This window comes from Streptomyces sp. NPDC000404 (genome assembly GCF_040300365.1).
GTDB lineage: Bacteria > Actinomycetota > Actinomycetes > Streptomycetales > Streptomycetaceae > Streptomyces > Streptomyces ramulosus.
On record NZ_JBEPDN010000012.1, the window covers coordinates 168,261 to 224,623 of the forward strand.

The 56,363-nt window shown below is 74.2% G+C and carries 52 protein-coding genes and 1 pseudogene (2 of these 53 cut by a window edge); 34 read left to right on the forward strand and 19 right to left on the reverse strand.

The features are described from left to right. Window positions 1-273: the 3' end of a DUF4865 family protein gene (locus ABT345_RS23615; RefSeq protein WP_345092192.1), read on the forward strand. Its footprint begins 312 nt before the window's first position; only the last 273 of its 585 coding nucleotides appear in the window; its start codon lies beyond the left edge, outside the window; the stop codon is at window positions 271-273. Continuing rightward, a complete protein-coding gene (locus ABT345_RS23620; RefSeq protein ID WP_386459708.1) occupies window positions 267-1,241 on the forward strand; it encodes a phosphotriesterase family protein in 975 nt (324 codons plus the stop codon). Before ABT345_RS23615 ends, ABT345_RS23620 begins: the two co-directional genes overlap by 7 nt. 65 nt (window positions 1,242-1,306) lie before the next feature. On the opposite strand, the gene ABT345_RS23625 is transcribed toward ABT345_RS23620, so the two are convergent. Both ABT345_RS23625 and ABT345_RS23630 read right to left on the reverse strand, forming a co-directional pair. Beyond that, on the reverse strand, window positions 1,307-1,696 hold the full coding sequence (locus ABT345_RS23625; RefSeq protein WP_345091175.1) for a PPOX class F420-dependent oxidoreductase: 390 nt from the start codon (window positions 1,694-1,696) through the stop codon (window positions 1,307-1,309). A gap of 493 nt (window positions 1,697-2,189) precedes the next feature. Next, the gene (locus ABT345_RS23630) at window positions 2,190-3,419 is read right to left on the reverse strand and encodes an ROK family protein (protein ID WP_345091178.1); all 1,230 of its coding nucleotides are present in this window, start codon (window positions 3,417-3,419) and stop codon (window positions 2,190-2,192) included. A 399-nt stretch (window positions 3,420-3,818) separates the two neighbouring features. Between ABT345_RS23630 and ABT345_RS23635 the strand changes: the two genes are divergently transcribed. Then, window positions 3,819-4,580, forward strand: coding sequence for a maleylpyruvate isomerase family mycothiol-dependent enzyme (locus tag ABT345_RS23635; protein ID WP_345091182.1), 762 nt, complete (start codon window positions 3,819-3,821; stop codon window positions 4,578-4,580). Between the two features lie 214 nt (window positions 4,581-4,794). Next, the gene (locus ABT345_RS23640; RefSeq protein ID WP_345091185.1) at window positions 4,795-5,445 is read left to right on the forward strand and encodes a LysE family translocator; all 651 of its coding nucleotides are present in this window, start codon (window positions 4,795-4,797) and stop codon (window positions 5,443-5,445) included. Window positions 5,446-5,552: 107 nt separating this feature from the next. Here the strand turns inward: ABT345_RS23640 and ABT345_RS23645 are convergent, their stop codons facing one another. Next, the gene (locus ABT345_RS23645) at window positions 5,553-6,326 is read right to left on the reverse strand and encodes a TetR/AcrR family transcriptional regulator (protein ID WP_345091188.1); all 774 of its coding nucleotides are present in this window, start codon (window positions 6,324-6,326) and stop codon (window positions 5,553-5,555) included. A 191-nt stretch (window positions 6,327-6,517) separates the two neighbouring features. Here ABT345_RS23645 and ABT345_RS23650 point away from each other — a divergent pair, with 191 nt between their 5' ends. Continuing rightward, window positions 6,518-6,958 carry a nitroreductase family deazaflavin-dependent oxidoreductase gene (locus ABT345_RS23650; protein WP_345091191.1) on the forward strand — a complete coding sequence of 147 codons (441 nt, stop codon included), beginning with the start codon at window positions 6,518-6,520 and terminating at the stop codon, window positions 6,956-6,958. 208 nt (window positions 6,959-7,166) lie between these two features. Beyond that, window positions 7,167-7,805, forward strand: a complete 639-nt coding sequence (locus ABT345_RS23655; protein ID WP_345091194.1) for a class I SAM-dependent methyltransferase — start codon at window positions 7,167-7,169, stop codon at window positions 7,803-7,805. A gap of 36 nt (window positions 7,806-7,841) precedes the next feature. Here the strand turns inward: ABT345_RS23655 and ABT345_RS23660 are convergent, their stop codons facing one another. Continuing rightward, a complete protein-coding gene (locus ABT345_RS23660) occupies window positions 7,842-9,062 on the reverse strand; it encodes a geranylgeranyl reductase family protein (protein WP_345091197.1) in 1,221 nt (406 codons plus the stop codon). 183 nt (window positions 9,063-9,245) lie between these two features. On the opposite strand from ABT345_RS23660, the gene ABT345_RS23665 reads away from it, so the two are divergent. Continuing rightward, complete coding sequence (locus ABT345_RS23665; protein ID WP_345091200.1) at window positions 9,246-10,607, forward strand: dipeptidase; 1,362 nt, start codon at window positions 9,246-9,248, stop codon at window positions 10,605-10,607. Window positions 10,608-10,743: 136 nt separating this feature from the next. Here the strand turns inward: ABT345_RS23665 and ABT345_RS23670 are convergent, their stop codons facing one another. Further along, complete coding sequence (locus tag ABT345_RS23670; protein WP_345091203.1) at window positions 10,744-11,781, reverse strand: NUDIX hydrolase; 1,038 nt, start codon at window positions 11,779-11,781, stop codon at window positions 10,744-10,746. A 692-nt stretch (window positions 11,782-12,473) separates the two neighbouring features. Here ABT345_RS23670 and ABT345_RS23675 point away from each other — a divergent pair. Then, a pseudogene (locus ABT345_RS23675) lies at window positions 12,474-13,703 on the forward strand (glycoside hydrolase family 27 protein); the annotation flags it as partial. Between the two features lie 58 nt (window positions 13,704-13,761). On the opposite strand, the gene ABT345_RS23680 reads toward ABT345_RS23675, so the two are convergent. Beyond that, a complete protein-coding gene (locus ABT345_RS23680) occupies window positions 13,762-15,720 on the reverse strand; it encodes a serine/threonine-protein kinase (RefSeq protein WP_417833240.1) in 1,959 nt (652 codons plus the stop codon). 232 nt (window positions 15,721-15,952) lie between these two features. Next, window positions 15,953-16,909 (reverse strand): ROK family protein, encoded by a 957-nt coding sequence (locus ABT345_RS23685; RefSeq protein WP_345091206.1) that lies wholly within the window; start codon window positions 16,907-16,909, stop codon window positions 15,953-15,955. A 143-nt stretch (window positions 16,910-17,052) separates the two neighbouring features. Here ABT345_RS23685 and ABT345_RS23690 point away from each other — a divergent pair, with 143 nt between their 5' ends. Then, window positions 17,053-18,093 carry a LacI family DNA-binding transcriptional regulator gene (locus ABT345_RS23690; protein ID WP_345091209.1) on the forward strand — a complete coding sequence of 347 codons (1,041 nt, stop codon included), beginning with the start codon at window positions 17,053-17,055 and terminating at the stop codon, window positions 18,091-18,093. Between the two features lie 81 nt (window positions 18,094-18,174). Here ABT345_RS23690 and ABT345_RS23695 read toward each other — a convergent pair whose 3' ends face one another. Then, window positions 18,175-19,458 carry a DUF6986 family protein gene (locus tag ABT345_RS23695; protein WP_345091211.1) on the reverse strand — a complete coding sequence of 428 codons (1,284 nt, stop codon included), beginning with the start codon at window positions 19,456-19,458 and terminating at the stop codon, window positions 18,175-18,177. 208 nt (window positions 19,459-19,666) lie between these two features. Between ABT345_RS23695 and ABT345_RS23700 the strand changes: the two genes are divergently transcribed. After that, window positions 19,667-20,188: a DinB family protein gene (locus ABT345_RS23700; protein WP_345091214.1), complete on the forward strand. Its 522-nt coding sequence runs from the start codon at window positions 19,667-19,669 to the stop codon at window positions 20,186-20,188. A gap of 77 nt (window positions 20,189-20,265) precedes the next feature. On the opposite strand, the gene ABT345_RS23705 is transcribed toward ABT345_RS23700, so the two are convergent. From ABT345_RS23705 to ABT345_RS23720, 4 genes are all read right to left on the reverse strand, one after another. Beyond that, on the reverse strand, window positions 20,266-21,228 hold the full coding sequence (locus ABT345_RS23705; protein WP_345091216.1) for an electron transfer flavoprotein subunit alpha/FixB family protein: 963 nt from the start codon (window positions 21,226-21,228) through the stop codon (window positions 20,266-20,268). A 69-nt stretch (window positions 21,229-21,297) separates the two neighbouring features. After that, window positions 21,298-22,083: an electron transfer flavoprotein subunit beta/FixA family protein gene (locus ABT345_RS23710; RefSeq protein ID WP_345091219.1), complete on the reverse strand. Its 786-nt coding sequence runs from the start codon at window positions 22,081-22,083 to the stop codon at window positions 21,298-21,300. A 212-nt stretch (window positions 22,084-22,295) separates the two neighbouring features. Then, window positions 22,296-22,802 carry a flavin reductase family protein gene (locus tag ABT345_RS23715; protein WP_345091222.1) on the reverse strand — a complete coding sequence of 169 codons (507 nt, stop codon included), beginning with the start codon at window positions 22,800-22,802 and terminating at the stop codon, window positions 22,296-22,298. Between the two features lie 222 nt (window positions 22,803-23,024). Beyond that, window positions 23,025-23,357, reverse strand: coding sequence for a thioredoxin family protein (locus ABT345_RS23720; protein ID WP_345091225.1), 333 nt, complete (start codon window positions 23,355-23,357; stop codon window positions 23,025-23,027). Window positions 23,358-23,655: 298 nt separating this feature from the next. Between ABT345_RS23720 and ABT345_RS23725 the strand changes: the two genes are divergently transcribed. Continuing rightward, window positions 23,656-24,372 carry a lysophospholipid acyltransferase family protein gene (locus tag ABT345_RS23725; protein ID WP_345091228.1) on the forward strand — a complete coding sequence of 239 codons (717 nt, stop codon included), beginning with the start codon at window positions 23,656-23,658 and terminating at the stop codon, window positions 24,370-24,372. A gap of 62 nt (window positions 24,373-24,434) precedes the next feature. Here ABT345_RS23725 and ABT345_RS23730 read toward each other — a convergent pair whose 3' ends face one another. From ABT345_RS23730 to ABT345_RS23745, 4 genes are all read right to left on the reverse strand, one after another. Continuing rightward, a complete protein-coding gene (locus ABT345_RS23730) occupies window positions 24,435-25,010 on the reverse strand; it encodes a transglutaminase-like domain-containing protein (RefSeq protein WP_345091231.1) in 576 nt (191 codons plus the stop codon). Window positions 25,011-25,094: 84 nt separating this feature from the next. Then, on the reverse strand, window positions 25,095-26,186 hold the full coding sequence (locus ABT345_RS23735) for a threonine aldolase family protein (protein ID WP_345091234.1): 1,092 nt from the start codon (window positions 26,184-26,186) through the stop codon (window positions 25,095-25,097). Next, complete coding sequence (locus ABT345_RS23740) at window positions 26,165-26,926, reverse strand: SDR family NAD(P)-dependent oxidoreductase (RefSeq protein ID WP_345091237.1); 762 nt, start codon at window positions 26,924-26,926, stop codon at window positions 26,165-26,167. The genes ABT345_RS23735 and ABT345_RS23740 overlap by 22 nt, the downstream gene beginning before the upstream one ends. 68 nt (window positions 26,927-26,994) lie before the next feature. Continuing rightward, window positions 26,995-28,392 carry a DUF6421 family protein gene (locus ABT345_RS23745; RefSeq protein ID WP_345091240.1) on the reverse strand — a complete coding sequence of 466 codons (1,398 nt, stop codon included), beginning with the start codon at window positions 28,390-28,392 and terminating at the stop codon, window positions 26,995-26,997. Window positions 28,393-28,990: 598 nt separating this feature from the next. Here ABT345_RS23745 and ABT345_RS23750 point away from each other — a divergent pair. The 4 genes from ABT345_RS23750 to ABT345_RS23765 all read left to right on the forward strand — a co-directional run bounded on the left by ABT345_RS23750 (window position 28,991) and on the right by ABT345_RS23765 (window position 32,517). After that, the gene (locus ABT345_RS23750) at window positions 28,991-29,674 is read left to right on the forward strand and encodes a glycerophosphodiester phosphodiesterase (RefSeq protein WP_345091243.1); all 684 of its coding nucleotides are present in this window, start codon (window positions 28,991-28,993) and stop codon (window positions 29,672-29,674) included. Window positions 29,675-29,975: 301 nt separating this feature from the next. After that, window positions 29,976-30,839, forward strand: coding sequence for an ABC transporter substrate-binding protein (locus ABT345_RS23755; protein WP_345091246.1), 864 nt, complete (start codon window positions 29,976-29,978; stop codon window positions 30,837-30,839). Next, a complete protein-coding gene (locus ABT345_RS23760; protein WP_345091249.1) occupies window positions 30,836-31,735 on the forward strand; it encodes an amino acid ABC transporter permease in 900 nt (299 codons plus the stop codon). The genes ABT345_RS23755 and ABT345_RS23760 overlap by 4 nt, the downstream gene beginning before the upstream one ends. Beyond that, window positions 31,732-32,517, forward strand: a complete 786-nt coding sequence (locus tag ABT345_RS23765; protein WP_345091253.1) for an amino acid ABC transporter ATP-binding protein — start codon at window positions 31,732-31,734, stop codon at window positions 32,515-32,517. Before ABT345_RS23760 ends, ABT345_RS23765 begins: the two co-directional genes overlap by 4 nt. A gap of 106 nt (window positions 32,518-32,623) precedes the next feature. Here the strand turns inward: ABT345_RS23765 and ABT345_RS23770 are convergent, their stop codons facing one another. Continuing rightward, entirely contained in the window at window positions 32,624-33,157 is a 534-nt protein-coding gene (locus tag ABT345_RS23770) for a GNAT family N-acetyltransferase (RefSeq protein ID WP_345091256.1), read from the reverse strand. A gap of 198 nt (window positions 33,158-33,355) precedes the next feature. Here ABT345_RS23770 and ABT345_RS23775 point away from each other — a divergent pair, with 198 nt between their 5' ends. The 5 genes from ABT345_RS23775 to ABT345_RS23795 all read left to right on the forward strand — a co-directional run bounded on the left by ABT345_RS23775 (window position 33,356) and on the right by ABT345_RS23795 (window position 37,568). Continuing rightward, window positions 33,356-33,742 carry a VOC family protein gene (locus ABT345_RS23775; RefSeq protein WP_345091258.1) on the forward strand — a complete coding sequence of 129 codons (387 nt, stop codon included), beginning with the start codon at window positions 33,356-33,358 and terminating at the stop codon, window positions 33,740-33,742. Between the two features lie 213 nt (window positions 33,743-33,955). Beyond that, window positions 33,956-34,789 (forward strand): DUF5134 domain-containing protein, encoded by an 834-nt coding sequence (locus tag ABT345_RS23780; protein ID WP_345091260.1) that lies wholly within the window; start codon window positions 33,956-33,958, stop codon window positions 34,787-34,789. Window positions 34,790-34,969: 180 nt separating this feature from the next. Continuing rightward, complete coding sequence (locus ABT345_RS23785; protein ID WP_345091262.1) at window positions 34,970-35,905, forward strand: M56 family metallopeptidase; 936 nt, start codon at window positions 34,970-34,972, stop codon at window positions 35,903-35,905. Window positions 35,906-36,073: 168 nt separating this feature from the next. Next, on the forward strand, window positions 36,074-36,793 hold the full coding sequence (locus ABT345_RS23790; RefSeq protein WP_345091265.1) for a phosphatase PAP2 family protein: 720 nt from the start codon (window positions 36,074-36,076) through the stop codon (window positions 36,791-36,793). A gap of 76 nt (window positions 36,794-36,869) precedes the next feature. Continuing rightward, entirely contained in the window at window positions 36,870-37,568 is a 699-nt protein-coding gene (locus ABT345_RS23795) for an HAD family hydrolase (RefSeq protein ID WP_345091268.1), read from the forward strand. Between the two features lie 53 nt (window positions 37,569-37,621). Here ABT345_RS23795 and ABT345_RS23800 read toward each other — a convergent pair whose 3' ends face one another. Then, entirely contained in the window at window positions 37,622-38,134 is a 513-nt protein-coding gene (locus ABT345_RS23800) for an HAD domain-containing protein (protein ID WP_345091271.1), read from the reverse strand. A 481-nt stretch (window positions 38,135-38,615) separates the two neighbouring features. Here ABT345_RS23800 and ABT345_RS23805 point away from each other — a divergent pair, with 481 nt between their 5' ends. The 3 genes from ABT345_RS23805 to ABT345_RS23815 are packed head-to-tail and all read left to right on the forward strand — an operon-like array spanning window position 38,616 to window position 42,059. Beyond that, window positions 38,616-39,311, forward strand: a complete 696-nt coding sequence (locus ABT345_RS23805) for a helix-turn-helix transcriptional regulator (RefSeq protein WP_345091274.1) — start codon at window positions 38,616-38,618, stop codon at window positions 39,309-39,311. A 32-nt stretch (window positions 39,312-39,343) separates the two neighbouring features. Next, window positions 39,344-40,015, forward strand: a complete 672-nt coding sequence (locus ABT345_RS23810; protein ID WP_345091277.1) for a Pvc16 family protein — start codon at window positions 39,344-39,346, stop codon at window positions 40,013-40,015. Continuing rightward, window positions 40,005-42,059 carry an ATP-binding protein gene (locus ABT345_RS23815; RefSeq protein ID WP_345091280.1) on the forward strand — a complete coding sequence of 685 codons (2,055 nt, stop codon included), beginning with the start codon at window positions 40,005-40,007 and terminating at the stop codon, window positions 42,057-42,059. Before ABT345_RS23810 ends, ABT345_RS23815 begins: the two co-directional genes overlap by 11 nt. Window positions 42,060-42,132: 73 nt before the next feature. Here ABT345_RS23815 and ABT345_RS23820 read toward each other — a convergent pair whose 3' ends face one another. Continuing rightward, the gene (locus ABT345_RS23820; RefSeq protein ID WP_345091282.1) at window positions 42,133-43,524 is read right to left on the reverse strand and encodes an RICIN domain-containing protein; all 1,392 of its coding nucleotides are present in this window, start codon (window positions 43,522-43,524) and stop codon (window positions 42,133-42,135) included. A gap of 322 nt (window positions 43,525-43,846) precedes the next feature. Here ABT345_RS23820 and ABT345_RS23825 point away from each other — a divergent pair, with 322 nt between their 5' ends. The 11 genes from ABT345_RS23825 to ABT345_RS23875 all read left to right on the forward strand — a co-directional run. Next, the gene (locus ABT345_RS23825) at window positions 43,847-45,451 is read left to right on the forward strand and encodes a phage tail sheath family protein (RefSeq protein WP_345092198.1); all 1,605 of its coding nucleotides are present in this window, start codon (window positions 43,847-43,849) and stop codon (window positions 45,449-45,451) included. 120 nt (window positions 45,452-45,571) lie between these two features. Beyond that, complete coding sequence (locus ABT345_RS23830; protein WP_143944641.1) at window positions 45,572-46,015, forward strand: phage tail protein; 444 nt, start codon at window positions 45,572-45,574, stop codon at window positions 46,013-46,015. Then, window positions 46,015-46,509, forward strand: coding sequence for a hypothetical protein (locus tag ABT345_RS23835; RefSeq protein ID WP_345091288.1), 495 nt, complete (start codon window positions 46,015-46,017; stop codon window positions 46,507-46,509). The genes ABT345_RS23830 and ABT345_RS23835 overlap by 1 nt, the downstream gene beginning before the upstream one ends. Continuing rightward, window positions 46,506-46,664 carry a DUF6760 family protein gene (locus tag ABT345_RS23840; RefSeq protein ID WP_345091290.1) on the forward strand — a complete coding sequence of 53 codons (159 nt, stop codon included), beginning with the start codon at window positions 46,506-46,508 and terminating at the stop codon, window positions 46,662-46,664. The genes ABT345_RS23835 and ABT345_RS23840 overlap by 4 nt, the downstream gene beginning before the upstream one ends. 2,285 nt (window positions 46,665-48,949) lie before the next feature. Continuing rightward, window positions 48,950-50,620, forward strand: a complete 1,671-nt coding sequence (locus ABT345_RS23845; protein ID WP_351323256.1) for a hypothetical protein — start codon at window positions 48,950-48,952, stop codon at window positions 50,618-50,620. Between the two features lie 51 nt (window positions 50,621-50,671). Next, complete coding sequence (locus ABT345_RS23850) at window positions 50,672-51,109, forward strand: phage tail protein (protein WP_030278852.1); 438 nt, start codon at window positions 50,672-50,674, stop codon at window positions 51,107-51,109. Then, window positions 51,109-51,840 (forward strand): CIS tube protein, encoded by a 732-nt coding sequence (locus tag ABT345_RS23855; protein WP_345091298.1) that lies wholly within the window; start codon window positions 51,109-51,111, stop codon window positions 51,838-51,840. The genes ABT345_RS23850 and ABT345_RS23855 overlap by 1 nt, the downstream gene beginning before the upstream one ends. Then, window positions 51,837-53,774, forward strand: a complete 1,938-nt coding sequence (locus ABT345_RS23860; protein ID WP_345091301.1) for a VgrG-related protein — start codon at window positions 51,837-51,839, stop codon at window positions 53,772-53,774. The genes ABT345_RS23855 and ABT345_RS23860 overlap by 4 nt, the downstream gene beginning before the upstream one ends. Then, the gene (locus tag ABT345_RS23865; RefSeq protein ID WP_345091304.1) at window positions 53,774-54,220 is read left to right on the forward strand and encodes a GPW/gp25 family protein; all 447 of its coding nucleotides are present in this window, start codon (window positions 53,774-53,776) and stop codon (window positions 54,218-54,220) included. Before ABT345_RS23860 ends, ABT345_RS23865 begins: the two co-directional genes overlap by 1 nt. Next, on the forward strand, window positions 54,220-56,178 hold the full coding sequence (locus ABT345_RS23870; RefSeq protein ID WP_345091307.1) for a putative baseplate assembly protein: 1,959 nt from the start codon (window positions 54,220-54,222) through the stop codon (window positions 56,176-56,178). The genes ABT345_RS23865 and ABT345_RS23870 overlap by 1 nt, the downstream gene beginning before the upstream one ends. Continuing rightward, on the forward strand, window positions 56,175-56,363 hold the beginning of the coding sequence (locus ABT345_RS23875; RefSeq protein ID WP_345091310.1) for a phage tail protein. It continues 375 nt past the right edge of the window; only the first 189 of its 564 coding nucleotides appear in the window; it begins with the start codon at window positions 56,175-56,177; its stop codon lies off the right edge, out of view. The genes ABT345_RS23870 and ABT345_RS23875 overlap by 4 nt, the downstream gene beginning before the upstream one ends.

Genomic DNA, 56,363 nt, shown 5'->3' on the forward strand with positions numbered 1-56,363 from the left:
GCCGTCCCGCGCTCCTACTCCCTGCGGAGCGTCCCGCTGCCCGAGGACGCCGACCCGGGCACGGCGTTCGCCGAGGCGGTGGCCGGGCACGAGCAGCTGGCGCGGACGGCCGGGGTGCACACGACGGCGATGGCGTACTCCCCCGGGAACTGGGAGATCGCGCACTTCACCCTCTGGGCGGGCGAGGCTCCCGACGACGCCGGGGACCGCTACCGGGTGTTGCACCTCTCCGCGCCGGGTATCGGCGCACTGGGCGAAGGGCGGCTGTGGTGAGGCGACCGGCCCCGGAAGCGGCGGTCCGCGCCGCCGTCCGTACGGTGCGGGGCGACATCGCCCCGGAGGCCCTGGGCGTGTGCGATGCGCATGACCATCTCTTTCTCCGGAGCCCGCGGCTGCCGGGGCAGGAGCTGTCCGACCCGGCGGCCGCAGCGGCCGAACTCGCCGCGTTCCGGGCGGCGGGCGGCGCGGCGGTGGTCCAGTGGACGCCGCACGGCATGGGGCGCGGCGCCGCCGAACTTCCCGGACTGGCGCGGGAGTCGGGGGTGCACATCGTGGCCGCGACGGGACTGCACCAGGCCGTGCATTATGCGCCGGAGCTGTTGGCCGGTGTGGGGGCGGACCTCGCGGAACTGTTCGTGGCCGAGCTGACCGAGGGCATCGGGGACACCGGGGTACGCGCCGGGATGATCAAGGTGGCCGGCGGATTCCACGGGCTGGACGCACACGCCCGGTGGACGATGACCGCGGCGGCCGAGGCGCACCGCGCGACCGGGGCGGTGATCGGGGTACATCTGGAGGGCGGCACCGCGGCACAGGACGTCATCGAGCTGCTCTGCGGCGAGCAAGGCGTACCACCCCGGCGGGTGATCCTGGGACATCTCAACCGCTTCCCCGATCCCGGCATGCTGCGCCGGGCCGCGGAGACGGGCGCGTTCCTGGCGTTCGACGGGCCCTCGCGGGCGCATCACGCCACCGATTGGCGATTGCCCGAAGCGCTCCGGGCGCTCGCCGACGCGGGGCACGGCGCCCAACTCCTGCTGGGCGGTGACACCACGACGGCCGCCGCGCGGTCGGTGAACGGCGGCCCCGGCATGCCGCATCTGCTGCGCCGCCAACGCCTGTGGCTGGCGGAGACGTTGGGACCGGAGCTGGTGACGCGGATGCTGACCGTGAATCCGGCCCGCGCGTTCGCCGCCGTATGGCCACCGGAGAGTGCCGGGCGCCGGGCCACCGGCGCCTGAGCGCGGACCGGCGGGCGGCCGGGTGGGGACACGAACCGCGGCCGGCGGCCGGGCGCCCCAGGGGCTCAGCGGGGGAACGTGACCGCGATGCCCACATGCGGCCGCTTGCCCCGGCGGAGCAGGGCGCCCCCGGTGTCGAGGATGCGGAAGCGCAGCCCGTACTTGCCGGCCATCGCACGTCGCACCCGGTCCAGGCCCGCGGGTTCCTCCATGAGGCGGGCCGTGCCTTCGAGGGTGTCCGCGCCCTCGGTGAGATTGCCCCGCACATCGCACGGGGTGACCGTCACCCGGGTGTCGCGGCGCAGCCGTTTGACCTTTCCGCTGTCGCTGCGCGTCCACACCAGCAGCTCGTCCCCCTGGGCGACGGCCCACACCGGGGTCGCCACCGGGGCGCCACTGCGCCGGTACGTGACAAGGCTGACGTAAGTGCTGCGGGCCACGGCTTCGGCAATCATGGCGGCAGCCTACGGGCGCAGGGCGGCGAAGCGGCGGCGCCGGGTGCCCGGGCGGCGGCCGGGTCGCGGCGGGCGATACCGCGGGACCGCGCCGGACCGGGCACACGACCGCTCCGCCCGTGTGATCCGGAACTCTGCGCCGTTGGCTCAGCGGGCCCGTCCCCGTGCGGTGGCTCCGGTGATCCGACCGGCCCGCTCCGTTCGGCCACCCCGCTCCGTTAGCCCCGACCGTGCGGCCCGGCCGGTCCGACCCGCGCGGCCGACTCGATGAGGCCGCCCGATTCGTTCGCTCGTTCTTCATGTCACACAACGTAACCGGGACCACTGACAATGCCGTCGGCCGATCGCCGTCAACCACCGTTCGGGAGCGGGCGATTGACAAGCTCCCCACCCCTCCCACCTGGCCATATAACGGTCCGGGTGATCCGGTTCGCCTGCCCGGCGCTGTGCCGGTACCGCAGTGCCCAGGCCCGGCGGGAGTAGCGGAAACCGCCTACGCCCGCCGCTCCTCCTGCACGATCAGCGGGTCGTCCAGCACCGGCTGCCAGGCGAGTTCCGCCGCGCCGACGAGGCTGTTGTGGTCGAGTCCGCAGGGCAGGATCGGCACGCCGCCGCTGCGGCCCCACAGGCTGCGGTCGGCGACGACGGCGCGGAGCCGTTCCGGATCGGTCTCCAGAAGGGTGCGGTGCAGTCCGCCGAGGATGATCCGGTCGGGGTTGAGGATGTTCACCAGCCCGGCCAGGCCCAGCCCGAGGCGGTCGATGAGGAGGTCGGCGGCGGCGCGTACGGCGGGGTCGTCGTACGCGGTGCGCAGCAGGTCGGCGGCCTGGTGGAGCAGGGAGCCCTCGGGGCCCGGGGTGCGTCCGGCCACGTTCAGGAAGGCCAGCGGGTCGGCCTCGACGTCCAGGCAGCCCCGGCTTCCGCAGTGGCAGGGGGCGCCCTCGGGGTGCACCGTGAGGTGACCCACCTCCAGGGCGAGCCCCGAACTGCCGCTGTGCAGCCGCCCGTCGAGGACCAGGGCGCCGCCGACGCCCCGGTGCCCGGAGGCGACACACAGCAGGTCGCGGGCGCCCCGCCCGGCGCCGTGCCGGTGTTCGGCGAGGGCCATGAGGTTGACGTCGTTGCCGCTGAACCCGATCGCCTCGGTGACGCCCGGGATCGCCGCGTCGGCGAGCGCGCGCTGGAAGAGTTCCCGTACGGGGGCGCCGGCGGGCCAGGCGAGGTGGAGCGGGTTCAGCGCCTCGCCGTCCGGTTCGGCGACGGCGGACGGCACGGCGAGGCCCGCTCCCAGGCAGCGGCGGCCGGTCTCCCGCAGCAGCCCGGCACCTGCGCCGACCGCCTCGGCCAGGACGTGGGCCGGGTCCGCGGGGATGGCGCCGCATCCGGTGGTGGTGGCCACGATGCGTCCGCCGAGTCCCACCAGCGCGACGCGGAAGCCGTCGGCATGGATCTGCACGGCGAGCACCACGGGTCCGCGCTCGTTGACGAACAGGCGGTGCGACGGCCTCCCTTGGGAGCCGGCGGAGGCGGTCGGCCGGGAATCGACGGTGATCAGGCCGAGGGTTTCCAGCTCCGCCGCGACGGCTCCGGCGGTCGCGCGGGTCACGCCGAGTTCCGAGGTGAGGACCGCGCGGGTGGGGGCGCGTCCGGTGTGTACGAGCTCCAGTGCAGGTCCGAGGGAGCCACGGCCCCGCTCCAGCCTGGTTGTCCGAGTCTGGGTCACGCCCCCATTCTGGCTTTGTATCGCACCGGAACAAAAAACGGTGGGTATCCCACGCCGGAATTCTGCGAGCGTCCCCGGCTCAAGGCGGCATCTTTCGAGCCCCACGAGGCCGATGGCGCCTATGGCATTGCCGGGGACGGCGGGCCCGCCGAGGCCGGTCAGAAGACTCCGGCAACGCCCGCGCCGGCGACCCGTCGACCATCGCCGGGGACCGCCAAGGTATGCCAACGAACCGCCGCTGGACCGGCCGTTACGCCTGCGAGCCCACGCTTTCCGCAGACGGGCACGGGCGGGAATGCGGAAGCGGACGTGCGCGCCGGGCCCGGGTGGCGGGGGATCCGGGCAGGTGAGCGAGGGCGGCGGGTTCCGTTGTCAGTGGTGGCTGGCAGACTCGGGGGCATGGAGATCACCGAATTCGTCGAAGCACTGCGGCTGGACGGAGCACTGCTGGCCGCCGCCGCGGAGGAGGCCGGACCCGAGGCCCCGATTCCGGCGTGTCCGGAGTGGCGGATGCGCGATCTGGTCGTCCATGTGGGCCGGGTGCACCGCTGGGCCACGCGGTATGTGACCGAGGGTCTGGAGCATCCGTCGACGCCGGAGGCCGCTCCCGACCTCACCGATCAGGAGCTGGTCCCGTGGCTGCGGGAGGGGCACCACCGCCTGGTGGTGGCGCTGCACGAGGCGCCGGCTTCCCTCACGGCGTGGACGTTCCTGCCCGCCCCCTCGCCGCTCGCCTTCTGGGCCCGGCGGCAGGCACACGAGACGGCCGTCCACCGCGCCGACGCCCAGCAGGCCCTCGGGGCCACCCTCACCCCGCTGCCGCCCGCCTTCGCCGCGGACGGCATCGACGAGATACTGGCCGGGGTACACAGCCAGCAGCGCAGCCGGGTGCGCACCACGGAGCCGAAGACGCTGCGGGTGCGGGCGACGGACGCGGCCGATGCGGAGTGGACGGTCCATCTGTCCGAGGCGCCGGCACGCACGCTGCGGACGCCCGGGGAGCACGCCGGCGCGGGAGCGGGCGAGCCCGCCGACCTGAGCGTCGAAGGGCCCGCCGAGGCGCTCTATCTCACCCTGTGGAACCGCGCGCCGTGGACGGGGCTGACGGTGAAGGGCGACGAGGCCCTCGTACGGCTCTGGGAGGAGCACGGCGGAATCTGACGGGGAGTCCGGGGCCGGAGAGGAGGTGCGAGGCCGTTGCCGTCGCACCGGCAGCGACCGCTCGCCCCGGCCCCGCAGGTCACCGAAACACGCCGCGGCGGCAGCCCTTTCGCCACGGCGTCGTCGATGAGCGGCGGGAGGTGCGGACCGGGCCCGTGATCACGGGCTGCTAGGTTGCGCCCGGACGAACGGACGTGCGTACGGGGGTTGTGCAGTGATCGGGCTGGGAGCAATAGCGGGGATAGCCGCGGTGGAGTTCGGCATGGTGCTGACGCCGGGGCCGAACATGATCTACCTGGTCTCCCGCTCGATCGCCCAGGGCCGGCGGGCAGGGCTGATCTCGCTGGCCGGGGTCTTCCTGGGCTTCCTGTGCTACCTCTTCGCGGTGTCCGCCGGTATCGCCACCGTCTTCGCGCTGGTGCCGGAGATCTACCTGGCGATCAAGCTGGCGGGAGCGGGCTATCTGCTCTGGCTGGCCTGGAAGGCCGTCCGGCCGGGCGGCCGCTCCCCCGTCGCGACCGAGGAGTTGACGCAGGACGGGCCCCGCAAGCTCTTCCTGATGGGTTTCCTCACCTGCCTGCTCAACCCCAAGGTGGCGATCCTCTACATCTCGCTGCTGCCGCAGTTCGTCGACCCGTCGCGCGGCCATGTCGGCCTGCAGGGGCTGCTGTTGGGGCTGGTCCAGATCGCGGTGGGGGTCGCGGGCAACGCGTTCTTCATCGTGACGGCCGGCTCCGTCGCCGGGTTCTTCGCCCGGCACCCGCTCTGGCAGCGCCTGCACCGTTACGTGATGGGCACCGCACTGGCGGGCTTCGCCGTCAAGATCGCCACCGAACGCACGGGCGCGGCGGTCGCCCTGCGCTGACGGCTGACGGCTGACGGCTGACGGCTGACGGCTGACGGGGCGATGTTCACGGGGCGTGCCGCAGAGGTGCGGCGCGGGCCGGCCTCCCGAGGGGACCGGCCCGCGGGTCAGGGAGCGCCGCCCGGCTCGGTGGTCAGGCCCACGCTCTCCGCGAGCCGTCGGACCGTGTGGGCGAAAAAGGTGTCGCGGTCCTCAACCACCCGGCTGAACTGGCCGAACAGCTCGAAGCTGATGAGGCCGAAGAGCTGGGCCCAGGTGGCGACCAGGGCCGCCATGACGGGCGCCGGCAGCTCGATGTCCAGCTCCGCCATGAGCGTCCGCGCGTCGGCCGCGACCGTCTCGGGCAGCGGTCCGGACAGCTCGCGGAGCGCCCCGGCGGCGTGGGCGTCGCCGATCACGGCGAGCAGTGCGCGGGCGACCCGTCCCGCAGGCGCCGCCGTCGCCCGCGGGGCGTGGTAGCCGGGCACGGGCGTGCCGTAGAGCAGGGCGTACTCGTGCGGATGGGCCAGCGCCCAGGCGCGGACCCCGCCGCAGACGGCGATCCACCGCTCGACGTACCCGGCCGCATCCGGCCCGCCCGCCGCATCCGTCCCGTCGGGTTCGGCCGATCCCTGCGCGTCCGCTCCGCCCGCACCGGGGTCCGCCGCCTCCGCCGCCGCGCCGATCGCGTGGTACGCGTCGAGGATCAGGGCGGTGAGCAGGTCGTCGCGGCTGGGGAAGTAGCGGTAGAGCGCGGAGGAGGCCATTCCCAGGGCACGGGCCACGGCGCGCAGGGAGAGCTTGGCGGCGCCTTCGGCCGCGAGTTGGGTGCGGGCCTCGTCCTTGATGGCCGCGGTGATTTCGCTGCGGGCCCGCTCCCGGGCCCCTCGGATCGCCGTCATGGCAAGGAGTCTGCCATCCATCGGATCACCGCACCACAAAGCGCACGTCGAACCAAAACGAGAGCACTGCTCTTGCTTTCTCGCGCGCCACTCGTGCACACTGATCTCAAGCGAGAGCGGCGCTCACACTTCGGTGATCGAGCCCGCTCGGCGCACCGCCGCATCAGTCCACGAGCGCCCCGGAAGGCCCGATGTCCCGCTATCTCAAGCCCGGCCGCATGGCCGCCCGCTTCAACGCCGTCGTCGGCTGGCTGGCCCGCCGCGGCATCAGCCTCGCCGGCGCCGCGGACCTCTCCGTCCGGGGCCGCAGGAGCGGCAGCTGGCGGCGGGTTCCGGTCAACCCGATGACGTATGACGGCGTGCGCTATCTCGTCTCCGCGCGCGGGGAGTCCGACTGGGTGCGCAACATGCGCGCGGCCGGCGGCGGACAGCTGCGGGTCGGCCGCCGCACCCGCGCCTTCACCGCCGTGGAGCTGCCGCCGGGCGAGACCCCGGAGCTGCTGCGGGCCTATCTGCGGCGCTGGGGCTGGGAGGTGAAGTCGTACTTCGGTGAGATCACCGCCGACTCCTCGGACGAGGCGCTGCGCGCCGCGGCCCCGCGCCACCCCGTCTTCCGCCTCACGGAGTCGTGAGGCGGCCGGTCGATCCGGCAGGGTCCGGAGCGGCCGCGGTACCTCGTCGCAGCCGTACGGAGCGCGGCGTGACGGAAAGACGGACTCCCCGCGGGGCAGGCCGCGGCCGAGCACACCACAGGTGCCCTGCGGCGCCTGCAACCGCCCCCGGGCTCGGTCGACTTATTCGGTCGGCACCCCGCCGGAAGACCCCCTACTCTTCTCGCTCGTGACCGAAACTTCCTCCCACCTCGAAACGACGGCGGGCGCCTACGACGCCATCGCCGACCTCTACGCCGACCTCGTCCGCGACTCGCTGGACACGCTTCCGCTCGACCGCGCCGTGATCTCCGCCTTCGCCGACCTCGTTCGCGCCTCCGGCGCCGGACCCGTCGCCGAGCTGGGGTGCGGCCCCGGCTACCTGACCGCGCACCTGCGGAGCCTGGGCCTGGACGCCTTCGGCCTCGATCTGTCGCCGGCGATGATCGACCTGGCCCGCGCGGCCTATCCGGACCTGCGGTTCGAGGTCGGTTCCATGGATGCGCTGGACATCGCCGACAACGCCCTGAACGGCGTCCTGTCCTGGTACTCGGTCATCCACACCCCGCCCGAGGAGCTGCCGTCGTACCTCGCCGAGTTCGCGCGGGTGCTCGCGCCCGGCGGCCATCTGCTGCTCGGCTTCTTCGAGGCGGAAGGCGGGCCGCTCACGACGTTCGACCACAAGGTGACGACCGCCTACCGGTGGCCGATAGACAACCTCGCGGAACTGGCCGGGGCGGCCGGGTTCACCGAGGTGGGGCGGATGCTGCGGGAGCCGGGTGAGGGGGAACGGTTCCGCCGGGGCCATCTGCTGCTGCGCCGGGGCTGACCGGCGGCCGGTCAGCCCGCACCGCACACCCCCGGGTCACCCCTCCTTGGCCCGCCGCCGGTCCATGGCGTCCAGCGCGCGGCGGGCCATCGGGTGGCTGCGGACCAGTTCGCCGAGGGTGGTGGTGCCGCGGGTGATGTCGGCGAAGGCGTTCCAGGCGGGGCGGAAGCCGGTGAGGACGGCGTGCAGCAGTCCGGGGCGGCGCGCGAAGACGGCGTGCATCCGGCGGCCGACGCTCATCTCGACGCCGAGGCCCGCCTTGATGGCGAAGGCGTAGTTGAGGGCCTGGCGGCGGGCGTCCACGGCGTCGTGCGCCTCGGCGACGCGGGCCGCCCACTCCCCCGCCAGCCGGCCCGAGCGCAGTGCGAAGGAGATGCCCTCCCGCGTCCACGGCTCCAGCAGACCCGCGGCGTCCCCGGCGACGAGCACCCGGCCGCGGGAGAGCGGCGAGTCGTCGGTGCGGCACCGCGTCAGGTGCCCGGACGAGACGGCCGGTTCGAAGCCCGCGAGGCCGAGGCGGGCGATGAAGTCCTCCAGGTACCGCTTGGTCGCGGCGCCCTCGCCGCGGGCGGAGATCACGCCGACGGTGAGGGTGTCGCCCTTGGGGAAGACCCAGCCGTAACTGCCGGGCAGCGGGCCCCAGTCGATGAGGACGCGGCCCTTCCAGTCCTCGGCGACGGTCGGCGGCACCGGGATCTCCGCCTCCAGACCGAGGTCGACCTGGTCGAGTTTGACGCCGACGTGCGCGCCTATCCGGCTCGCGCTGCCGTCCGCGCCGACCACCGCGCGGGCCAGGATCACCTCACCGCTGCCGAGCACCACCGCGACCGTCCGGCGGTCGGGCACCTCCGTGCCGTGCTGCTCGACCCGGGAGACCGCCGCGCCGGTACGGATCTCGGCGCCGGCGTCCTTGGCCGCCTTGACCAGGCCCTCGTCGAACTCGGGGCGGTTGATCAGCCCGAACAGCATGCTCTTGGAGCGGCGGGTGCGGGTCAGCTTGCCGTTGAGCGAGAAGGTCACCGCGTGCACCCGGTCGCGCAACGGCAGCGTGAAACCGGGCGGCAGGGAGTCCCGGGAGGGGCCGATGATGCCGCCGCCGCAGGTCTTGTAGCGGGGCAGTTCCGCCTTCTCCAGAAGCAGCACCCGGCGCCCCGCGCACGCCGCCGCGTGTGCCGCCGAGGCGCCCGCGGGACCGGCGCCGACCACCACGACGTCCCACACCTGCTCATTGTCCTGGGCTGCCTGCTCGCTGCTCACCTGTGCTGCTGCTCCCGTTCGAATCCGTGCTGCGCCTTCCGTCCGCATCCTACGGGCCGCCCTCCGCTCGAACATCTGTGGGAAGATCGGGGGGATTCACACCCGTACCTCCGGGCCGCCCGCGGCACCCCGCCGGTCGGACCGCGGGTCCGGAGGCACACCCCGCGCCCACAAGGAGCGTCCATGTCTGACAGCCCGCTGGCCCGTACCGTCGCCGCCCTGCAGCCCCGCGCCCGCACCGAACTGGCCGAGCTGGTGGCCTTCCGTTCGGTCGCGGATCCGGAGCAGTTCCCGAAGAGCGAGTGCGAGGCGGCGGCCGGCTGGATCGTCGAGGCGCTGCGCGCCGACGGCTTCCAGGACGTGGCGCTGCTGGACACCCCGGACGGCACGCAGTCGGTCTACGGCTTCCTGCCCGGCCCCGAGGGCGCGCCGACGGTGCTGCTGTACGCGCACTACGACGTGCAGCCGCCGCTGGACGAGGCCGCCTGGGACTCCCCGCCGTTCACGCTGACCGAGCGGGACGGCCGCTGGTACGGCCGGGGCTCGGCGGACTGCAAGGGCGGCGTGATCCTGCACCTGACGGCGCTGCGGGCGCTGCGGGAGCACGGCGGCGTCCCGGTGAACGTCAAGGTCATCGTGGAGGGTTCGGAGGAGCAGGGCACCGGTGGTCTGGAGCGGTACGCCGAGGCGCACCCGGAGCTGCTGACCGCGGACGCCATCGTCATCGGGGACGCCGGGAACTTCCGCGTCGGCCTGCCGACGGCGACCGCGACGCTGCGCGGGATGACGCTGGTGCGGGTCTCCGTCGACACCCTGGCCGGCAATCTGCACTCCGGTCAGTTCGGCGGCGCCGCACCCGACGCGCTGGCGGCGCTGATCCGCGTCCTGGACTCGCTGCGCGCCGAGGACGGCTCCACCACGGTGGACGGGCTGGCCGCGGACGCCACCTGGCAGGGGCTGCAGTACCCGGAGGAGGAGTTCCGCAAGGACGCGAAGGTGCTGGACGGCGTCGGGCTGATCGGCGACGGCACGATCGCCGACCGGCTCTGGGCCCGCCCCGCGGTGACCGTCCTCGGCATCGACTGCCCGCCGGTCGTCGGCGCCACGCCGTCCGTCCACGCGGGCGCCCGGGCGCTGATCAGCCTGCGGGTGCCGCCGGGCACCGACGCCGCCGAGGCGACCGGGCTGCTCACCGCCCACCTGGAGAACGCCGCGCCCTGGGGCGCGCGGGTCGCCGTCGAACAGGTCGGCCAGGGCCAGGCGTTCCGCGCCGACACCGACAGCCCGGCGTACGCGTCGATGGCCGCGGCGCTGCGGGAGGCGTACGACGGCCAGGAGATGCAGATCGCCGGGATGGGCGGCTCCATCCCGCTCTGCAACACCCTGGCGTCGCTCTACCCGGAGACCGAGATCCTGCTGATCGGGCTGAGCGAGCCCGATGCGCAGATCCACGCGGTCAACGAGAGCGTCTCGCCCGAGGAGCTGGAGCGGCTGTCGCTCGCCGAGGCGCTCTTCCTCCAGCGGTACGCGGCCGAGCGGGGCTGACGGCCGGCGCGACGGCGCAGCTCACCGGGCGTCCGCGAACGGCGTGGACGCCCGGTACGGGCGCGTCGGCAAGCCGCACCGCAGGCCCGGCGACCGGCGCGCACCGCACCGCCGCGCGCCGTTCCCCGGCGCGGCCTCATCCGCCCGCCGGAACGCCCCGCTCCAGAAGCATCGGGCAGCCGTGCTCGCGGGCCCGCAGCGCCCAGCGCAAGCGGCGGAAGCGGACCGGCGGCAGCAGGTGTTCCGCCTCGGACTCGGTGACGAAGCGCCATTCCCGCAGTTCGTCGCCGGGCAGCCGCAGCCCGCGGGTCTGCTCGGCGGTGAGCCGGCCGCCGTCGAAGAGCAGCCGCAGCCCGCCGAACCCGGGCGGTTCGGGCGCCTCCCAGTCCAGGACCAGCAGGCGCGGGGTGCGCGGCAGCTGGAGCGCCAGTTCCTCCAGCACCTCGCGGAGTCCGGCCTGGGTGGGCGGTTCGCCGTGCTCGACGACGCCGCCGGGGAACTCCCAGCCCGGTTTGTAGGTGGGGTCGACGAGAAGGACGCGGTCGGCGTCGTCGAAGAGCAGGACGCCGGCGGCTAGGGTTTCGGCGGTGGGCTCCGGTGTCTGCACGATGCCGCAGTCGGCGGTGCCGGAGCGCACCGCCTCGGCTATCTCCTCCGCGGCCCGCCGGGGCGTCAGCCGCCCGGTGTCCACCACGTACGCATCGCCCTTGAGCCAGCTGCGCGCCTCGGCATACGAGGTGAGGGCGTCCAGGCCCCAGCGGCGGACCTGCGCCGCGCTCGCCCGGTCGGCGGCGGTTTCCTCGCGGTGCGCGATCCGTTCCCGCAGGATCGTTTCCTCCGCATCCAGCAGAAAATGCCGGACCGGAATGCGGCGGGCGGCGAGCGCGCCGAAGATTTCGTCGCGGTATTCCTGACGCAACAACGTCATCGGGGTCACCAAGGGGCCGGGGACCTCGGTCAGCAGTGCCGCCGCGGTGTCCACGACCAACCGGCGCCAGGCGGGCAGGTCCTGGAGGTCGTCGATTTCCTCCAGACGTTTGGCGGGCAGCATCATCCGCAGGCCCTGACCGAGGAGTTCGGGGTCGTAGAGCGTGCTCCCCGGCAGCAGGTCGAGCAATTCCTGCGCCGCTGTGGTCTTGCCCGCACCGAACGTGCCGTTCAGCCAGACGATCACGGTGTCCCCTCTTCTCCGGAACCAGGTGTGTTGCCCGCACCAGCCTGCCACGGAAAACGCTCGAATCCACGGGCCGCGCGCACAGCCGCGGACGGTGCGCACCGCGCGGCGGCGACGTGGACGCGGGGCGCCGCGCGGGCCCCGTGCACGCGCCGGTCGCACAATGCGCCACGGTGGGGACACCCTCTCGTATCCCGCCCCGCGAAGCCCTCGGCAACCAAGCGCTCCCCAGCGCCTCCCGGACCGAAACCCCCGCCCGCGCACGGGCGCGGGGAACACCGGCATCCGCATATGACGGCGGCCCATCGCACCGGAATCGCGGGAAACGGCAATTCCGGACGGCGGTCCCTTCGGCGCCGCGTTCCGGGAGAAATGCCGGGACGTCTCCCGGCGACGCGGTCACACACCACGGCCCGCCATGCATGCGCCACCGCCGGATCCGCCCGGCGCGCCCCTGCCCCTGCCTCTACCCCTCGAATCCCACGGGAACGAATCCCACATGAACGAACGCATCCGCGCAGAGACGGGAGGACCACACCCCACTTGAGCCGCCAACTCCCCCCGAATACCCGGCCGTTCCCGGATACCTCGCGGCAGGACGTGCCTCTTCCAACAGAGTTCAACAAGCTCTACCGTCACCTCTCACAAGCGACCGACCCTCCCCACTCCTGCCCGAGGACGGATACCTGATGATGCGTCAGCTCCTGCGCTTCCCCGCCACCCGCCGACGGCGCACCGCGGCCCTCGGCGCGCTGTCCGCCGCGCTGCTCTGCGTCGTCGCGGCAGCCGCCCCGCCGCCCCCCGCCGCGCCCACCACCGGCAAGCCGGCGGACGGACTCGCCGCCACTCCCCCGATGGGATTCAACAACTGGAATTCCACCCACTGCGGCCTGGGATTCAACGAGCAAATGGTCAAGGAGATCGCCGATCTCTTCATCGACAAAGGCCTCAAGGACGCCGGATACACCTACGTCAATCTCGACGACTGCTGGGCGATGCCCACCCGCGACCTCAAGGGGCAGCTCGTCCCCGATCCGATCCGCTTTCCGCACGGCATCAAAGCGGTCGCCGACTACGTCCACGCCAAGGGGCTGAAGTTCGGCATATACAGCAGTGCGGGCACCCGGACCTGCAGCGACATCGGATTTCCCGGAGCCCTCGGCCATGAGAAATCCGACGCCCGGCAGTTCGCCGACTGGGGCGTGGACTATCTCAAGTACGACAACTGCAACAACCAGGGTGTGGACGCCCGGCAGCGCTACACCGCCATGCGCGACGCACTGCGCGCCACCGGACGCCCGATCACGTACAGCATCTGCGAATGGGGCGAGAACAAACCGTGGGAATGGGCCGCGGAGTTGGGGCAGTCGTGGCGGACCACCGGTGACATCAGCGACAGCTGGTCGAGCATGCTGGACATTCTGAAAAAGAATCTGCCGCTCGCCCCGTACGCCGGTCCCGGTCACTGGAACGACCCGGACATGCTGGAGGTCGGCAACGGCGGCATGACGGACACCGAGTACCGCAGCCACTTCACCCTCTGGGCCATGATGGCCGCGCCGCTGCTCATCGGCACCGATCTGCGCACCGCGTCCCCGCAGACGTACGACATCCTCCGCAACAAGGACGTGATCGCGCTCGACCAGGACCCGCTGGGCCGTCAGGCGACCGTGCTGGCCGGCGACGGCGGGCGGTGGACGCTGGTCAAGGAGCTGGCCGGCGGGGACCGGGCCGTCGCGCTGTTCAACGAGGGCGACAGCGAGCAGCGGATCACCACCAGCGCGACCGCCGCCGGACTGCCCGAGGCGCCCGGCTATCGGCTGCGGGACCTGTGGCAGCGCACCGACCGGCACACCACCGGCGAGATCACCGTAACGGTGCCCGCGCACGCCACCGTCGTCTACCGGGTGACGCCGGAGAAGGGCGACTGAGCCCCGCCGCCGCGGTGCCGGGCGGCCACTTCGCCCGGCACCGCGGCGCTCAGCAGGTCGGCAACCCCGGCATCGGCTGGTCGTTGGCACCGCCCTTGAGGTAGACGACGCTGATGTAGACGTCGGTGTTGCCGCTGTCGTCGTCCGTCCTGGCCCACCAGACGTTGGTCCACCGGCCGGAGGTCTCCCGGCGGCCGAGGTTCGCCTGGCAGTAGAAGTAGTTGGTGCCGCCGTTGACCACGCCCACCTTCTGACCGGACGCGGTGTACGAATCGGCGGTCCGCCACACCACGCAGTTGGTCTTCCCGGCGTCCCCGGGCGTGCACGAGGTCTCCGGCGGCGGGGTGCTGCCGCCACCGGTCGGAGCGCCGGGCCCGCCGCCGCCCGGGCCGCCGCCGTGGTCGCCGTCGCCGGTGCTCGGCCCGTCCGACGGGGAGGAGGCGTCGTCGGACGGCTCGTCCGCCTGCGACGGCTCGCCGCCCGGGCTCTCCCCGGCGCCGCCCGCGGTGCCGTCCTTGCCGGTGTCCTTGCCGCCGTCCTTGTCGCTGTTCCCGGCGCCCGGGGAGACCGGCGCCCCGGACTCGGTGGCGCGGCTGGCGTCGCCGTCGACCGGCGCCGCCGAACCGCCGCGCGCGATGGGCTCGCCCTTGCCGCCGACCATCAGGTACGTCACCCCGCCACCGGTCGCCAGCACCACGAGGACGGCGGCGACGGCGAGCGCGATCCGGCCGCCGCGGCGCGGGCGCGGCAGCGGTGCGGTGTCCGCCGCGGAACGGGACGCCGCCACCGCGCCGACCACCGTGGTCGGCTGGTCGTGGAGCGGCTCCGGGCCGCCGGGCGGCGGCTGCGCGGCGGAGCCCGCGGCCCCCTGGCCAAAGAGCCGTCCGGTGGGCGCGCCCGAGCCGCTGCCACCGGTGGCCGCCGCGCCGAAGGGCTGCGGCGGCGGGGGCGGGCCGACCGGCTTGATGTCCGTGGCCGTCGGCAGATGCGGAGCGCCCGGCACCGGCATCGCCTCCGGGTCACGCCCGTCGGCGACCGCCTGGAGCATCTCCCGGGCGCGCGCCGCGTCCGGCCGGTCCGCCGGGTTCTTCGCCATCAGCGCGTGCAGGACGGGCGCGAGCGGTCCGGCCCGCCTCGGCTCGGGCAGCGGTTCGGTGACGATCGCGGTCAGCGTGGAGTACACCGACGTCCGGCGGAACGGCGCGGTGCCGCCCTCGACCGCCGCGTACAGCGTCATGCCCAGCGACCAGATGTCGGACGCCGGGCTCGGGCCCATGCCCTGGGCGCGCTCGGGCGGGAGGTAGTCGAGCGAGCCGACCAGTTCGCCGCTGCGGGTGAGGTTGGTCTCGGCGCCGTCGCCGGGCGCCTCGATGCTGGCGATGCCGAAGTCGGTGAGGACCACCCGGCCGCTGCTGTCCAGCAGGACGTTGCCGGGCTTCACATCGCGGTGCAGCACACCGGCGCGGTGCGCGGCGTCCAGCGCGTCCATCACCCGGGCGCCGATCGCGGCCATCTCGCGCGGCTCGATGCCGCCTTGGCGCCCGACCGCGTCGTCCAGCGACGGCCCGTCCACCAGCTCCATCACGATGACGGGCCGGCCGCCCTCGTCGATGACGTCATGGACGGTGATCACGCCGGAGTGCCGGATCCGGGCCGCGGCGCGCGCCTCGCGCTGCATACGGGTGCGCAGATCGGCCAGCTCCGGCGCCGAGGCGTCGGTGTAGGCACGCAGCACCTTGACCGCGACCTCACGGCCCAGCACCTCGTCCACCGCGCGGCAGACCACGCCCATGCCGCCGCGGCCGATCCGGCCGGTGACGCGGTAGCGGCCGCCCAGCAGACGGCCCGTCAGATCGTCATCGGCCCGGGCGCCGGACGCGCCCTTCGCCTGCTGCCCGGCGTCCGGGGCCGGCAGCCCCGCCGTCGCGTCCTGCGGCCCGGCGGTCCCGTCCCCGCCCGCGCCGTTGCCCTCGTCCGCCCCGCGCTGTCCGCGCTCCCCCGAAGCCACGTCGCCGTTCCTCCCGCTGCCCGGCGTCGCCGCCGGCCGTCTCGCTGCCCGCCTCTTCCGACGTGCACCAGGGTAAGGCGCCGGACGGATGCCCGGGACGCCTCCGGAACGGCGAATCGCCCGCCGGAACGGTGCCCTTCGCGGCCTCCGGACCGTACGTCCGCACCCGGAAGGGCGGTCAGGTGCCGGGCGTACCGGGGCGATCCCGGCAGGACGGCGGCCGGACGGGGCGTCAGAACGCGGCGGCGAAGGTGTCGAGGCGGGACTGGTGTGCGGCGACCGCGGCGGCGCCCACCAGACCGGCGTCGGTGCCCGTCTCGGCGGGGACGACGGTCAGCCCGGAGACGAAGGAGAGCGTCGCGTACTCCCGAAGCGCCCGGCGCAGCGGCGCGAACAGCACCTCACCGGCGCCCGCCACCCCGCCGCCGACGACGGCGACGTCGATCTCCACGAGCGCCGCGGTGGCGGCGATCCCGGCGGCCAGCGCCTGTGCGGCCCGTTCGAAGGAGCGCCGGGCGATCGGATCCCCGGCCCGCGCCGCGGCCGCCACCGCCGCCGCGCCGTCCTCGCCGCCGGGCCCGGGTCGCCAGCCGTCCGCCAGGGCGCGGCGGGCGATGTTCGGGCCGCTGGCGATCCGCTCCACACAGCCGCGGGCGCCGCACGGGCAGCGGTCCCCGTCGAGGTCGACGCTGATGTGGCCGATGTGCCCGGCGTTGCCGGTGGGTCCGGGGTGCGGGCGGCCGCCCAGGATCAGGCCGCCGCCGACGCCCGTGGAGACCACCATGCACAGCGCGTTGGCCCGGCCGCGCGCCGCGCCCTGCCAGTGCTCGGCCGCCGCCATCGCCACGCCGTCGCCCATCAGCACGACGGGCAGGTCCCCGGTGAGCGCGCGGACGCCCGCGACCAGCGGGAAGTCGCGCCAGCCGGGGATGTTGACGGGGCTGACCGTACCGGCCGCCGCGTCCACCGGGCCGGCGCTGCCGATGCCGACCGCGCCCACCCGCGCCCACTGCGGCGCCGCGGTCAGCTCGCCGATCACGGCGGCCACCGCGCGCATCACCGTGGCCGCGTCCCGGTCGGCCGGGGTGGGCCGGGCGGTGCGCACAAGGAGTCTGCCGTGCCCGTCCACCAGCGCTCCGGCGATCTTGGTGCCGCCGATGTCCAGCGCTGCGCTGAGGTCCTTCTGCATCGGTGTCGGTTCTCCTGGTGGAGGCGGGGACCGACGGCGCCGGTCCGGTGAGCGGAGAGGTCAGTCTCACCCCAGGTGACAACGTTGTCCAGCGACTATGCTCTGCGGAACACCGCACGCCGCAGCCGAGGGGGACCCCGCACGTGACCGACACCGCACGGGGCAGCTCCCGCCGCTACGGCACCCGCCCCACCATGAAGGATGTCGCGGCGCGCGCCGGGGTGGGGCTCAAGACCGTCTCCCGGGTGGTCAACGGCGAGCCCGGCGTCACCCCGGACACCGAGCACCGCGTCCAGGAGGCCATCACCGCCCTCGGCTTCCGGCGCAACGACTCCGCCCGGATCCTGCGCAAGGGCCGCACCGCCAGCATCGGCCTGGTCCTGGAGGACCTCGCCGACCCCTTCTACGGTCCGCTCAGCCGCGCCGTCGAGGAGGTCGCGCGCCACCACGGCGCGCTGCTGATCAACGGCTCCAGCGCCGAGGACCCGGCCCGGGAGCAGGAGTTGGCGCTGGCTCTGTGCGCGCGGCGGGTCGACGGTCTGGTGGTGATCCCGGCCGGCGACGACCACCGCTATCTCGCGCCGGAGATCGCCGCGGGCGTCGCCACCGTCTTCGTGGACCGTCCGGCCGGGCGGATCGAGGCGGACACCGTGCTGTCGGACAGCTTCGGCGGCTCGCGGGACGCGGTCGCCCATCTCCTCGCGCACGGCCACCGCCGGATCGGCTTCATCGGCGACCGGCCGCGCATCCACACCGCGAAGGAGCGGCTGCGCGGCTACCGCACCGCGATGGCCGCCGCCGGGCTGCCGGTGGACGACGCCTGGGTCTCGCTCGGCACCACCGAACCGGAGCGGGTGCGCACCGCGGCGCGCGCGATGCTGGACGCGCCGGAGCCGGTCACCGCGCTGTTCGCCGGGAACAACCGCGTCACGGTCACCCTCGTACGGGTGCTGCGGCAGCGCACCGCGCCGGTGGCGCTGGTGGGGTTCGACGACTTCGAGCTGGCCGATCTGGTGAGCCCGGCGGTCACCGTCGTCGCCCAGGACCCGGCCCGGATGGGGCGGACCGCCGCCGGGCTCCTCTTCCGCCGTCTGGAGGGCGCCGACGAGCCGCCGCGGCGGGAGGAGATCCCGACCCGGCTGATCGCCCGCGGCTCGGGCGAGATACGGCCCGCGCACGGTTGATCTCCGTCAACCGCCTTGCGCCGCCGCGCCCGCGGGGTGAGCGGGCGGGCCGCCGCTCCCTGGTGGCGGCGGCCCGTCGTCTCAGGCCGCGCGGACCGGGCGTCCGGCGAGGGCGTCCAGTTCCGGGCGGGTCAGCCCGGTGAGGCGGGCGACCTCGCCGGTGTCGAGGGCGCCGCAGTCCAGACCGCGCAGCAGGTAGGAGCTGAGCGCCTTGGCGGTGGCGGGTTCGTCCATGACCGCGCCGCCGGCCTTGCCGACGTAGGCCGCGAGCCGGGCCGCGGCCTGCTCCAGGCCCTCGCGGTAGAAGGCGTAGACCGCGGCGTAGCGGGTCGGGAGGTGGCCCGGGTGCATGTCCCAGCCCTGGTAGTAGGCGCGGGCGAGGGAGCGGCGGACGAGCCCGTGGTGGAGGCGCCAGGCGGCGTGGACCTGTTCGGTGGTGCCGACGGGCAGGACGTTGGTGGAGCCGTCGGAGAGGCGGACGCCGGTGCCGGCGGCGGCGACCTGCATGACGGCCTTGGCGTGGTCGGCGACCGGGTGGTCCAGGGACTGGTGGGCGGCGCTGACGCCGCAGGAGGCGCTGTAGTCGAAGGTGCCGTAGTGGAGCGAGGTGGCGCGGCCCCCGGCGGCTTCGATCATGCGGGCGACGGTGGCGCGGCCGTCGGCGCCGAGGATGGACTGGGTGGTCTCGATCTGGATCTCGAAGCCGATCCGGCCGCTCGGCAGGCCGTGCGCCTTCTCGAACGCCTCCAGGAGCCGGACCATCGCGGTGACCTGCTCGGCGTAGGTCACCTTGGGCAGCGTGAGGACCAGGCCGTCGGGCAGACCGCCGGCGTTCATCAGGCCGGTGAGGAAGATGTCGAGGGTGCGGATGCCGCGGTCGCGGACGGCGGCTTCCATGCACTTCATGCGGATGCCGGTGTACGGGGCGGCGGTGCCGTCGCGGTACGCGGCGGCGACGAGGGCGGCGGCGCGGGCGGCGGCCTCGTCCTCCTCGGCGTCGGGCCGGGGTCCGTAGCCGTCCTCGAAGTCGATGCGGAGGTCCTCGACGGGCTCGCGGGTCAGCTTGGCGCGGACGCGGTCGTGGACGGGGCCCGCCAGGTCGTCCGGGATGGCGAGGACGCGGGCGAGCGCGCCGGCGTCCGGCGCGTGCGCGTCGAGGGCGGCCAGCGCCTCGTCGCCCCAGGTCCGCAGGGTGATGGCGGTGAAGGCGTCGGCGGGGACGTAGACGGTGTGGACCGGCTGGCGGGTGCCGGGGTCGCCCGGGTACCGGCGGGCGAGGTCCGCGTCGACGTCGGCGAGGGAGGCTTTGATGCCCTCGCGTACGGTGTCCGCAAGGCTGGTCGCCACGGTCTCCTGCTGCCCCATTTCGAGATCCTCCCGATGGTTACGCGCGATACGCGAGCCTTCCGCGTAACGGAATCAACAATCCGTAGAGCGAAGCTAACCTCGGCGGGTGGCAAGGTCAACACCTCTTTGCGACCGCCCCGGACGGTCCCCGCGCACGGACGGCTCCGCAGGCCATGGCCCCGCAAAGTGCCTGGCAACCTGCGGCGCGCCCCGGCAGACTCGGCCCATGACGACTTGGACCGCACCCCCGGTGGAACGCCGCCCGATGCCCGCCGCCGTCGGCGAGCGCGAGATGCTGCAGGGCTGGCTCGACTGGCACCGCGACACCCTGCTGACCAAATGCGCGGGACTGACCGGCGAACAGCTGACGCTGCGCAGCGCGGCGCCCTCCACGCTCAACCTCCTCGGACTGGTACGCCACCTCACCGACGTCGAACGCGCCTGGTTCCGCCAGCGCTTCAACCGCGAACTGCTCCCCTCGGTCCACATCACGGACGAGAACATCGACGCCGACCACGACGACGGCACCGCCGAGAGCGCCGAGGCCGACCTCGCCGCGTTCCGCGCGGAGACCGCGGCGTGCGATGCGGCGATGGCGGACCGCGGCCTCGACGAGACCTTCGCCGCCCCGCGCGGCCGGGAGCTCAACCTGCGCTGGATATACACCCATCTGATCGAGGAGTACGCCCGGCACAACGGCCACGCCGACCTGCTGCGGCAGCGGATCGACGGCGCCACCGGCGACTGACCGCACGGCGAAGGCCCCGTACGCGCGGTGCGTACGGGGCCTTCGCCGTGGGCGCGGACCGGCCGGCCCGGGGTGGCTCAGCCCTTGCGGGTCTTGACCTCTTCGGTCAGGGCCGGGACGACGTCGAAGAGGTCGCCGACGACGCCGTAGTCGACCAGGTCGAAGATCGGGGCCTCGGCGTCCTTGTTGATGGCGACGATCGTCTTCGAGGTCTGCATACCGGCGCGGTGCTGGATCGCACCGGAGATACCGGCGGCGATGTACAGCTGCGGCGAGACCGACTTACCGGTCTGGCCGACCTGGTTGGTGTGCGGGTACCAACCGGCGTCGACGGCGGCGCGCGAGGCACCGACGGCGGCACCGAGCGAGTCCGCCAGCGCCTCGATGACCGGGAAGTTCTCGGCGCCGTTGACGCCGCGGCCACCGGAGACCACGATCGCGGCCTCGGTCAGCTCCGGGCGGCCGGTCGACTCGCGCGGGGTGCGCGAGACGATCTTGGTGCCCTTGGAGGAGTCGGCGATGGTCACGTCGAGCTGCTCGACCGTGCCCGCGGCCGGAGCGGCCTCGGGCGCGGCGGAGTTGGGCTTGACGGTGATGACCGGGGTGCCGGTGGTGACGCGGGACTTGGTGGTGTACGAGGCCGCGAAGACGGACTGCGTCGCCACCGGGCCCTCGTCGCCGGCCTCCAGGTCGACGGCGTCGGTGATGATGCCGGAGCCGATGCGGACCGCGAGGCGGGCGCCGATCTCCTTGCCCTCGGCGGAGGACGGCAGCAGCACGGCGGCCGGGGACACCGCCTCGTAGGCGGCCTGGAGCGCGTCGACCTTGGGGGCGACGAGGTACTCGGCGAACTCGGGGGCGTCGGCGGCCAGCACCTTCACCGCGCCGTGCTCGGCGAGGGTGGCGGCGGCGGTGTCCGCACCGGCGCCGAGGTGGACGGCCACGGGCTCGCCGATGCGGCGGGCCAGGGTGAGCAGTTCGAGGGTGGGCTTGCGGACGGCGCCGTCCACGTGGTCGACGTAGACAAGGACTTCAGCCATGGGGTGACTCTCCTGCGGGAAGAATGAGGGCGGTTGCGGATGGCCGGAACCGATGCCCGGCCGGGGGCCTCAGATGAACTTCTGGCCCGCGAGGAACTCGGCGAGCTGCTTGCCGCCCTCGCCCTCGTCCGTGACGATCGTGCCGGCCGTACGGGCCGGGCGCTCCGCGGCGCCGTCGACCGCGGTCCAGGCGCCCTCCAGACCGACCTCGTCCGCGTCGATGTCGAGGTCGTCCAGCTCCCAGGACTCCACCGGCTTCTTCTTGGCGGCCATGATGCCCTTGAAGGAGGGGTAGCGCGCCTCGCCGGACTGGTCGGTGACGGACACGACGGCCGGGAGCGACGCCTCCAGCTGCTCGCTGGCGGTGTCGCCGTCACGGCGGCCGGTCACCTTGCCGCCGTCGACCGCGACCTCGGAGAGCTGGGTGACCTGCGGGACGTTCAGCCGCTCGGCGAGCAGGGCGGGCAGCACGCCCATCGTGCCGTCGGTGGAGGCCATACCGCAGACGACCAGGTCGTAGCCGGCCTTCTCGATGGCCTTGGCGAGCACGAGGGAGGTGCCCAGCGCGTCGGTGCCGTGCAGGTCGTCGTCCTCGACGTGGATGCCCTTGTCCGCGCCCATCGACAGCGCCTTGCGCAGCGCGTCGTTGGCGTCCTCGGGGCCGACGGTGAGGACGGTGACCTCGGCGTCGTCGGCCGCCTCCTTGATCTGCAGGGCCTGCTCGACGGCGTACTCGTCCAGCTCCGAGAGGAGGCCGTCCACGTCGTCGCGGTCGACGGTCAGGTCCTCGGCGAAGTGCCGGTCGCCGGTGGCGTCGGGCACGTACTTCACACAGACAACGATCCTCAAGCTCACGCCGGCTCTCCTACCTGCTTCGTCTCTTCAGAACTGCCTTGTGCTGGCAGCATAGGCGCCTGTGGGGGCGGCTCCGGGTCGGTTCGGGTTCCCCGCGCCGACCCCGATATTACTCACCAGTACATACAGTGTCGTCCCCGGAATCAAGGCCGCTGAACTGTGACCTACCCAACGGCCCCGACCCGGGGATGACGAAGCGTTACGGGAACCCGTCAGTCGCGCAGCGCGTTGAAGCGCCCCTGGTGGTACAGGAGCGGACGGCCCGGTCCCGCCGGGTCGCCGAGCAGCGGCTGGGCGAGGACGATGCGGTGGTCGCCGGCGGGGATGCGGGCGACGACGCGGCACACCAGCCAGGCGAGGACGCCGTCGAGCAGCGGGACGCCCTCCGGGCCGGTGCGCCAGGAGGTGCCGGGGCCGAAGCGGTCGGCGCCGCTGCGGGCGAAGGTGGCGGCCAGCTCCTGCTGGTGCTCGCCGAGGATGTGCACGCCCAGGTGGTCCGCCTCGGCGAGCGCGGGCCAGGAGGAGGCGGTGGTGGCGACGCCGAAGGAGAGCAGCGGCGGTTCGGCGGCGACGGAGGTCAGGGAGGTCGCCGTGAAGCCGACGGGGCGCTCGCCCCGTGCGGTGATCACCGCGACGCCCGCGGCGTGCTGCCGGAAGACGGAGCGCAGGAGTTCGGGGGAGGCGGTGCGGGGCGTGCCGAGATCGGGCGATGCCGTCATGGAATTGTCCTTCTGCAAAGGGGAACGGGCCGTGGCAGGGCCGCCGGCCGCCCTGGCGGGTCCGGCGGCGGGGTCGTCGCTGCTCACACGCCCGGACAGCGCGCGCTGGCGGTCCGCACCAGATCCACGTGCGCGCGTCCGTACAGAAGGGTTCCTGGCCGCATCACGTCAGCGTGACGACGCGTGACGCGCAGCGTCAAGGGCACCTGGGCTTCTGGGAGATCAATCACGGACCGCCTCGCCCAGTGCCGCGATGACATCGGCCCTGCGGGGCCGGCCGGCGGCGCGGCGGACGATCGCGCCCTCGGCGTCGAGCACCAGGACGGTCGGCGTACTCGTGATCCGCAGCTCCCGGACGAGGCCCAGCCGGGATTCGGCGTCGATCTCGGTGTGGGTGACGCCGTCGACCATGGCGGCGACCTCGGCGAGGGTGCGGCGGGTTGCCCGGCAGGGCTGGCAGAAGGCGCTGGAGAACTGCACCAGCGTGGCCCGCTCCCCGAGCGGCGCCCCCAGGCTCTCCGCGCCGAGCCGTACGCCGTCGTCCTGCTGGGGCACCGTCGGCCTCCTGGGTGTGGGTGGTGCGGGCAGTCGTCCACAGGTCCAGCGCACCCGGCGCCGGAATGATTCCCGCGGGCGCGTGCGGGGTCCCGGCGGGGGCGCGAACGGTACGCCCGGAGCGCGCGGTGCGCGACGGGAGCGGGGGCATACGTGATGAGAATCTCCCGCTCCGGGCGGCCCCCGTGGTAGCCGGGACGCCCGTGATCGGGCACGATCTCCCGAAAGCCGCTTCTTACGGCTGCGTAGGTTTCCGCCGGGAGAACCCTCCCCGGGCACAGAAAAGGGGTCCCCCGACATGGCCGAACTGGTCTACCCGCCGGTGATCGGTGCCGCGCGCACCCTCTTCAAGTCACTCGACCTGAAATTCGACATCGCGGGGACGGACAACATCCCGCAGCGCGGCGGTGCGGTCCTGGTGAGCAACCACATCGGCTACCTCGACTTCGTCTTCGCGGGTCTCGCGGCCCGCCCGGCGAAGCGTCTGGTGCGGTTCATGGCCAAGGAGTCGGTGTTCCGGCACAAGGTGTCCGGGCCGCTGATGCGGGCGATGAAGCACATCCCGGTGGACCGCGCGCAGGGCGTGCACGCGTACCGGCACGCGCTGTCGGCGCTGCGGTCGGGCGAGGTGATCGGCGTCTTCCCGGAGGCCACGATCTCGGAGTCGTTCACGCTGAAGGGCTTCAAGTCGGGCGCGGTGCGGCTGGCGCAGGAGGCGGGCGTACCGCTGCTGCCGATGGCGCTGTGGGGCACCCAGCGGCTGTGGACCAAGGGCCACAAGCGGGATCTGGGGCGCAACCACTTCCCGATCACGATCCGGGTGGGCGAGCCGATGGAGGCGGACCCGGACGAGCAGGCGGAGAAGATCACCGACCGGCTGCGCACCCGCGTCCAGGACCTGCTGGAGGCGGCGCAGCGCGCCTACCCCGTGCGCCCCAAGGGGCCGGACGACACCTGGTGGATCCCGGCGCACCTGGGCGGCACGGCCCCGGCGGCGCCCGGTTCGCCCGCCTGACGACGGCGCCCGGGGGCCGCACGCTCCCGGGTCCCTCCCCGCCGACGGCTCCCTCCGCCGCCTCAGAAGTCGGTGGGCAGCGTCCGCCACAGCTCGGCGCGGTCGCCCGCCCGCCGCAGGCACCGGAGGACGGCGGGCAGCGGTTCGGCGTGCAGCACCGGGGAGTCCGCCTCGCCCAGCTCCGGGCGGACGGGCCAGGCGAGTTGTTCCCGGTCGGTGCGGAACTGCGCGTCCACGCCGGGTTTGTTGCCCCGCGGATCCTGGCGCGCCCAGTCGCCGCCGGGGAGCTTGAGCGCGATCAGCCCGTGCAGGGTGTCGAGCTTCTGGTAGCAGAGCGCGGCGGGGATGGACTCGGCGCGCAACAGGGCGGCCAGCGCATGGGACTTGGCGAAGCAGATGCCGGTGCGCCGCGCGAGGACGTCGGAGGCGCGCCAGGTGACGCGCGGGTCGTCGGCGTCGTGGGAGTGCGGGACGGTGTCGCGGACGAACTCGAAGGCGGCCTTGGCGTATGCGTATGCGTCGGGGGCATCGGCGCGCAGCAGTGCTGCGGTGGCCCGGACCTGCGGATGATCGTGGTCGATGGCCTCGCTCACCGCCAGGTAGGCCGAGAGTTCCGGGGTTTCCTGGATCAGCTTCATGCGGCGGGAGCGTAGCTATGCGCCCGACCGAGAAGCAATGACTTTTCGGTCGGGCGCATAGCTATTCAGTTCTGCGGGGTGCCGTCAGATGGCGCCGATCTCCTCGCGGAGGGCGGCGAGGAAGCCGTCGACGTCCTCCTCGGTGGTGTCGAAGGCGCACATCCACCGGACCACGCCGGCCGCCTCGTCCCAGAAGTAGAAGCGGTAGCGCTTCTGGAGGCGTTCGCTGACGGCGTGCGGCAGCCGGGCGAAGACCGCGTTGGCCTGCACGGGATAGAGGATCTCCACCCCGGCGACCTCCCGGACCCCGGCCGCCAGCCGCTGCGCCATGGTGTTGGCGTGCCGGGCGTTGCGCAGCCACAGGTCCTTGGCGAGCAGCGCCTCCAACTGCACCGACACGAAGCGCATCTTGGACGCCAGCTGCATCGACAGCTTCCGCAGGTGCTTCATCCCGCGCACCGCGTCGGGGTTGAGGACGACGACCGCCTCGCCGAAGACGGCGCCGTTCTTCGTGCCGCCCAGGGAGAGCAGGTCCACCCCCACCGCGTTGGTGAACGCCCGCATCGGCACGTCCAGCGATGCCGCGGCGTTGGCCAGCCGCGAGCCGTCGAGGTGCACCACCATGCCCCGCTCATGGGCGTGCTCGCAGATCGCCCGGACCTCGTCCGGGGTGTAGAGCGTGCCCAGTTCGGTGCTCTGGGTGATCGAGACGACCTGCGGCATGGCGCGGTGCTCGTCGTCCCAGCCGTACGCCTCCCGGTCGATCAGCTCGGGGGTGAGCTTGCCGTCCTCGGTCGGCACGGTCAGCAGCTTGAGGCCGCCGACCCGCTCCGGGGCGCCGCACTCGTCGACGTTGATGTGCGCCGATTCGGCGGCGATCACCGCGCCCCAGCGGTCGGTGACCGACTGGAGCGCGACGACGTTGGCACCGGTGCCGTTGAAGACGGGGAACGCCTCGGCCCGCTGCCCGAAGTGGCTGCGTATCACCCGCTGGAGGTGGGCGGTGTACTCGTCCTCGCCGTAGGCGACCTGATGGCCGCCGTTGGCGAGGGCGAGGGCGGCGAGCACTTCCGGGTGCGCGCCCGCGTAGTTGTCGCTGGCGAAGCCGCGTACCTGGGTGTCGTGGTGCTGCCGGGCGTCGGTCTTGCCGCCGCTCACGGCTCGGGGGTCAGCCACAGACGCTTTCCATTCACTTCCCGGGCGGGCCGGCCCCAGACCCCGGCGATGGCCTCGGCCAGCTCCGTGACGTCGGTGAAGCCCGCGAACTTGGCGTTCGGTCGCTCGGCGCGCATCTGTTCGTTGACGAGCGCCTTGACCACCAGGATCGCAGCCGCGGCCCGCGGCCCTTCCTCGCCCCCCGCCTTGCGGAAGCTGTCGGCCAGCGCGAGGGTCCATGCCTCGGCCGCCGCCTTGGACGCGGCGTAGGCGGCGTTCCCGGCCGTGGGCTTGCTCGCCCCGGCGGCGCTGATCAGCAGATACCGGCCGTTCCCGGAGCGCTGGAGCCCTTCGTGGAAGGCGAGGGAGGTGTGCTGGACGGTGCGGATGAGGAGGTTGTGCAGCACCTCCCAGTCGTGCAGATCGGTCTCGCCGAAGGTCTTGGAGCCGCGCCAGCCGCCGACCAGGTGGACGAGCCCGTCGATGCGGCCGAACTCCTTCTCGGTACGGTCGGCCCACTCCCGGGTCTGCTCCGCGTCGAGCAGATCGACCGTGTCGCCGATGACCGTGGCACCGCCGTGGGCGTAGCGGGCGGCGTCGACCGCCTCGGCCAGCCGTGCGGCGTCCGCGTCACAGCCGACGACGGTGGCGCCCGCCTCGGCCAGCCGCAGCAGGGTGGCCCGCCCCGCGGGGCCGCCGGCGCCCGCCACCGCGATGACGGCGCCCTCCAACGGCCCCTGGCCGCCCGTCGAAGTACTCATCTCCGTCGCCTCCTCATCCTTCTGGACACCTGACTGACCTGCGGTTTCGGTGGTGGCGCGGCCCGTGGTCACGCCGCCGCCGGCATGTCGCGGCCGGCCGTGATGCCCTTGGTGGAAGCGATCACCGTACGCAGCTTCTTGGCAAGGGCCTCGTAGAACATGCTGAGCGGGAACTCGTCGGGCAGCACGTCGTCCACGAGCTTGCGCGGCGGCTGGTCGAGGTCGAGGGCGCCCGGCCCCTTCGCCCAGACCGATCCCGGGTGCGGGGCGAGGTAGGTCGAGACGAGGTCGTAGGCGGCGAACCAGTGGACCAGCTTGGGCCGGTCGATGCCGTCGCGGTAGAGCTGCTCGATCTCTCCGCAGAGCTGGTTGGTGACCTTCGGCGCCCGCTCCCAGTCGATGTGGAGAGTGTTGTCCGTCCAGCGTACGACGTCGTGCTTGTGGAGGTACGCGAAGAGCAGCTGGCCGCCGAGGCCGTCGTAGTTGCGGTTGCGGTCGCCGGTGACCGGGAAGCGGAACATCCGGTCGAAGATCACCGCGTACTGCACGTCGCGGGCCTGCGGGTACCCCTCGGCCTCCAGCTTCACGGCCTCGCGGAAGGCGGTGAGGTCGCAGCGCAGCTCTTCGAGGCCGTACATCCAGAACGGCTGGCGCTGCTTGATCATGAACGGGTCGAACGGCAGGTCGCCGTGGCTGTGGGTGCGGTCGTGGACCATGTCCCACAGGACGAACGCCTGCTGGCAGCGGTCCTGATCGGCCAGGAGGGCGCGGATGTCGTCGGGCAGCTCGATGTTGAGCGTGTCGACGGCCGCCTCGCTGACGCGGCGGAAGCGCGCGGCCTCGCGGTCGCAGAAGATGCCGCCCCAGCTGAACCGCTCGGGGGCCTTGCGCACCGCGATGGTCTCCGGGAAGAGGACCGCGGAGTTGGTGTCGTACCCGGCGGTGAAGTCCTCGAAGGTGATGCCGCAGAAGAGCGGGTTGTCGTAGCGGGTGCGCTCCAGCTCGGCGAGCCACTCGGGCCAGACCATGCGCAGCACGACGGCCTCGAAGTTGCGGTCCGGGTTGCCGTTCTGCGTGTACATCGGGAAGAGCACGAGGTGCTGGCGGCCGTCGGCGCGCTGCTGCGCGGGCTGGAAGGCCAGCAGCGAGTCGAGGAAGTCCGGGACGCCGAAGCCGTCGTCCGCCCAGCGGCGCAGGTCGGCGGCGAGCGCCTCGTGGTAGGCCGCGTCGTGCGGCAGCAGCGGGGCCAGCTCGCCGAGGGCCGCGATGATCGCGTCGACCTCGTGGCGAACCGTTTCCGCGGTGGGGGCGCCGTCGGCGGTCAGGTCGATCGAGCCGTCCTTGGACTGCCACGGCCGGATGGTCTCGACCGCGTTCTTCAGGGCGGGCCACGCCGGGTGCGCGGTCACCGGCTCCGTGGTCGCGGTGCCCGTCCGAGCACCCACAGGCGAAAGGATTTCCGTCATGACTGCCCTCCGGCGGTAGATCGTCTGGTGTACCCACCGTAACCAGCCAAGGTTCTTTCGCTCAAGAGGGGCCATTGAAAATTATTCTGTCGACACCCCCAGATCACGAGGATTTTTCCTGCCGACGCAGGGTGGAACGACATGTTCTCGCCGTATCCGCCGCCCCGCACCCCGGGGCGCGGGGCGGCGTCAGCCCGGCGGGGACGCGCCCACGCGCGGGTGAGCGGGTTCGCGGACGGCCGGGGCGGACAGATACCTCTGAGCGGGTGCTCCGGGCCGGCGGGGCGGGGTTCCCGGCCGGTGCGGGGCAGGGCGGACGCCCTTCGCGGACGGCCCGGCGGGAGCGGGGCGGGGGCACTCGTCGGGGCGTGCGGTGGCCGGTCCGCGCCGCTTCCGGGGCCCGGTGGAGCCGTTAGGCTGTGCGCCATTTCGTACGGCTTTGTGCCCGAGGTCGTGGTGTGCGGGGCGCCGGGCCGGGGCGGTGCGGGCCGTCGCCGGGGCCGGGCGTCCGGGGCTCTCCGGGGTGCGGGGCCGCGGTACCGCCGCACGGCGGATTGCGACATCAGAGCAGTACCGAGCCGACAGAAGCGAGGCAGCCTTGTCCTTTCTCACCATCGGGCACCGCGGAATGATGGGCGTGGAGCCGGAGAACACGCTCCGGTCGTTCGTCCGCGCCGAGCGCGAAGGGCTCGACGTCGTCGAGCTGGATCTGCATCTGAGCAAGGACGGCGCGCTCGTGGTGATGCACGACGCGGACGTGGCGCGGACCACCGACGGCAGCGGGCCGATCGCCGAACAGACCCTTGCGGAGCTGCGCGAACTGGACGCCGGGCGGGGCGAGCGGATCCCGGTGTTCGAGGAGGTGGTGGACGCGGTCCGGGCGCCGTTGCAGGCCGAGATCAAGGACGTGGCGGCGGCGCGGGCGCTCGCCGAGGTGCTGCGGGCCCGGGATCTGACCGGCCGGGTCGAGGTGATCTCCTTCCACGACGAGGCGCTGGCGGCCATCCGGACGCTGGTCCCGGGCGTCCGCACCGCGCTGGTCGCCAGCCGGTACGGGCTGGACGTGGTCGACCGGGCGCGGGCGGTGGGCGCGCCGATGCTCTCGCTCAACATCCGCCGGCTGACCCTGGAGTTGGTGGAGCGGGCCCACGCCGCACAGCTGCGGGTGGTGGCCTGGACCGTCAACACCCACGACCAGCTGCGGCTGGCCCGCGGTCTGGGGCTCGACGGTGTGGTGACCGACCGGCCGGAGATCCGGCGGGCGGTGCGGTTCACGGCGTAGGACGGGCCGCTCCGGGGCGAGTTGCCCGCCGCGCCGGTCGCGGGGCGGCTCGTGTCCGGGGCCGGGCGGGACGCGTGTCCGGGGCGGGCCGACGGTACGCCTGGAACGGGGGCGGGCGAGGCGCGTGTCCGGGGCTGGGCGACGGCGCCGGTGCTGCGCGGCCGGGTGGCGGCGCCAGCCCCGGCCGCTGCCTCCTCCGGTACGAAATCCGCAGTTCACAGGCGTGCAATCTCGTCCCGGCATCCGGACGATTTCCGCAATGATCTCGACAGATGGCCGGTGGCCCTGTCACTCTCCCGCCATGCGCCTCGCCTCTCGCCCCCCTCTTCTCGCCGTGTGTGCCGCCGTGTTGGGCTCCGCCGCCGTCGGCTGTGCGCCACAGGACGCACCGTCCGACGCCGCGGGCAAGGAGAGCTGCGCGCCCGGCAAGCTGGACACGGTGACGGCCGGGAAGCTGACCGTCGGCACCGACAAACCCGCGTACGCGCCGTGGTTCCAGGGCGACGATCCGGCGAGCGGCAAGGGCTTCGAATCGGCCGTCGCCTACGCGGTCGCCGACCGGCTCGGCTATCCGCGCCCCGCGGTCGGCTGGCGGACCGTGCCGTTCAACAACGCCTTCGCGCCCGGTGAGAAGAAGTTCGACTTCGACATCAACCAGATCTCGATCAGCGCCTCCCGCAAGCAGGCCGTCGCCTTCTCCTCCGGCTACTACGACGTCCGGCAGGCGGTCGTGGCGCTCAAGGGCTCGAAGGCGGCGGGGGCGAAGAGCATCGCCGACCTCAAGGGCGTACGGCTCGGTGCGCAGGTCGGCACCACCAGCCTCGACGTCATCAACGACACCATCCGGCCCGGCCGGCGGCCCGCCGTCTACCAGAAGAACGACTTCGCCAAGTCCGCCTTGAAGAACGGCCAGGTGGACGCGATCCTCACCGATCTGCCGACCGCGTTCTACATCACCTCCACCGAGGTCAAGGACGCGAAGGTCGTCGGGCAGTTCGCGGACACCGGCGCCCGCGGCGAGCAGTTCGGCCTGGTGCTCGACAAGCAGAGCCGGATCACCGGCTGCGTCCGGGCGGCCGTCGACGCGCTGCGCAAGGACGGCACGCTCGCCGCCCTGGAGAAGAAGTGGCTGGCCGACGCCGCCCATGCGCCGGTGCTCAAGTGAGCCTCGTCAAGGGCCCGTCGGGCGACTCCCCCGCTGCCGCCGAGGCCGACGGTTACGTCCCGTCCGCACGGCGGCTGGCGCGCGAGCGGTACCGGCGGACCCGGGCCCGCCGCGCGGCCGCCGTCGCCGCGGTGAGCACGCTGGTGACCGCCGCCGTGCTGTACGTGGTGATCACCGAGTCGCCCGGCTGGCAGCGCACCCGCGAGACCTTCTTCAGCGCCGCGTACGCCCGCAAGGCGCTGCCGAAGGTGCTGGAGGGACTGCTGCTCAACCTGGAACTGCTGGTGGTGTGCGGCGCCGCGGTGCTGGTCCTCGGGATGGCGCTGGCGGTGGCGCGGACGCTGCGCGGTCCGGTGTTCTTCCCGCTGCGGGCGCTGGCCACCGCGTACACCGACTTCTTCCGCGGACTGCCGCTGATCATCTGCCTGCTGATGGTGGTCTTCGGCGTCCCGGCGCTGCGGCTCCAGGGCGTCACCACCGATCCGGTGCTGCTGGGCGGGGCGGCGCTGGTCCTGACGTACTCCGCGTACGTGGCGGAGGTCTTCCGCGCCGGCATCGAGTCGGTGCACCCCTCGCAGCGGGCCGCGGCGCGGTCGCTGGGACTGTCGAGCGGGCAGGCGCTGCGGTTCGTGGTGTTGCCGCAGGCGGTGCGGCGGGTCGTGCCGCCGCTGCTGAACGATCTGGTCTCGCTCCAGAAGGACACCGGTCTGGTGTCGATCGCCGGGGCGGTCGACGCGGTGTACGCGGCACAGATCATCGCGGGCAAGGACTTCAACTACACGCCGTACGTGGTCGCCGGGTTGGTCTTCGTCGCCCTGACGATCCCGATGACGCGCCTGACGGACTGGGTGACGGCCCGGATGGACCGGCGCCGCGCCCAGGGAGGGATCGTATGAGCGAGGCGGACGCACGGGGCGCGGAGCCGGGCGCCGCGCCGGTGCTGCGGCTGGAGGCCGTCCGCAAGACGTACGGGCGGGGCACGGTCGTGCTGCGGGACGTCGATCTGGAGGTCGCGCCGCACACCGTCACGGCGCTGATCGGGGCGTCCGGCTCCGGCAAGTCGACGCTGCTGCGGTGCGCGAATCTGCTGGAGGAGATCGACGACGGGGCGATCTTCCTGGACGGCGAGGAGATCACCGACCCGCGCGCCGACGCGGACGCGGTGCGCCGCCGGATCGGTGTGGTCTTCCAGGCGTACAACCTCTTCCCGCACATGACGGTGCTGGACAACATCACGCTGGCGCCGCGCCGGGTGCACGGGGTGGCTCGGGACGAGGCGGAGGCGCGCGCCCACGAGCTGCTGGAGCGGCTGGGGCTCGGCGGACGGGCGGACGCCTATCCGGACCGGCTCAGCGGCGGGCAGCAGCAGCGCGTCGCCATCGTCCGGGCGCTGGCCTGCCGCCCCCGGCTGCTGCTGCTCGACGAGATCACCGCGGCGCTCGACCCGGAGCTGGTGGGCGAGGTGCTGAACGTGGTGCGCGGGCTGAAGGAGGAGGGCATGACGATGGTGCTCGCCACCCATGAGATGGGGTTCGCCCGGGACGTCGCCGACCAGGTGTGTTTCCTGGACGCCGGGGTGATCCGGGAGCGCGGCACGCCCGCGGAGCTGTTCGGCGCGCCGCGCGAGGCCCGGACCCGGCAGTTCCTGGAGCGGGTCGTCGGTACGGGGCGCTGGTAGGGCTACGGGGCGTTGGGGCCGGGCCGGGCGTTGGGGCCGGGCGGGGCGACGCGCCGCCCCGGGTGCCGTCCGGCGTCCGACGCGTTCCCGGGCCCGTCCGGCGGGCTCAGCCGAGGGGCTTGACCAGCAGTTCGAAGGCGAGGTCGGCGCGCTGCGGGAGGCCGAACCGCTCGTCGCCGTAGGGGAACGGGCTCAGCTCGCCGGTGCGGCGGTAGCCGCGCCGCTCGTACCAGGCGATCAGCTCCGTGCGCTGCCGGATGACGGTCATCCGCATCTCCCGGGCGCCCCACTCGGCGTGGGCGGCGCGCTCCGCCTCGGCGATGATCATCTTGCCGAGGCCGCCGCCCTGGAGCGTCGGGCGGACCGCGAACATCCCGAAGTAGGCGTGGTCACCGCGGTCTTCGAGGTGGCAGCAGGCGATCGGCTCGCCGTCGCGCTCGGCCACCAGCAGGCGGCTGTCCTTCCGGTGCACCACGTCGGCGACGCCCTCGGGGTCCGTGCGCTGCCCCTCCAGCAGGTCCGCCTCGGTGGTCCAGCCCGCCCGGCTCGCGTCGCCCCGGTACGCCGACTCGATCAGCGCGACGAGCGCGGGGATGTCGGCATCGGTGGCGCTGCGGAAGACGAGCTGTCCGGTGGGCATGGTGCGGGGTTCCTCTCGGGCGGGCGGTGGGCGCGCGGCGGCAGGGCCGGGCACACCGTGAGGCTAACAAGGCGACACGCCGTTCGATCAGGGCCTTTCGTCCCGATGCCGGGCCCGAGAAGTATCCGTGGGCGGGCCGCCGAGCGGAACCCCGCGCGGCGCACGGCCGCGCGCCCCCGGACGCGTAGGGTCCGGCGCATGGTGCAGGTACTGAGCAGCAGGGTGCTGGTGCGGCCCGCGGACCCCGAGCGGTCGCGGGCGTTCTACGGCGAGGCGCTGGGGCTGGAGATCTACCGGGAGTTCGGTACGGGCCCCGAGCGCGGCACGGTGTACTTCCTGGGCGGCGGCTTCCTGGAGGTGTCCGGCCGGTCGGACGGTCCGCCCGGGCGGACCCTTCAGCTGTGGCTCCAGGTGGCGGACGCGGCGGCGGCACACGACGCGCTGGCGGCGCGCGGGGTGGAGATCCTGCGGCCGCCGGTCCAGGAGCCGTGGGGGCTGATCGAGATGTGGGTCGCCGATCCGGACGGTCATCGCCTCGTCCTCGTCGAGGTGCCCGCCGACCATCCGCTGCGCTACCGGCCCTGACCTGCGGCTCCGCGGACCGGGACCGGCTCCGGGCCACCGGGCGGCGCCACCGGCCCGCGCCTCCCCGGGGCGGCCGGTCCTGCGCTCCCCACCTGCCCCCGTGCGCTCCCTTGCGCCCCCCGTGACCTGGGCATTCTGCGGTCGTACGTGATCGGTGTCCGACCGGGGCGCGGGAGAGCCGCCGCCGCGCCGGACCGGGGTGGGGAGGCCACAGTGCACGGGCCGTCGCTGACGAGTTGGCTGCTGGTGGTGGTGTGCGCCGTGGCGGGCGGGTACTGCCTGTCGCGGGCGCGCCGCGGGACGGCGGCGCAGCGGTCCCAGGCGCGCGGTCAGGCGCTGATGGGGCTGGCGATGGCGGTGATGGCGCTGCCCACCGCGGTGTTCGCGCCGCCGCCGTGGCTGGCGTGGGGGTACGCGGCGGTCTTCACCGTGGCGGCGGTGCGCGCCCTGTGGCTGCGGCACGCGCACCACGCGGTCGACTCGCTGGCGATGGTGTACATGGCGCTGGCGATGACCCCGCTGCTGGCCGCGGACCCGGCGATGACCGGCACGGCGCCGATGGCGATGCCGGGCGGCCACGGCGGCGCGACGGCCGCGGGGCACACCGGCATGGGCGGCCCGCCCCTGGTGACGGGCGCCCTGCTGGTCTACTACGCGGCGTCCGTCGTCCTCGCCGGGCTCCGGCTGATACCGGGGGCGGACGAGCGGGACGCGGTCGCGGCGCGGGCGGACGCGGTGCCCGTGGGTGCGGGGTCCGGGGATGCGGTCACGGTGTCCGCGGGCGCGGGCCCGGCTGACGGTGCGCCGCTCCGCGAGGGCGGCTCCGGGCCCGCGGACGGTGTCGCCCGCCGACCCTCGGAGGGCGACACCGGCCTCCCGGAGGGCTCACCGGCCGGTTGTCCGGAGGGCACTGCCGCCGGCCTCCTGGAGGGTGCCCCCGCCGGTGGTCCCGTCCCCGTGGATCCGGTGCTCCGGCGGGCCGAGGCGTTCGGGGTCTGCCGGCTGGCGATGAGCCTCGGCATGCTGGTGATGCTGCTGTCGGTCTGACGCCGGGCCCGGCCCGCGAGCCGGCCGAAGCGGTGTCCGGGCCGCTGTCCGGGGCGGCTCCGGGGACGGCGTCCGGCGCGGTGTCCGGGCCGGCGCGTCACACCTGCGGCGGGCGTGGCATGCGTCACTTCCGGAACGCCGCCGTACCGCCTGCGAGTCGGGCGCTCATAGGCTGGCCGCATGATGGTCCCCCTCACGCTGATGATCCTCGGCGTGCTGGCCGCGTCCACCGCGCCGCGGCTGATGGCCCGTTCGGACTGGCCCGACCGGGAACCGGTGCTCGCCCTGTGGGTCTGGCAGTGCGTGGTCGCCGCCGTGCTGCTCTGCTGCGCGCTGGCGATGGCGCTGAGCGCGGCCGCCGCGTGGGACGCCGTCCGCGGCCCGGTGTTCGGCTTCGCACCGCGGGTCGTCGTCGAGGCGTACGCGCTCAACACCTACGGTCCGTGGGCCGGTTCGCTGGCGCTGCTGCTCGCCGGGGGCGCGGTGTGGACGGCGATGGCGCTGACCCGTGAGGTGCGCGCCGCGCGGGCCCGCCGCCGCCGGCGCCGCGCGGATCTGCTGCGCCGGGTGCCGCTGCTGCCCGGCGAGGAACGCTCCGGCGACCGTCTCGTCGTCCTGGAGAGCGACCGCCCCGAGGCGTGGTGGCTGCAGCGCAGCGCGCCCCAACTCGTCGTCACCACCGCCGCGTTGCGCCGTCTGAAGGACCGCCAGCTCGATGCGCTGCTCGCCCATGAGCAGGGCCACGCCCGGGCCCGGCACGATCTGCTGCTGCACTGCGCCTCGGCGCTGGCGGCCGGCTTCCCGCAGGTCCCGGTGTTCGCCGCGTTCCGGGATCAGGTGCACCGGCTGGTCGAACTGGCCGCGGACGATGTGGCGTCGCGCCGCTTCGGGCGGCTGACGACCGCGCTGGCGCTGGTCGGGATGAACGAGGACCGCGGGGTGTTCGGGCCGTGCCCCGAGCAGCTGGGGCAGGTGCCGCAGCGGGTGGACCGGCTGCTGGCGCCGGGCGTCCGCTTCTCGCCCGCCCGCCGGCTGCGGATCACCGCGTACGCCGCGCTGGTCCCGGCCGTACCGCTGCTGATCACCTTCGTTCCGGGGCTGCACGCCCTGACCTGAGCGGGCGGCGGAGCCGCGCGGCCCCGGTGGATCATGCCACCGGGCCGGGCCCGCGGGAGAGGTGACGGGGCGTGGTCCGCCGGCCGCGGCGGACGGGATCCGGGGAACGGCGCGCGGTGTCGGGTGTGGGGCATGGTGCCGGGCGGCGCCGTCCGCGAAGATCGGCGCATGGCCTCGTCAGAACGGCGCGCGGCGCCGACGCCGCGCCCCCTCGGCACCTCCCCGTCCCGGTACCCGTCCCCGCGGACGCCGCTGGCCGTGCTCATCGGCTGCGCCGCCGCGGCCGTCGTCCTGACCGTGCTGGTCACGGCGGGCTGGGCGCCGCTCATCGGGCTCGACCGGACCGTCGCGGACACCCTCCACACCACGGCCGTCGGCGCGCCCGGCTGGACCCACCTCAACCGGATCCTCACCGACTGGCTGTGGGACCCCTGGACGATGCGGGCCCTGCTGGCGGTGGCGGTCGTGTGGCTCGTCCGCCGCGGTGAGTGGCTGCTCGGTGTCTGGGTGGCCGCCACCTCGCTCCTGGGCACCGGGCTCCAGCAGGGGCTGAAGGTGGCGGTGGACCGGGACCGTCCGGTGTGGCCCGACCCCGTCGACTCCGCGCACTACCAGGCCTTCCCGTCCGGGCACGCGCTGTCGGTCACGGTCGCGGGCGGGCTGCTGCTCTGGCTGCTGCACCGGCACGGGCCCCGTCCGGCCCGGTGGCGGGCGGCCGTCACGGTGGTGGCGGTGTCGATGGCCGGGGTCGGCTTCACCCGGGTGTACCTGGGGGTGCACTGGCTGTCGGACGTCGTCGGCGGCTGGCTGTTCGGCGCCACGGTGGTCGCGGCGTCGGTGGCGGTCCACCGGGCGTACGAGCGGCGGCGGGCCGGGCGGCAGGCGTGAGCGGCGGCCCGGCCGCGGGCGTACGGATCCGGCCGGGCCCGTGGCGTACCGCGGGCGGATCGCCGACCATGGCGGCATGACGGTGATCAAGGCGGTGCTGTTCGACTTCTCGGGGACGCTGGTGCGGATCGAGCCGGCGGAGAGCTGGCTGCGCGGTGCGCTGACGGCGACCGGGGCCACCCTGGACGGCGCCGCGCTGCGCGAGACGGCCGCGGCGCTGGAGCGGGCCGGGGCGCTGCCCGGCGGCGCCGTGCCCGAGTCGGTCCCGCCGGAGCTGGCCGGGCTCTGGGCGGAGCGGGACCGCGAGCCCCGCCACCACCGCGAGGTCTACACCGCGCTGGCCCGCCGGGTGCCGCTGCCCTCCCCCGCGCTGCCGGAGGCGCTGTACGCGCGCCACATGCGCCCCGAGGCGTGGCGGCCGTACCCGGACGCGGTCGAGGTGCTGGCCGAACTGCGCGGGCGCGGGCTGCGGTTGGGGCTGGTCAGCAACATCGGCTGGGATCTGCGGCCGGTGCTGCGCGCGCACGGTCTGGCGCCGTATCTGGACTGCACGGTCCTGTCGTACGAGCACCGGATGCAGAAGCCGGATCCGCGACTCTTCGCGCTGGCCTGCCGGGAGTTGGGGGTGGCGCCGGGCGAGGCGCTGATGGTCGGCGACGACCGGCGGGCGGACGGCGGCGCGACGGCGGTGGGCTGCCGCTATCTGCCGGTCGCCCCGCTGCCGGTGGACCGGCGCCCGGACGCGCTACGGGCCGTGCTGGACCTGGTGGGCTGAGCGGCGCCGGGCAGCGCCCCGGGCGCGGCCCCATCGCCCCTCCGGGTGCGGCCTCACCGTCCCCGCCCCCACAGCCGCAGCACCGCGAAGTCGTCCGCGAGCAGTCCCACCGCCGGGTCGATGCATCTCAGCAGGGTCCGGCCGGTGTGATGGCGGGTGATCCAGGCGCGGTCCGGCTCCCCGATCTCGTCGTCGACCCAGGCGAACGGATGGCCGCCGGCGACGGCGACCAGACGGCGGGTCTTCCAGTGCACGCCGTCGGCGGCGCGGTGCGGGGGCCGGGGCCAGTCCACGTACGGGAGGGCGGGCAGGCCCAGGACGGGGGCGATCCAGGTGTTGGCCTCGGCGCCCCAGGTGCTGGCCCACACCAGGCGGTAGCCGAGGCCCAGGAGCAGCGGGCCGTGCCGGGGGTCGAGGCGTACCGGCAGCGGCTGATGCGGCTCCTCCCAGCCCGTGGGGCGCATCGGCAGGGTGGTGTATCCGGCCGGGGCCCGTCCGACGGGGGCCCGCCACGGGTTGAGGGGGCCGTCGACGTCGAGGAAGAGGATCGGACGCGGGTCGGTCACCCGTCCGATGCTCCTCCCCCGGCCGGGTGGACGCGAGCGCTCCACCGGGCCGGGTCCGTCCCGGCGCCGGGCGGGACGGGCCGGTGAATTCTCGTCGGTTCACCGAACGACCATAAAGTTAAGGCAAAGAGTCCCGTCGCCGTATCCCCGCGATCAGGGTCGCCTTTCTCCGGGAATTACATTTCCGTCACCGAGCCGGAACCACATCCACACCTCTCCCCGCAATCCTCCGGACGTCACGTACACAATTAGCCAGATGGCCGATTATCGCCTGGTGAGTAACGCCTGCAAACACCCCTCTCTACCGCCTTCACCTGCGGAAACGAGATCGGTTCACCGTTTCTCGAACTTTTTCCTCGACAACTCCGTCACAGCTGGATCGGCTGAGCAACCTCCCCCGCCCATGCCGTCATCTGAGTCGACATCAAGTGATGTCATAGTGAGGAAACGGATCGGCCGCCGCGGAAATCTCTCCGCGCCGATGCGGCGATCGGTACGGGGAGGACGACAATTGCGCGGCTCATTCAGGACGGCCGTGGAGGAACCGGCACAGCGCATTCCCGTCGTGGTGCACGCGCCGGATCCCATCTCCCGGGAAGGGACCATCAGCCAGCTGCGCGACCACGCCGTGATCGATCTCGTCGACGAGGCGACCGCCCAGCAATCGGGCGGCGTAGCGGTGCTGCTCACCGAGTCCCTCGACGAGACCATGCTCGGCTGGCTTCGGCGGCTGGTGCGCAGCGACGGGATGCACGCCGTCCTCGTCGTGAGCCTGATCCGCGAGGCGGAGCTGCTGGACATCATCGAATGCGGGGTCGGCGCCATCGTCTGGCGCCGCGAGGCCACCGGCAACCGCCTGCGCCAGGCGGTCATCGCCGCCTCCCGGGGCGACGGCGACCTCCCCGCGGACCTGCTGGGACGGCTGCTCAGCCAGGTCGGCTCGCTCCGCCCGGGCACCCTCGGCGTCCCCGGTGTGCGCCCCTCGGGCCTCTCCCAGCGCGAGGTCGACGCGCTGCGGCTGGTCGCGGAGGGCATGGACACCAACGAGATCGCCCGGAAGCTGGCGTACTCCGAACGGACCGTCAAGAACATCATGCAGGGGCTGACGACCCGTCTGAACCTGCGCAACCGCGCGCACGCCGTGGCCTACGCGCTGCGCGAGGGCTACATCTCGTGAGGGCCGTACGCGGCCGACTGGAGCGACACTGAATGATCCACGAAGTGGACGAGGTCATCGAGGGACTGCTGACCGGCGGGGTGCTCGCCGGCACCGGGATCGAGATCGCCTTCGACGCCCCGACCCGCACCTGGGCGTCCCGGCGCAACTCCCCCACGCTGAACGCCTATCTGTACGACATCCGCGAGGACACCGCGCGGCGCGAGGGCGGCACCGTGCCGGTGCGCGACGAGCGGGGCGCCGTGGTGCGCAGGCGCCGTCCGCCGCGCTGGTTCCGGCTGTCGTACCTGGTCACCGCCTGGACGAAGCGGCCGCAGGACGAGCACCGGCTGCTGTCCGCGGCGCTCGCCTCGCTCCTGCCCCACGAGCTGCTGGCGCCCCCGCAACTGCCGGGATCGCTGGGGGCGCTCGGGCTGAGCGTGCCGCTCGTCGTCGGCGCCACGCCGGGCGACGCCCGCTCCCGCGCCGAGCTGTTCTCCGCGCTCGGCGGCGAACTCAAGCCCTCCGTCGACCTAATGCTGACCGTGCCGTTCCCGGGCTTCCCCGAGTACGACGCGGGGCCGCCGGTCACCGAAGGCGCGGTGGTCTCCGCCCGGGAGCTGGACGGCCCCCTCGTCGACGAGCCCCGCGCGCACCAGGAGCGGCACCTCAAGGACGTGGCGCGGCCCGCGTCCGCCGCCGAGGAGGCGCCCGATGAGCGGTGACACCCCCGCGCAGCCGCTGGCCGACCGGCTGGCCGCGCTGCGCGAGCGGGTCGCCGCACTGGTCGCCCGGCGCAGCGCCGACGACCCGACCGCCGACGACCCGCTGCGCGGCCTGTACCTCTCCGACGACGCGGTGCGCCACCGGCTGCGCGGCGGGGCCGAGGCCGGGGGCCCGCCGCCCGAGGGGTGGGACGAGCCGGAGCCGCCGGACGGCGCCGCCGCGCCCGGCGACCGGCTGGGCCTGCTCGCCCGGCGGCTGGGGCTGACCCCGCTGGACGCCACCGTCCTGCTCATCGCCCTCGCCCCCGACCTCGACCGGGACTTCGAGCCGCTGTACGGCTACCTCAACGACGACGTCAGCCGGCGGCGCGCCACCACGGGGCTCGCCCTCGACCTGTGCGGGCTGCTCGCCCCGGACGGTGCGGGCGCCGCGGCGCGGGCCCGCTTCCATCCGGAGGCGCCGCTGTCCGCGTACGGCCTGCTGCACGTCGAGGAGGCCGACCGCCCGTTCCTCGGCCGGTCGCTCCGCGTCCCGGACCGCGTCGCCGCGCATCTGCTGGGCGACGACACCCCGGACGCCGCGCTCGCCGGGTACGTCACGGAGCTGCCCGGCGCCCCGGCGGACGCACCGGCGGACCCGGCCGATCAGCTCGGCGCGCTGCTCGCGGCGGGGCCCGCCACCGTCTATCTGCGCGAGCACCGCGAGGGCGACGGGGCGGCCCGCGCCGCGGCCGCGCTGCGTGCCGCGGGCCGGGCGGCGCTGCGCTTCACCCCGCCCGCCCGGCCGCGGCGGGGTGACGACGGCACGGCGGAGGCGGCGCCGGACGGCCGGGGCCCGGTGGCGGCCCTGCTGCGCGAGGCCCGGCTGCGCGACTGCGCGGTCATCGTCGCCCCGCTGCCGGACGAACCGGGCCCGCTGATCCGGGAGTTGGCGGCGGAGGACGTGTCGGTGCTGCTGTGCGGGACGCGGCCGTACGACCCGCTGTGGTGCGCCCGCGATCCGCTGGTGCTCCAGGCGCCGCGGACCCGGGCGGGCGCGGCGGACGCCTGGGAGGCGGCGCTCGGCGCGGACGCCGCCACGCCCGGCCTCGATCTGGCGGCGACGGTCGCCCCGTACCGCCTCGACGGGGAGCGGATCCGGCGGGCCGCCCGCTCCGCGCTGGCGCTGGCGGCGCTGGAGGGCACCGCGCTGACCGCCGCGCATCTGCGGCACGCCGCCCGGCAGCAGTCGGCGTCCGGCCTGGAGCGGCACGCCCGGCGGATCCGCCCGGACGTCGGCTGGGCCGATCTGGTGCTGCCGGACGGCCCGCTCGGCCAGCTGCGGGAGCTGGCGCTCCGCTCCCGCCACCGCGACCGGGTCCTCGGCGACTGGCGGCTGAGCGCCGGCGGCGGCCGGGGGCGGGGCGTGCTGGCGCTGTTCGCCGGGGACTCCGGGACCGGCAAGACGCTGTCGGCGGAGGTGGTCGCCGCCGATCTCGGCCTCGATCTCTACGTCGTGCAACTCTCCTCCGTCGTCGACAAGTTCGTCGGCGAGACGGAGAAGAACCTGGAGCGGATCTTCACCGAGGCGGACCGCACCGATGCGGTGCTGCTCTTCGACGAGGCCGACGCCGTCTTCGGCAAGCGGTCCGAGGTGAAGGACGCGCACGACCGGTACGCCAACATGGAGAGCGCCTACCTGTTGCAGCGGCTGGAGGCGTTCGACGGCATCGCGGTGCTGACCACCAATCTGCGGGCCAACATCGACGACGCGTTCACCCGGCGCCTTGACCTGGTGGTCGACTTCCCGTTCCCCGACGCGGAGCAGCGGCTGGCGCTGTGGCGGCACAGCCTGGCGCATGTGCCGTGCGCGGAGGGGATCGATCCGGGGCCGTGCGCCCGGCAGTTCGAGCTGTCCGGCGGCTCGATCCGCAGCGCGGTGGTCACCGCCGCGTACGCCGCCGCCGGGCGCGGCGGGCCGGTGACCGGCGCGGATCTGCTCACCGGCGCCCGCCGCGAGTACCGCAAGGGCGGCCGGCTGGTGCTCGACGACACCGGCTGGTGACGGCACCCGCATGCGGAAGGGCCCGCCGTCCCCGGGGACGGCGGGCCCTTCCGCATGCGGCGGGCGTGTCCGCTCACGGCTTGTCGATGATCCAGCCCTGGTCGTCGTCCTTGGTGCAGTCGAAGAGGGTGAGCGGCAGGCGGTCGTCCATGTCCTCGCCCCTGCCGTGGTAGCCGTAGACGTCCAGGCAGAGACCACCGCTGTTGTAGTTGTGGACCCACCACAGGCGGGTGCCCTCGATCTGCTCCAGCCACCAGCCCTGGTTGCCGTCCCGCGAACCCCGGCAGCCGGACTCGATGACCTTCGTGCCCTTCTCCGCCGGGTCACGGCCCGGCAGATCGACGCAGTAGCCGTCCTTGACGTTGCGGAGCTGGAAGAGGTTGTGCCCGTCGGGGCCCGCGCCCTTGCCGCCCGGCAGCAGATCGAAGCTCCAGATCTGGTTGTCCAGGGAGGGGACGTTGTTGCAGGAGTACTGCCAGACCGGGCCGTTCAGGGCCCCCCGGCCGTTGCCGGGCAGATCGGCGCACTTCTGCGTGGTGCCGTTGCGCAGCAGCACATTGTGGAACCGCGCGTTCGGGTCCGGCTTGGGCTTGTTCCCGCCGCCCCCGCCACCGCCGTCGTCCTTCTTCGGCGCCTGTGTGGGCTGTTGCGGCGTCGGCGGGGCGGGCGCCGACGGCTGGATGGTGTGCGCGGTCTGACCGGGCGTCTTGTCCGTCGCCTTGGTGGCCAGATCCGGCTTGTACGTCAGCCAGATCATCAAGAACGCGATGGCCAGGCCCAGCAGCAGGCTGAACAGCACGCCGAGCCAGCGCGGCAGCAGCCCGGGCTGGACGTACGTACCGCGCACCGGCAGCGGTTCGGCGCCGGAGCGCTGCACCGACAGCGTGTAAGGCCGGGACTGCTTGGCGCCCGCCCAGATGATCTGCCGCGGCTTGAGCGTGGTCTTCAAGAACGCCGCGCGCCCCGGCTCGATCTGCACATTCGCCGGGTTGATCTCGTACGACAGCTGATCGCTGTTGTCGTGGCCGCTGACCGAGGCGGTGAGTTTGACGTTGCCGAGGTTGTCGATGGCGAGCCGGGGACGGCCGCGGAAGCGGCCGGTGACGTTCGTGGGGACGAGTTCGGCGCGGACCTCGCTGAACGGGGTGACGGTGAGGTTGCCCTCGGGGACGGTGGTGGCCTCGGGGAACTCCGTCGGGATGATCTGGACACCGTAGGGGTGCGGGCCCGCGGCGGCGTCGGGGGTGCGGGGCGGAGCGAACGTCAGCTCCACCGTGCCCGTGGTGCCCGGGTAGAGCCGGAGGGTCGCGGGCTCGACGGTCGTCCAAGGTGCCAGATCGCCCACCGGGACGCAGCGGTATTCGTCGACGACGTCGCCGGTGTTGCGCAGCCGTAGCCGCACGGTGGTGCTGCCGCCCGGGTCCACGGTGGTCGAGGCGGGTTCGAGAGAGGTCCACAGGCTCATACGGCGACCGTATGGCGAGGCCGGGGGGCGTGTCGCAGGACTGGGGGCAGGGTCGGCTGCCCCTAGGGACCGGGCCGGCTGCCCTCGGGGCCCGCACCGGGTGCACCCGGGCCCTGGGGCCGCCCCAAAAGTGGGCCCACCGCAGGTCAACGGGGGCCTCGGGCCGCGTTCCGCGACCCGATTTCCGGGCCCCGGCTGCCCGTTGGGGCATCCGGGCTGCCCCCGCTACGGCCCCGACGGACCTTCCGGAGCCAAGGGGGCTGCGACAACAGTGGCGTACTCCACCGTCATACGGTTGTCGTACCCCGAGGAGAACCAGCGCATGCCGTCGTATCTGTCGCCCGGCGTCTACGTCGAGGAGGTAGCCAGTGGCTCCCGCCCGATCGAGGGGGTCGGCACGTCCGTGGCGGCCTTCGTGGGCCTGGCGCCCACGGGGCCGCTGAACCAGCCGACGCTGGTGACCAACTGGTCCCAGTACGTGGCCGCCTTCGGCGAGTTCACCGACGGCTACTACCTCGCCCACTCGGTCTACGGGTTCTTCAACAACGGCGGTTCGGCCGCCTACGTGGTCCGGGTCGGCGGCGCCGCCGCGGACGCCGCGACGCAGTCCGGTGCGCCGGCCGCGGTGCCGGCCGCCGCCGCGCCCGCCGAGCTGACGCCCGGTGAGCCCACCGCCCTGGGCACCTTCGCGGTCCGCGCCCTGACGTCCGGCACCGGCGGCGGCGCGCTGAGCGTCGAGGTCGCCGACCCGGAGGGCGAGGGCCCGGCCGAGCGGTTCCGGCTGCTGGTCAAGGACGGCGACAAGGTCGCCGAGACCTTCGACGTCAGCGCCAAGAAGAGCACCCGCAACTACGTCGTCACGCAGGTCAAGGAACGCTCCAAGCTGATCACCGTGCTGGAGGCGGCGCCCTCGTCCCAGCTGGCGCGCCCCGACAACCAGACGGTGGAGCTGGCCCGGCCCGTGCAGGTGCCCGCGGCCCCGGCGCCCGCCGCCCCGGCTGCGGCCCCGGCCGTCCACCCCGGTCCGGCCGAGTACCTCGGCGACTCCGCCGACCGCACCGGCTTCGGCGGTCTGGAGGCGGTCGACGAGATCTCGATGGTCGCGGTGCCCGACCTGATGGCCGCCTACCAGCGGGGCGCCATCGGCCTGGAGGAGGTCAAGGCCGTCCAGCTCGGCCTGATCGCCCACTGTGAGCTGATGGGTGACCGCGTCGCCGTGATCGACCCGCCGCCCGGCCTCAACGCCCGGGACATCCGGGTGTGGCGGCAGGAGACGGCGGGCTACGACTCGAAGTACGCCGCGGTGTACTACCCGTGGGTCAAGGTCTTCGACCCGGCGTCCGGCCAGACGAAGATGATCCCGCCGAGCGGCCACGTCTCCGGCATCTGGGCGCGCAACGACTTCGAGCGCGGCGTCCACAAGGCCCCGGCCAACGAGGTGGTGCGCGGCGCCGTCGATCTGGAGACCCAGATCACCCGCGGTGAGCAGGACCTGCTCAACCCGATCGGCGTCAACTGCATCCGCGCCTTCCCCGGCCGCGGCATCCGCGTGTGGGGCGCCCGCACCCTCTCCTCCGACCCGGCCTGGCGGTACATCAACATCCGCCGGTACTTCAACTACCTGGAGGAGTCGATCCTGATCGGCACCCAGTGGGTGGTGTTCGAGCCCAACGACGAGGCGCTGTGGGCCCGGATCCGGCGGAACGTCTCGGCCTTCCTCGTCAACGAGTGGCGCAACGGCGCCCTGTTCGGCTCCCGTCCCGAGGACGCCTTCTACGTGAAGTGCGACGCCGAGACCAACACCACGGAATCGGTCGACCTCGGCCGGGTCATCTGCGAGATCGGCATCGCGCCGGTCAAGCCCGCCGAGTTCGTGATCTTCCGGCTGGCGCAGTTCTCCAGCGGCAGCGGCGAGCTGGAGGAGTAACCCCGCCGGGGGCGGGGCGCGGCCGCCGGTCGCGCCCCGCCCTGCCCGCACCTGACCGTCCCGTTTCCCGGGGGTCCGGCATCCGCGCCGGTGTCCCCGTCCCCGCACAGAGAGCGAACCATGAGTCTGCAGCCCGGTGATTCCCTCACCTCACACAATTTCGGCCTCCAGATCGACGGCGTCATGGTCGAGTACCTCCAGGAGGTCAGCGGCCTGAGCATCGAGCAGGACGTGATCGAGTACCAGCAGGTCTCCAGCCAGGGCAAGCCCGTCACGAAGAAGCTGCCGGGCGTGAAGAAGGCCGGCACCTGCACGGTCGTGCGCGGTATGACGCAGTCCGCCGCGTTCAACCAGTGGATCACCCAGTCCGTCAACGGCCAGATGTCGACGGCGCGGAAGAACGCCACGATCATGGTGATGGACTACATGAACACCCCGGTCAAGCGCTACAACATGCGCAACGCCTGGTGCAGCAAGGTCGACACCTCCACCGTCAAGGCCGGTGAGGCGTCCGCGCTGACCGAGACCGTGACCATCACCTTCGAAGAACTGGTCATCGAGTAATGCGCCGTACGGCCTCCCGGCCCGCGGCCGTCCCCGACCCGGTCGCCGCGCCCGCGGCGCCGGGCGGGGAGCCCGCGGCGCCCGCCCCGGTCGCGGCGCCCGCCCCCGCCGCCGAACGGGCCCCGCTGCGCACCGAGTTCGAGTTCGAGCTGCCGCGCGGCTACGTCGACGACGCGGGCGTGGTGCACCGCACCGGTTCGATGCGGCTGGCGACGGCCCGCGACGAGCTGGTGCCGCTGCGGGACATCAGGGTCCAGGAGAACCCGGCGTATCTGTCGGTGGTCCTGCTGGGCCGCGTCATCACCCGCCTCGGCACGCTGCACCAGGTGCACGACGGCGTCGTGGAGAACATGTTCGCCTCCGACCTGGCGTTCCTGCAGGACTTCTACCGGCAGGTCAACGCGGAGGGCCACACCCGGGCCGGGGTGACCTGCCCGCACTGCGAGCAGCCGTTCGAGGTGGAGCTGGGCGGGAGCCGCCTGGGGGAATCGTGACGTACGCGGCCGACCGTATCCACGCGGAGATCGCGTACGTCGCCTATCACTTCCACTGGAGCCTGGAGGACATCCTGGACCTCGAACACGGGGACCGCCGCCGGTACGCCGACGAGATCGCCGCCCTGGTCAACCGCGCGGCGGCGGAGGGCTGATGGGACTCCTCGACAGACTGCGCGGCCGCCGTCCGGCGCCGACGGACGGCGGTGCGGCCCGGCCCGCCGCCGGGCCCGCCGCGGCGCCCGGCGCCGACCCGGCTCCCGCTCCCGTTCCCGCGGAAGCGGGCCCGCGCGCGACGGCCGGCTGGTCGGCGCTGCCGCCGATCCGGCGCGCCTTCGCCGACCGGGCGGACACCGTCGCCGACCGCGGGTTCGGCACCTCGCTGACGACCTGGCAGAACCCGTCCTTCACCGGCACCCTCACCCATGCGGTGCTGGACAGCGGGCCCGGCGGACGGATCGCACAGCTGTCCGCGGCGCCGGCCCGCGCCACGGACGCACCGGACGCCGCGGTGGCGGAGCTGCCCGTCGCGGCTCCGCGTCCGGCACCCGCCGACGCCCCGTCCGGCGTGGACGGGCCGCACGACGTGCCCGCCGCCCCGGTCGCGGTGGCGCGGGCGACGGGCCCGCGGGTCCGCCCGCTGACGCCCGCCGCGGCGTCCCGCCCGGCGACGCTGACGTCGGCGCCCCGCGCGCAGTCGGGCGCCGCCACCCCGCGCACCGCGGTGCAGCGGCGGGAGCTGCCGGTGGCCCGCGCGGACGCGGGCGCCGCGCCCGCGTCCCGGCCCACGACCGGCGGAGGTACCGCTCCGGCGTCCGGGACGGGAGCGGCGAGCCTCTCCGTTGCCGGGTCCGGCCCGGCCGCCGGCTCCGGTGCCGGGCGCGGCGGTTCCCCGGCGGACGGCGCGGATCTGCCGCTGCCGCCTGCCGCGGGAGCCGTCTCGCCGCCTGCCGGTGCGGCTTCCCCCTCGGCCGCCGGTGCCGCGTCCCCGTCCGGCGCCGGGCTGCCGCCGGTTGCGGTGCAGCGGGCGGCGGACGGCGGACGGACGCAGCCGGAGGCGGCGACCGGTCCGGTGCCGCCGTCGGCTTCCGCCCGACCTTCCAACTCGCCTATCACTGCTGGGATTTCGCGGCCCGTGAGCCCTTCACCCCGTCCCGGGAACTCCCCGGACGCGACGCGCACCGCCGCTGTTCGGCCCGGTGGCGCCCCGGGCGCCGGGCTCACCGGTCCGCTGCCCGTGCAGAAGGCCACGGGTGCGCCCGCCATGCCTGCCGCTGCCGAGGCGCCGCGTCCCGCGCGCGCCGCCGGGGCCGTCGGTGCGCCTTCCCGGCCGGGGGCGGGGGGCACGGGCAACGCAGCTGGTGCGCTTGGCGGTTCGCCGCGTACCGGTGCGGGCGGCGGTTCGCCGCGTACCGGTGCGGCCGCGCGTCCGGCCGCGCCGCCGGCCACTTCTCCTTCCGGCCCGGCGCCCGATGCCGCGCCCGGCGCGGGATCGGCCACGGCACCGGGCACGCCCGGTTCCTCCGTCCCGCGGACGCCTGCCGCTTCGGGGACCGGGTCCGCGCCCTCCCCCTCGGCCTCCGGTTCCTCGTCGGCCCCGTCAGCCTCCGGTTCCTCGTCGGCGTCCGGGCCCTCGGCTCCGGCCTCCGGTGTGCCCAAGGGCCTCGGGGCGCCGAAGGGGTCCGCCGCCCCGCAGGGCACCGGTGACGCCTCGCGTGCCGCGGGTGCGCCCGGCGGCTCGGCGCCTTCCGCGGGCGGTGACCGTCCGCCGGCCGTCTCCCGTGCCCTGGCCGCGCCCGACGCGGCGCGGGCGACGGGGACTCCGTCCGCGGCGGGCACGTCACGCCCGGCGGAGCGCTCCGGCGTGGGGTCCGGTACGCCCGGCGGACCAGCCGCGCCCTCCCCCGGCCCGTCGGCGTCCTCGGCCGCCCCGGCTCCGGTCCCCGGCGCGCCGTCCGGTCGTACGGCTCCCGGTGCGCGCCCGGCTTCCTCCGGTACCGGTGGGCACCCGGTGCAGCGCGGCGCCGAGGGCTCCGCCACGCGCCGGGGGCTGGGCGCGCCGCGTGCCCCGCAACCGCCGTCCGCCTCCGGCGCGTCCAGCGCGGCGACGCCGTCCGGTACGCCGGTGCAGCGGCGGTCGGCTCGGCTCAACCCGCCGACGGGGGCGGCTTCCTCAGCGTCCTCAGCGTCCTCGGTGTCCTCGATGTCCTCGGCGCCGCCGGTCGCCCCGGCGTCGGCCAAGCCGTCCACGTCCATACCTGCCACGCCTGCCACGCCGAGCGCACCGGCCGCGCCGTCCGTGCCTGTCGCACCGGCTGCTCCTGTCGCGCCGACCGCATCCGCCTCGTCCTTCGTGACGGCCGCATCGCCCCCGGCTTCGGATCCGGCTCCCGCTCCGGCGGTCCGGCCGAGCCCGGCGGCCCCGGCTCCCGCGGCCCCGGTGGCGGCCGCCCGCACCGCTCCGGACGGCTCCCCCGCGCCGTCCGCCTCCGCCGCCCCGGCCTCGTCCGCTGCCTCCTCCGGCCCGGGTCTGCCCGTCTCCCGCCGTACCGCACCGTCCGCTCCCGGACCCGCGGGACCGGCCCGGCGGCGCCCCCTGCTGGGCGCCCCGCTGATCGCCCCGCCGCAGGCCGGGCCGGAGCGCCCGGGTCCGGTGGCCGGTACGCCCGTCGCGCCGCACCGCACCGCCGGGCCCGCGGCCGCCCCGGGCGACGGCGCCGCGCCCGTGCAACGTGCCGTCCCCGTACGGCGGCCCGAGGCGGCGCAGCCGTCCGGTACGCGCCCCACGGGCAACGGGCACCGGAGCGGCGACGCCTCCCGGTCCCCGCTGCCCACCCCGATCGCCCGCGCCGTGCTGCCGGACGCCACGCCGCCGAAGGCCGGCCCCGGAACCGTCCGGCCCCCGCTCGCGGCGCCCTCGGCACCGGAGCCCGTGACGGCGGGACCGGTGGCACCGCCGCTCGCCCCCTCGGAAGCGGCCACCCCCGTCGTCCGGCCCCACACGCCGCCCGCCGGGCCGTCCGCCTCCGGGTCATCCGCCCCCGGGCTGTCCGCCACTCCGATGCGCCCGGCGGCGGCCCTGCCGCTGGCCTCCTCGCGGCCGTTGACCTCGGCGATGGCGGCCACCGCCCCGGCTGCCGCCCCCGTTCAGCGCCGGACGGCGCCGTCGGCCGCGCCGCTGCGTGCCGCATCGGTACCGGGCGCACCGTCCGTCGCGCCGACGCAGCGGCCGACCGGTCCGGCGCGGCAGCCGGGCGGTCCGGCATCGCGCACACACGCCGTGCCGCTCCCCGGGAGCGCACCCGGCGCCCCCGCACTCGGCACCCCGGCGCCCGGCGCCCCCGTACAGCTGCGGCAACTCCCGAACGGTCCGGCGCCGCACGCCCCGGCCGTCGGCACGGGGCCGCACGGCCCCGTGGCCGGGCCCGCCGCGCCGCGGTCCGGGCCGGTGGGCGGGGTGCCCGCCCCGCAGGCCGCTGCGCTCCGTGCCGCCCCGGCGGCGGGCGGGACCGGGGACGCGCCGCGGCGCCCGCCGGTTCCATTGCCGACCGCGGCCAACGCCCGGCCGCCGGCCGTCCAGCGGAAGGCGGCACCGCTGACGCCGCGTCCGGCGGACGTGCCCACCGGGCCCCCGGCCCCGGGCCTGGCTCCGGCCCCCGTACCGCCCGTGGGAGGCCCGGCGCCGGTGCCGGTCCCGCAGGCGCAGCGCACCGCCGCACCGGCGCCCCCGCTCCTGGCCGCCGTCCAACGCGCCCCGGAACAGGGGGAGCCGGAGCGGCGGCCGCTGCTGGAGAAGAGCGCGCCCCCCAGACGGGAGGCGCCGGCCGCCCCGCCCCTGCCCGCCGGGAAGGGCGCTCCGGCGCCGGAGCGGACGCCCTCCCGTGAGCGGCCCCTCAGGCGCACCTCCGCCCGTAACCGCCATGTTCCCGAGGAGAGTTCGGGGAAGCGGTCCGCCGGGCGGGAGGGGGACGGGTTCGATGCCCGCGACCTCACCGACGGCCAGGTCGATGAGCTGGTGCACCGGCTGATCGGGCTGCTGGTCCCCCGGCTGAAGGCCGAGTTCCGTCACGACCGGGAGCGCATCGGCAGACTCCGCGATCCGCGCCGCTGACCCGGCCCACCCCCGCTTTGCCCTCACGTCCGTACCAGAAAGGCCGCCGCGATGCCCAGCGATCTCGATCCGGGATCCACCATCTTCTTCACCCTGACCATCGACGGCGAGAGTCTGGGGTACTTCAACGGCTGTGAAGGACTCGCCTCCGAGGTGGAGATCGAGCACCACCAGGAGGGCGGCAACAACGGCTTCGTCTGGCAGCTGCCGTCCCGCGTCACCTTCTCCAGCATCCGGCTGACCCGGCCGCTGACCCCGGACACCTCGAAGGTCGCGGCCTGGATCTCGTCGGTGACCACCGGGGTGCGCCGTCCCACCGCGCAGATCGCGGCGTTGCGGGCGGACGGTTCGGTCGTCGCCCGCTGGGGGCTCATCGACGTCCTGCCGGTCCGCTGGCAGGGGCCGTCCCTCGACCCGGAGAGCCCGGGCGTGGCCACCGAGGTCCTGGAGATCACCCACCACGGCTTCACCGATGCGGGGGGTGCGTGATGGCGCCGGGTTCCGGCGGCAAGGGCGCGGGCAAGTCGCTGGTCCGCGCCTCACTCGCCATCCATCAGCCGCCGGTCGGCAAGAGCACCACGCCCGGCGCGCTGATGCGTACCTTCAGCTTCGACTTCAACCCCTCGCAGCTGTCGCTGAGCCAGCGCGCCGACTGGAAGGTGACGCCGGCGCCCGCCATCCGCGACGGTGCGCTCCCCGAGTTCATCGGCGCGTACGCCCGGGAGCTGAATCTGGAGATCTTCCTGGACTCCTCGGACAAGCCGGACAGCAACGAGGTCCTGAAGAAGGTCGAGGCGCTGCTCGACTGCTGTGAGGTGACGGCCGCGAGCATCACCGCGAAGCAGCCGTCGACGCCGTGGGTGGTGTTCGAGTGGGGCGGCTTCTCCACCGCGCACTTCACCGCGTACGTGGCCTCCGTCGACGTCTCGTACACGCTGTTCGGCACCACCGGGCTGCCGATCCGGGCCACCTGCCAGGTGCGGCTGGGCGAGATCCCCACCGACACCAAGGGGCAGAACCCCACCTCGGGCGCGCTGACCGCGCGGCGGGTGCACCGGCTGGTGGCCGGGGACTCGCTGCCGTCGCTGGCCTGGCGGGAGTACGGCGACGCCGGTTTCTGGCGGGCCATCGCCACCGCCAACGGCATCGACGACCCGTCACGGCTGTCGCCCGGCACCGAACTGATGCTGCCCGCGGTCGAGGAGGTGACCGGAGCATGACCCAGCTCTCCTATTCCAGCGTCATCCACGTCACGATCGGCGGCAGCCCGCTGCCGAAGCGGCTGCTGCCGTATCTGTCGGACGCCTGGGTGGACCTCGGCTCCGGCGTGCCCGGCGCCTTCCAGCTCACCTTCCGCGACCCGTACCGCAAGCTGCTCGGCGAAGCCGGCATCAAGATCGGCACCAAGGTCGCGCTGGCGCCGGTCGCCGACGGCAAGGGCGCGCAGGACCCGCTGATCAGCGGCGAGGTCACCGCCCTGGAGACGGAGTACGACGGCACCGGCACCTTCACCCTCGTCCGCGGCTACGACCTCGGGCACCGGATGCTGCGTCAGCGCCGGGTCGCCGGCTACACGCGGATGACGGCGGCGGCCATCGCCCGGAAGCTGGTCGGGCAGAGCGGCATCTCCGTCGGCAAGATCGAGGCCACGAAGGGGACGTACGACTTCCTCACCCAGGACAACGTCACCGACTGGGACTTCCTCTCCCGCCTCGCGGACGAGAACGAGAAGGTGATGTTCCTCGACCCGCGCGGGAAGTTCCAGTTCGTCACCCCCGACCGGGCGTCGGGCGCCCCCTCCGAGAGCACCCCGGGCGACAAGAGCCCGTACGTCCTCCAGGCTGGTGTCGACATCCTGCGCTGCCGCTCCGCCGTCACCGCCGCCGACCAGGTGCCGCGGACGGAGGCGCGCGGCTGGGACGTGCAGAGCAAGAAGGCGCTGCGGGAGCGGGCGACGGCGAAGGACAACCCCGGCTTCGCCATCGGCACCACTCCGGGCAAGGCGGCCGCGGCGTTCCCGACCTCCCCGCTCGTCGAGACGCATACGCCCTACGACCAGCAGGCGCAGGTCAAGCGGGCGGCGGAGGCGCTGGCCGACGACGTCACGGCGTCCTTCGCGGAGCTGGAGGTCACCGTGCGCGGCGCGCCGAAACTGCGGCCGGATACCCCGGTGACCCTCACCGACGTCGGCGAACCCTTCGAGGGCAAGTACACGGCGACGGGCGTGCGGCACGTCTTCGCCTCCGGGCGGCACTACGAGACCTGGGTGACCGTCAGCGGGCGCCAGTGGCGGTCGCTGTACGGCGTGGCGTCCGGCGGCACCGCGGCCGCCTCCCGGCTGCCGTCCGTCGCGAACGCGGTGGTCACGGACGTGAAGGACCCGCAGAAACAGGGCCGGGTCAAGCTGCGGTTCCCGTGGCTGGACGACACGTACGTCAGCGACTGGACGCGCACCGTGCAGCTGGGCGGCGTGAACGGCGGCGGCATCATGCCGCTGGACGTCAAGGACGAGGTCCTGGTGGCGTTCGACCGCGGGGCGCTGGATCATCCGTACGTCATCGGCGGGCTCTACAACGGCAAGGACAGGCCGGAGAACGGCGATGTGCCGCTGCACGACCGGCTCAGCGGGAAGGCGAGCCGGCACACCGTCGCCGACCGGGAGAACAACCGCGTCGATCTGCTCAGCCAGAAGAGCGGGCTGCGCAAGCGCGGGGTGCGGCTGCGGACCGGGGACGACCGGCTGACCGTCGAACTCGACCGCACGAAGACGCAGATCACCGTGGACAGCTCCGGAAGCGTGAGCATCAAGGGCAACACCACGGTGTCCGTGGAGGCCAAGGGCGATCTGTCGCTGCGCGCCGGCGGGGCGATGAACATGTTCGCGGGCGGGGCGATGAGCCTCACCGCGGGCGGTGCGATGTCCGTCAAGGGCGGCGCCGACCTGGCCCTTTCGGGCGGTGGCATGTTCAACCTGAACGCGGGCGGGGCGGGCACGATCGACGCCGGCGCGATGCTGCACCTGGCCGGCGGCGCCGATGTGAACGTGATCGCCGGTGCGGCGATGCAGCTCCTCGCGACGGGCAACATGACGGTCGTCGCCGCCGAGGTCATGCTCGGTGGCTATGTCACGGTCGACGGGGTGCCGGTGATCTGATGCCTGAACAATTCGTCGGATCCGGTTGGTCGTTCCCGCTGCGCATCTCGCCGACCGGGGGGATCGCCCTGGTCAGCGGGGAGCGTGAGGTGGAGGAGGCCATCCATCTGGTGCTGGCGACGGCGCCCGGTGAGCGGCCGATGCGCCCGGAGTTCGGCTGCGCCATCCACGACATGGTCTTCGCCCCGGTCAACGAGGCGACCGCCGGCCGGATCCAGCACGAGGTGCACACCTGCCTCGACCGGTGGGAGCCGCGTATCGAGGTGCACGACGTGGAGGTGACCGCCGGCGACGAGCCGGGCGTCCTCTTCATCGATGTGCGCTACACGATCCGCGGCACCAACAACCCCCGCAACCTCGTCTTCCCCTTCTACGTCATTCCCGCCCACGACGGCCCCGATCCCGGCCCCGACTCCCCCGGCCCGTCCACCGAAAGCGACCGCTGATGGCCCTGCCTTCCCCGAACCTCGACGACCGGCGCTTCCAGCAGTTCGTCGACGACGCCAAGCGCTACATCCAGCAGCGCGCCCCGGAGTGGACCGACCACAACGTGTCCGACCCCGGTGTGACGCTCGTGGAGACCGTCGCGCACATGGCCGACCAGATCGTCTACCGGCTCAACCGCGTCCCGGAGAAGAACCACCTCGCCTTCCTCGACCTCGTCGGCATCACGCTCTTCCCGCCGTCGGCGGCGCGGACGGCGGTGACGTTCTGGCTGTCCGCGGCGCAGGACGAGCCGGTGCGGGTGCCGCTGGGCACCGAGACCGCGACGGTGCGGGCGGACAACGAGGACGCGGTGGTCTTCGCCACCGAGCGGGAGCTGACGGTGGTGCCGTCCTCGCTCGCGCATCTCGCGGTGCAGAACGAGGGGCAGCCGGTCACCGACCGGACCGCCGACCTCCAGGAGGGCCAGGACCTGCTCTGCTTCGCCGAGGCGCCGCGGCCGGGCGACTGCATGCTGCTGGGGCTGAGCGCCGCGGTGCCGCACTGCGCGGTGGCGCTGCGGCTCGACAGCCGGGTCGACGGCGTCGGTGTCGACCCGCGGCAGCCGCCGCTGGTGTGGGAGGCGTGGACCGCCGACGGCTGGGCGGCGTGCGAGGTCGACCAGGACTCCACCGGTGGCCTCAACCGGCCCGGTGACGTGGTGCTGCACGTGCCCGGCGGCCATGTGCTGTCCCGGTCGGGGCGGAACGAGGCGGGCTGGATCCGCTGCCGCGTCACCGAGGCGGCGCCCGGCCAGCCCTTCTACACCACCTCGCCCACGGTGCGGTCGGCGGAGGCGTTCACGGTGGGCGGCACCGTCCCCGCGGTGCACGCCGAGACGGTGTACGACGAGACGCTCGGCGAGTCCTCCGGGCTGCCCGGCCAGCGGCTGCGGCTGGCCCGTACGCCCGTCGTCGGCGACGACCCGCCGCTCCACCTCCAGGTCGCCGAGTACGACGGCTGGACGGACTGGCAGGTGGTGCCGCACTTCGCGGCGTCCGGGCCCGACGACCGGCATGTGACGCTGGACGCCACCACCGGGGAGATCGCGTTCGGCCCGTCGGTGCGCGAGCCCGACGGGACGCTGCGCCGCTACGGCGCGATGCCGCAGAAGGGCGCCGTGATCCGCGCCCGCCGCTACCGCACCGGCGGCGGCCGCACCGGCAACGTCGCCCGGGGCGCGGTGCGCGCGCTGCGCGACTCCGTCCCGTACGTCGCCGAGGTGATCAACCGGGAGGCGGCGCGCGGCGGGGTCGACGGCGAGAGCGTCGAGGAGGCGCGGGCCCGCGCGCCGATCACGCTGCGGGCGCAGGACCGCGCGGTGACGCTGCGGGACTACGAGGAGCTGGCCCGGCGGGCGGCGCCCGAGACGGCCCGGATCACCTGCCTGGCGGGCGACGAGGAGCAACACGGCGCGTACGCGGTGCGGGTGCTGGTGGTGCCGCAGGCGGTGCCGGACCCGGGCGGACGGCTGCGGTTCGAGCAACTGGTGCCCGCCGACTCGCTGCTGGAGCGGGTGACGCGGTATCTGGACGACCGGCGGCTGATCGGCACCCGGCTCGCCGTGGGCCCGCCCTTCTACCAGGGCGTCACGGTCGTCTCCACGCTGCACGCGTTCCGGGGCGTGGACGTGGACCGGGTGCGGCGCGAGGCGCACGACGCGCTCTACCGCCATCTCGATCCGCTGACCGGCGGCGCGGACGGCACCGGCTGGCCGTTCGGGCGTCCGGTGCAGGCGGGCGAGGTGTTCGCGGTGCTCCAGCGGGTGCCGGGCGTGGAGTTGGTGGACGAGGTGCTGCTGCACCCGGCCGACCCGCTGACCGGCCGGCGCGGCGACCAGTCGGACCGGATCGATCTCGACCCGTCGTCGCTGGTGTTCTCCTTCGACCACCGGGTCCGGGTCATCGGGGACGCGTCGTGAGGGGCTCGGTGGACGGGCTGGCGTCGTCGGCGCCGCTGGGCCCGATGCTGCCGGCGGTCTTCGCGCAGGACGCGCTGACGCAGCACTTCGTCGGGGGTCTGGACGAGGTGCTGGCGCCGATCGTCAATGTCCTGGACTGCCTGGACTCCTATTTCCGGCCGTCGCTGGCGCCGGCCGACTTCACC

Coding starts and splice junctions, on each gene's coding strand:
- ABT345_RS23625 (WP_345091175.1), bottom strand. CDS start 1,696: ATGATTGCCGAAGCCGTGGCCCGCAGCACTTACGTCAGCCTTGTCACG.
- ABT345_RS23635 (WP_345091182.1), top strand. CDS start 3,819: ATGGAGATCACCGAATTCGTCGAAGCACTGCGGCTGGACGGAGCACTG.
- ABT345_RS23645 (WP_345091188.1), bottom strand. CDS start 6,326: ATGACGGCGATCCGAGGGGCCCGGGAGCGGGCCCGCAGCGAAATCACC.
- ABT345_RS23650 (WP_345091191.1), top strand. CDS start 6,518: ATGTCCCGCTATCTCAAGCCCGGCCGCATGGCCGCCCGCTTCAACGCC.
- ABT345_RS23665 (WP_345091200.1), top strand. CDS start 9,246: ATGTCTGACAGCCCGCTGGCCCGTACCGTCGCCGCCCTGCAGCCCCGC.
- ABT345_RS23685 (WP_345091206.1), bottom strand. CDS start 16,909: ATGCAGAAGGACCTCAGCGCAGCGCTGGACATCGGCGGCACCAAGATC.
- ABT345_RS23695 (WP_345091211.1), bottom strand. CDS start 19,458: ATGGGGCAGCAGGAGACCGTGGCGACCAGCCTTGCGGACACCGTACGC.
- ABT345_RS23700 (WP_345091214.1), top strand. CDS start 19,667: ATGACGACTTGGACCGCACCCCCGGTGGAACGCCGCCCGATGCCCGCC.
- ABT345_RS23705 (WP_345091216.1), bottom strand. CDS start 21,228: ATGGCTGAAGTCCTTGTCTACGTCGACCACGTGGACGGCGCCGTCCGC.
- ABT345_RS23715 (WP_345091222.1), bottom strand. CDS start 22,802: ATGACGGCATCGCCCGATCTCGGCACGCCCCGCACCGCCTCCCCCGAA.
- ABT345_RS23725 (WP_345091228.1), top strand. CDS start 23,656: ATGGCCGAACTGGTCTACCCGCCGGTGATCGGTGCCGCGCGCACCCTC.
- ABT345_RS23730 (WP_345091231.1), bottom strand. CDS start 25,010: ATGAAGCTGATCCAGGAAACCCCGGAACTCTCGGCCTACCTGGCGGTG.
- ABT345_RS23740 (WP_345091237.1), bottom strand. CDS start 26,926: ATGAGTACTTCGACGGGCGGCCAGGGGCCGTTGGAGGGCGCCGTCATC.
- ABT345_RS23745 (WP_345091240.1), bottom strand. CDS start 28,392: ATGACGGAAATCCTTTCGCCTGTGGGTGCTCGGACGGGCACCGCGACC.
- ABT345_RS23755 (WP_345091246.1), top strand. CDS start 29,976: ATGCGCCTCGCCTCTCGCCCCCCTCTTCTCGCCGTGTGTGCCGCCGTG.
- ABT345_RS23765 (WP_345091253.1), top strand. CDS start 31,732: ATGAGCGAGGCGGACGCACGGGGCGCGGAGCCGGGCGCCGCGCCGGTG.
- ABT345_RS23770 (WP_345091256.1), bottom strand. CDS start 33,157: ATGCCCACCGGACAGCTCGTCTTCCGCAGCGCCACCGATGCCGACATC.
- ABT345_RS23775 (WP_345091258.1), top strand. CDS start 33,356: ATGGTGCAGGTACTGAGCAGCAGGGTGCTGGTGCGGCCCGCGGACCCC.
- ABT345_RS23785 (WP_345091262.1), top strand. CDS start 34,970: ATGATGGTCCCCCTCACGCTGATGATCCTCGGCGTGCTGGCCGCGTCC.
- ABT345_RS23790 (WP_345091265.1), top strand. CDS start 36,074: ATGGCCTCGTCAGAACGGCGCGCGGCGCCGACGCCGCGCCCCCTCGGC.
- ABT345_RS23795 (WP_345091268.1), top strand. CDS start 36,870: ATGACGGTGATCAAGGCGGTGCTGTTCGACTTCTCGGGGACGCTGGTG.
- ABT345_RS23805 (WP_345091274.1), top strand. CDS start 38,616: ATGCGGCGATCGGTACGGGGAGGACGACAATTGCGCGGCTCATTCAGG.
- ABT345_RS23810 (WP_345091277.1), top strand. CDS start 39,344: ATGATCCACGAAGTGGACGAGGTCATCGAGGGACTGCTGACCGGCGGG.
- ABT345_RS23815 (WP_345091280.1), top strand. CDS start 40,005: ATGAGCGGTGACACCCCCGCGCAGCCGCTGGCCGACCGGCTGGCCGCG.
- ABT345_RS23820 (WP_345091282.1), bottom strand. CDS start 43,524: ATGAGCCTGTGGACCTCTCTCGAACCCGCCTCGACCACCGTGGACCCG.
- ABT345_RS23825 (WP_345092198.1), top strand. CDS start 43,847: ATGCCGTCGTATCTGTCGCCCGGCGTCTACGTCGAGGAGGTAGCCAGT.
- ABT345_RS23830 (WP_143944641.1), top strand. CDS start 45,572: ATGAGTCTGCAGCCCGGTGATTCCCTCACCTCACACAATTTCGGCCTC.
- ABT345_RS23835 (WP_345091288.1), top strand. CDS start 46,015: ATGCGCCGTACGGCCTCCCGGCCCGCGGCCGTCCCCGACCCGGTCGCC.
- ABT345_RS23850 (WP_030278852.1), top strand. CDS start 50,672: ATGCCCAGCGATCTCGATCCGGGATCCACCATCTTCTTCACCCTGACC.
- ABT345_RS23855 (WP_345091298.1), top strand. CDS start 51,109: ATGGCGCCGGGTTCCGGCGGCAAGGGCGCGGGCAAGTCGCTGGTCCGC.
- ABT345_RS23860 (WP_345091301.1), top strand. CDS start 51,837: ATGACCCAGCTCTCCTATTCCAGCGTCATCCACGTCACGATCGGCGGC.
- ABT345_RS23865 (WP_345091304.1), top strand. CDS start 53,774: ATGCCTGAACAATTCGTCGGATCCGGTTGGTCGTTCCCGCTGCGCATC.
- ABT345_RS23870 (WP_345091307.1), top strand. CDS start 54,220: ATGGCCCTGCCTTCCCCGAACCTCGACGACCGGCGCTTCCAGCAGTTC.